At 65.9% G+C, this 56,576-nt stretch carries 51 protein-coding genes and 1 pseudogene (2 of these 52 cut by a window edge); 33 read left to right on the forward strand and 19 right to left on the reverse strand.

All coding sequences use genetic code 11. From position 1 onward, the window contains the following. Window positions 1–886, reverse strand: partial view of a nucleoside recognition domain-containing protein gene (locus CCZ28_RS15990; protein ID WP_140219542.1) — the 5' portion only. 344 nt of this gene lie to the left of the window's left edge; only the first 886 of its 1,230 coding nucleotides appear in the window; it begins with the start codon at window positions 884–886; its stop codon lies off the left edge, out of view. 110 nt (window positions 887–996) lie between these two features. On the opposite strand from CCZ28_RS15990, the gene CCZ28_RS15995 reads away from it, so the two are divergent. The 3 genes from CCZ28_RS15995 to ubiA all read left to right on the forward strand — a co-directional run bounded on the left by CCZ28_RS15995 (window position 997) and on the right by ubiA (window position 3,271). After that, window positions 997–1,566: a DUF2780 domain-containing protein gene (locus CCZ28_RS15995; protein WP_140219544.1), complete on the forward strand. Its 570-nt coding sequence runs from the start codon at window positions 997–999 to the stop codon at window positions 1,564–1,566. Continuing rightward, complete coding sequence (locus tag CCZ28_RS16000) at window positions 1,550–2,107, forward strand: chorismate--pyruvate lyase family protein (RefSeq protein WP_140219546.1); 558 nt, start codon at window positions 1,550–1,552, stop codon at window positions 2,105–2,107. Before CCZ28_RS15995 ends, CCZ28_RS16000 begins: the two co-directional genes overlap by 17 nt. 216 nt (window positions 2,108–2,323) lie before the next feature. Next, a complete protein-coding gene (ubiA, locus tag CCZ28_RS16005; RefSeq protein ID WP_240795170.1) occupies window positions 2,324–3,271 on the forward strand; it encodes a 4-hydroxybenzoate octaprenyltransferase in 948 nt (315 codons plus the stop codon). Here ubiA and CCZ28_RS16010 read toward each other — a convergent pair. Together CCZ28_RS16010 and CCZ28_RS16015 are read right to left on the reverse strand one after the other, a co-directional pair. Then, the gene (locus CCZ28_RS16010) at window positions 3,256–4,233 is read right to left on the reverse strand and encodes a DMT family transporter (RefSeq protein WP_140219548.1); all 978 of its coding nucleotides are present in this window, start codon (window positions 4,231–4,233) and stop codon (window positions 3,256–3,258) included. The two genes, ubiA and CCZ28_RS16010, sit on opposite strands and share 16 nt — an antisense overlap. A gap of 241 nt (window positions 4,234–4,474) precedes the next feature. Then, window positions 4,475–5,428 carry a LysR family transcriptional regulator gene (locus CCZ28_RS16015; RefSeq protein WP_140219550.1) on the reverse strand — a complete coding sequence of 318 codons (954 nt, stop codon included), beginning with the start codon at window positions 5,426–5,428 and terminating at the stop codon, window positions 4,475–4,477. Between the two features lie 286 nt (window positions 5,429–5,714). Between CCZ28_RS16015 and CCZ28_RS16020 the strand changes: the two genes are divergently transcribed. Genes CCZ28_RS16020 through CCZ28_RS16035 form a run of 4 tightly spaced genes read left to right on the forward strand, consistent with a single transcriptional unit; the run spans window position 5,715 to window position 10,431 of the window. Beyond that, on the forward strand, window positions 5,715–7,178 hold the full coding sequence (locus tag CCZ28_RS16020; RefSeq protein ID WP_140221373.1) for an efflux transporter outer membrane subunit: 1,464 nt from the start codon (window positions 5,715–5,717) through the stop codon (window positions 7,176–7,178). Further along, entirely contained in the window at window positions 7,175–9,331 is a 2,157-nt protein-coding gene (locus CCZ28_RS16025; protein WP_140219552.1) for an FUSC family protein, read from the forward strand. The genes CCZ28_RS16020 and CCZ28_RS16025 overlap by 4 nt, the downstream gene beginning before the upstream one ends. Then, window positions 9,321–9,521, forward strand: a complete 201-nt coding sequence (locus CCZ28_RS16030; protein WP_059228499.1) for a DUF1656 domain-containing protein — start codon at window positions 9,321–9,323, stop codon at window positions 9,519–9,521. The genes CCZ28_RS16025 and CCZ28_RS16030 overlap by 11 nt, the downstream gene beginning before the upstream one ends. A gap of 10 nt (window positions 9,522–9,531) precedes the next feature. Next, entirely contained in the window at window positions 9,532–10,431 is a 900-nt protein-coding gene (locus CCZ28_RS16035) for an efflux RND transporter periplasmic adaptor subunit (RefSeq protein WP_140219554.1), read from the forward strand. A 299-nt stretch (window positions 10,432–10,730) separates the two neighbouring features. On the opposite strand, the gene CCZ28_RS16040 is transcribed toward CCZ28_RS16035, so the two are convergent. Genes CCZ28_RS16040 through CCZ28_RS16050 form a run of 3 tightly spaced genes read right to left on the reverse strand, consistent with a single transcriptional unit; the run spans window position 10,731 to window position 11,411 of the window. After that, complete coding sequence (locus tag CCZ28_RS16040; protein WP_007160206.1) at window positions 10,731–10,892, reverse strand: DUF1328 domain-containing protein; 162 nt, start codon at window positions 10,890–10,892, stop codon at window positions 10,731–10,733. Window positions 10,893–10,921: 29 nt separating this feature from the next. Beyond that, window positions 10,922–11,146, reverse strand: coding sequence for a hypothetical protein (locus CCZ28_RS16045; protein WP_205894593.1), 225 nt, complete (start codon window positions 11,144–11,146; stop codon window positions 10,922–10,924). A 10-nt stretch (window positions 11,147–11,156) separates the two neighbouring features. Continuing rightward, on the reverse strand, window positions 11,157–11,411 hold the full coding sequence (locus CCZ28_RS16050; protein ID WP_140219558.1) for a hypothetical protein: 255 nt from the start codon (window positions 11,409–11,411) through the stop codon (window positions 11,157–11,159). Between the two features lie 440 nt (window positions 11,412–11,851). On the opposite strand from CCZ28_RS16050, the gene algB reads away from it, so the two are divergent. Further along, window positions 11,852–13,201 (forward strand): sigma-54-dependent response regulator transcription factor AlgB, encoded by a 1,350-nt coding sequence (gene algB, locus CCZ28_RS16055; RefSeq protein ID WP_140219560.1) that lies wholly within the window; start codon window positions 11,852–11,854, stop codon window positions 13,199–13,201. Continuing rightward, a complete protein-coding gene (locus CCZ28_RS16060) occupies window positions 13,198–14,988 on the forward strand; it encodes an ATP-binding protein (RefSeq protein WP_140219562.1) in 1,791 nt (596 codons plus the stop codon). Before algB ends, CCZ28_RS16060 begins: the two co-directional genes overlap by 4 nt. Window positions 14,989–15,105: 117 nt before the next feature. On the opposite strand, the gene CCZ28_RS16065 is transcribed toward CCZ28_RS16060, so the two are convergent. From CCZ28_RS16065 to CCZ28_RS16075, 3 genes are read right to left on the reverse strand one after another with little or no spacing between them, the layout of a single operon-like run. Beyond that, the gene (locus CCZ28_RS16065) at window positions 15,106–16,578 is read right to left on the reverse strand and encodes an FGGY family carbohydrate kinase (RefSeq protein ID WP_140219565.1); all 1,473 of its coding nucleotides are present in this window, start codon (window positions 16,576–16,578) and stop codon (window positions 15,106–15,108) included. A 35-nt stretch (window positions 16,579–16,613) separates the two neighbouring features. Next, window positions 16,614–17,570: a transketolase family protein gene (locus tag CCZ28_RS16070; RefSeq protein WP_140219567.1), complete on the reverse strand. Its 957-nt coding sequence runs from the start codon at window positions 17,568–17,570 to the stop codon at window positions 16,614–16,616. After that, on the reverse strand, window positions 17,560–18,396 hold the full coding sequence (locus tag CCZ28_RS16075; RefSeq protein WP_140219569.1) for a transketolase: 837 nt from the start codon (window positions 18,394–18,396) through the stop codon (window positions 17,560–17,562). The genes CCZ28_RS16070 and CCZ28_RS16075 overlap by 11 nt, the downstream gene beginning before the upstream one ends. Before the next feature lie 338 nt (window positions 18,397–18,734). Between CCZ28_RS16075 and CCZ28_RS16080 the strand changes: the two genes are divergently transcribed. From CCZ28_RS16080 to CCZ28_RS16105, 6 genes are all read left to right on the forward strand, one after another. Next, window positions 18,735–19,730 carry an ABC transporter permease gene (locus CCZ28_RS16080; protein WP_140219571.1) on the forward strand — a complete coding sequence of 332 codons (996 nt, stop codon included), beginning with the start codon at window positions 18,735–18,737 and terminating at the stop codon, window positions 19,728–19,730. 56 nt (window positions 19,731–19,786) lie between these two features. Continuing rightward, on the forward strand, window positions 19,787–20,719 hold the full coding sequence (locus CCZ28_RS16085) for a sugar ABC transporter substrate-binding protein (protein ID WP_058761804.1): 933 nt from the start codon (window positions 19,787–19,789) through the stop codon (window positions 20,717–20,719). Between the two features lie 187 nt (window positions 20,720–20,906). Further along, on the forward strand, window positions 20,907–22,412 hold the full coding sequence (locus CCZ28_RS16090) for a sugar ABC transporter ATP-binding protein (protein ID WP_140219573.1): 1,506 nt from the start codon (window positions 20,907–20,909) through the stop codon (window positions 22,410–22,412). A gap of 14 nt (window positions 22,413–22,426) precedes the next feature. Continuing rightward, the gene (locus tag CCZ28_RS16095; RefSeq protein WP_140219575.1) at window positions 22,427–23,191 is read left to right on the forward strand and encodes an SDR family oxidoreductase; all 765 of its coding nucleotides are present in this window, start codon (window positions 22,427–22,429) and stop codon (window positions 23,189–23,191) included. A gap of 185 nt (window positions 23,192–23,376) precedes the next feature. After that, window positions 23,377–24,177 (forward strand): SDR family oxidoreductase, encoded by an 801-nt coding sequence (locus CCZ28_RS16100; RefSeq protein ID WP_140219577.1) that lies wholly within the window; start codon window positions 23,377–23,379, stop codon window positions 24,175–24,177. Window positions 24,178–24,351: 174 nt separating this feature from the next. After that, on the forward strand, window positions 24,352–25,302 hold the full coding sequence (locus CCZ28_RS16105; protein ID WP_140219580.1) for a sugar-binding transcriptional regulator: 951 nt from the start codon (window positions 24,352–24,354) through the stop codon (window positions 25,300–25,302). Between the two features lie 51 nt (window positions 25,303–25,353). Here CCZ28_RS16105 and CCZ28_RS25145 read toward each other — a convergent pair whose 3' ends face one another. The 3 genes and pseudogenes from CCZ28_RS25145 to CCZ28_RS16115 all read right to left on the reverse strand — a co-directional run bounded on the left by CCZ28_RS25145 (window position 25,354) and on the right by CCZ28_RS16115 (window position 30,552). Next, entirely contained in the window at window positions 25,354–26,226 is an 873-nt protein-coding gene (locus CCZ28_RS25145) for a methyl-accepting chemotaxis protein (protein WP_437179228.1), read from the reverse strand. After that, a pseudogene (locus CCZ28_RS25150) lies at window positions 26,212–26,994 on the reverse strand (MCP four helix bundle domain-containing protein); the annotation flags it as partial. The gene CCZ28_RS25145 and the pseudogene CCZ28_RS25150, both read right to left, overlap by 15 nt. An 87-nt stretch (window positions 26,995–27,081) precedes the next feature. After that, the gene (locus tag CCZ28_RS16115) at window positions 27,082–30,552 is read right to left on the reverse strand and encodes an acyl-[ACP]--phospholipid O-acyltransferase (RefSeq protein WP_140219584.1); all 3,471 of its coding nucleotides are present in this window, start codon (window positions 30,550–30,552) and stop codon (window positions 27,082–27,084) included. A 267-nt stretch (window positions 30,553–30,819) separates the two neighbouring features. Here CCZ28_RS16115 and CCZ28_RS16120 point away from each other — a divergent pair, with 267 nt between their 5' ends. After that, window positions 30,820–31,029, forward strand: coding sequence for a cold-shock protein (locus tag CCZ28_RS16120; RefSeq protein ID WP_007160189.1), 210 nt, complete (start codon window positions 30,820–30,822; stop codon window positions 31,027–31,029). Between the two features lie 402 nt (window positions 31,030–31,431). On the opposite strand, the gene pap is transcribed toward CCZ28_RS16120, so the two are convergent. Beyond that, the gene (gene pap / locus CCZ28_RS16125) at window positions 31,432–32,916 is read right to left on the reverse strand and encodes a polyphosphate:AMP phosphotransferase (RefSeq protein WP_140219586.1); all 1,485 of its coding nucleotides are present in this window, start codon (window positions 32,914–32,916) and stop codon (window positions 31,432–31,434) included. 200 nt (window positions 32,917–33,116) lie between these two features. Here pap and CCZ28_RS16130 point away from each other — a divergent pair, with 200 nt between their 5' ends. From CCZ28_RS16130 to CCZ28_RS16165, 8 genes are all read left to right on the forward strand, one after another. Beyond that, window positions 33,117–34,082, forward strand: a complete 966-nt coding sequence (locus CCZ28_RS16130) for a CHAD domain-containing protein (RefSeq protein ID WP_140219588.1) — start codon at window positions 33,117–33,119, stop codon at window positions 34,080–34,082. A 277-nt stretch (window positions 34,083–34,359) separates the two neighbouring features. Further along, the gene (locus CCZ28_RS16135; protein WP_140219590.1) at window positions 34,360–34,623 is read left to right on the forward strand and encodes a PepSY domain-containing protein; all 264 of its coding nucleotides are present in this window, start codon (window positions 34,360–34,362) and stop codon (window positions 34,621–34,623) included. Window positions 34,624–34,741: 118 nt separating this feature from the next. Continuing rightward, a complete protein-coding gene (locus CCZ28_RS16140) occupies window positions 34,742–35,581 on the forward strand; it encodes an STAS domain-containing protein (RefSeq protein WP_140219592.1) in 840 nt (279 codons plus the stop codon). Between the two features lie 13 nt (window positions 35,582–35,594). Then, window positions 35,595–36,017, forward strand: coding sequence for an STAS domain-containing protein (locus CCZ28_RS16145; protein ID WP_140221374.1), 423 nt, complete (start codon window positions 35,595–35,597; stop codon window positions 36,015–36,017). A 4-nt stretch (window positions 36,018–36,021) separates the two neighbouring features. Continuing rightward, window positions 36,022–36,375, forward strand: a complete 354-nt coding sequence (locus CCZ28_RS16150; protein ID WP_058761816.1) for an ATP-binding protein — start codon at window positions 36,022–36,024, stop codon at window positions 36,373–36,375. Then, window positions 36,366–37,352 (forward strand): SpoIIE family protein phosphatase, encoded by a 987-nt coding sequence (locus CCZ28_RS16155; protein ID WP_240795171.1) that lies wholly within the window; start codon window positions 36,366–36,368, stop codon window positions 37,350–37,352. The genes CCZ28_RS16150 and CCZ28_RS16155 overlap by 10 nt, the downstream gene beginning before the upstream one ends. Next, entirely contained in the window at window positions 37,345–39,102 is a 1,758-nt protein-coding gene (locus tag CCZ28_RS16160) for an ATP-binding protein (protein WP_140219594.1), read from the forward strand. The genes CCZ28_RS16155 and CCZ28_RS16160 overlap by 8 nt, the downstream gene beginning before the upstream one ends. After that, a complete protein-coding gene (locus CCZ28_RS16165) occupies window positions 39,095–40,207 on the forward strand; it encodes a hybrid sensor histidine kinase/response regulator (protein WP_140219596.1) in 1,113 nt (370 codons plus the stop codon). Before CCZ28_RS16160 ends, CCZ28_RS16165 begins: the two co-directional genes overlap by 8 nt. 440 nt (window positions 40,208–40,647) lie before the next feature. On the opposite strand, the gene CCZ28_RS16170 is transcribed toward CCZ28_RS16165, so the two are convergent. Next, window positions 40,648–41,745 carry a hybrid-cluster NAD(P)-dependent oxidoreductase gene (locus CCZ28_RS16170; protein WP_140219598.1) on the reverse strand — a complete coding sequence of 366 codons (1,098 nt, stop codon included), beginning with the start codon at window positions 41,743–41,745 and terminating at the stop codon, window positions 40,648–40,650. Window positions 41,746–42,076: 331 nt separating this feature from the next. On the opposite strand from CCZ28_RS16170, the gene gbcA reads away from it, so the two are divergent. The 5 genes from gbcA to CCZ28_RS16195 all read left to right on the forward strand — a co-directional run bounded on the left by gbcA (window position 42,077) and on the right by CCZ28_RS16195 (window position 48,097). Beyond that, window positions 42,077–43,369 (forward strand): glycine-betaine demethylase subunit GbcA, encoded by a 1,293-nt coding sequence (gbcA, locus tag CCZ28_RS16175; RefSeq protein ID WP_140219600.1) that lies wholly within the window; start codon window positions 42,077–42,079, stop codon window positions 43,367–43,369. 177 nt (window positions 43,370–43,546) lie between these two features. Then, complete coding sequence (locus CCZ28_RS16180) at window positions 43,547–45,172, forward strand: methyl-accepting chemotaxis protein (protein WP_140219602.1); 1,626 nt, start codon at window positions 43,547–43,549, stop codon at window positions 45,170–45,172. Between the two features lie 148 nt (window positions 45,173–45,320). Beyond that, the gene (locus CCZ28_RS16185; protein ID WP_140219604.1) at window positions 45,321–46,946 is read left to right on the forward strand and encodes a methyl-accepting chemotaxis protein; all 1,626 of its coding nucleotides are present in this window, start codon (window positions 45,321–45,323) and stop codon (window positions 46,944–46,946) included. 97 nt (window positions 46,947–47,043) lie between these two features. Beyond that, a complete protein-coding gene (locus CCZ28_RS16190; protein ID WP_140219606.1) occupies window positions 47,044–47,676 on the forward strand; it encodes an HAD hydrolase-like protein in 633 nt (210 codons plus the stop codon). Window positions 47,677–47,686: 10 nt separating this feature from the next. Further along, the gene (locus CCZ28_RS16195) at window positions 47,687–48,097 is read left to right on the forward strand and encodes a DUF2141 domain-containing protein (RefSeq protein ID WP_140219608.1); all 411 of its coding nucleotides are present in this window, start codon (window positions 47,687–47,689) and stop codon (window positions 48,095–48,097) included. Between the two features lie 715 nt (window positions 48,098–48,812). Here CCZ28_RS16195 and trpA read toward each other — a convergent pair. After that, window positions 48,813–49,619, reverse strand: a complete 807-nt coding sequence (trpA, locus tag CCZ28_RS16200; RefSeq protein ID WP_140219610.1) for a tryptophan synthase subunit alpha — start codon at window positions 49,617–49,619, stop codon at window positions 48,813–48,815. Next, entirely contained in the window at window positions 49,616–50,824 is a 1,209-nt protein-coding gene (gene trpB, locus CCZ28_RS16205) for a tryptophan synthase subunit beta (protein ID WP_140219612.1), read from the reverse strand. Before trpB ends, trpA begins: the two co-directional genes overlap by 4 nt. 92 nt (window positions 50,825–50,916) lie before the next feature. Between trpB and CCZ28_RS16210 the strand changes: the two genes are divergently transcribed. Next, window positions 50,917–51,813: a LysR family transcriptional regulator gene (locus CCZ28_RS16210; RefSeq protein ID WP_140219614.1), complete on the forward strand. Its 897-nt coding sequence runs from the start codon at window positions 50,917–50,919 to the stop codon at window positions 51,811–51,813. Window positions 51,814–51,852: 39 nt separating this feature from the next. On the opposite strand, the gene CCZ28_RS16215 is transcribed toward CCZ28_RS16210, so the two are convergent. Next, window positions 51,853–52,176: a DUF883 family protein gene (locus CCZ28_RS16215; RefSeq protein ID WP_058762504.1), complete on the reverse strand. Its 324-nt coding sequence runs from the start codon at window positions 52,174–52,176 to the stop codon at window positions 51,853–51,855. 218 nt (window positions 52,177–52,394) lie between these two features. On the opposite strand from CCZ28_RS16215, the gene CCZ28_RS16220 reads away from it, so the two are divergent. Together CCZ28_RS16220 and CCZ28_RS16225 are read left to right on the forward strand one after the other, a co-directional pair. Then, window positions 52,395–52,610 carry a dodecin gene (locus CCZ28_RS16220; RefSeq protein ID WP_058762505.1) on the forward strand — a complete coding sequence of 72 codons (216 nt, stop codon included), beginning with the start codon at window positions 52,395–52,397 and terminating at the stop codon, window positions 52,608–52,610. Window positions 52,611–52,657: 47 nt separating this feature from the next. Then, window positions 52,658–52,885: a DUF1161 domain-containing protein gene (locus CCZ28_RS16225; protein WP_058767023.1), complete on the forward strand. Its 228-nt coding sequence runs from the start codon at window positions 52,658–52,660 to the stop codon at window positions 52,883–52,885. A 33-nt stretch (window positions 52,886–52,918) separates the two neighbouring features. Here the strand turns inward: CCZ28_RS16225 and hmpA are convergent, their stop codons facing one another. After that, window positions 52,919–54,091, reverse strand: coding sequence for an NO-inducible flavohemoprotein (gene hmpA, locus CCZ28_RS16230; protein WP_140219616.1), 1,173 nt, complete (start codon window positions 54,089–54,091; stop codon window positions 52,919–52,921). Window positions 54,092–54,222: 131 nt separating this feature from the next. Here hmpA and norR point away from each other — a divergent pair, with 131 nt between their 5' ends. Beyond that, window positions 54,223–55,761 carry a nitric oxide reductase transcriptional regulator NorR gene (norR, locus tag CCZ28_RS16235; RefSeq protein ID WP_140219618.1) on the forward strand — a complete coding sequence of 513 codons (1,539 nt, stop codon included), beginning with the start codon at window positions 54,223–54,225 and terminating at the stop codon, window positions 55,759–55,761. Between the two features lie 3 nt (window positions 55,762–55,764). On the opposite strand, the gene choX is transcribed toward norR, so the two are convergent. After that, on the reverse strand, window positions 55,765–56,576 hold the 3' portion of the coding sequence (choX, locus tag CCZ28_RS16240; RefSeq protein WP_140219620.1) for a choline ABC transporter substrate-binding protein. Its footprint extends 112 nt past the window's final position; the window shows 812 of its 924 coding nt (coding positions 113–924); the start codon falls outside the window, past its right edge — the gene reads right to left on this strand; its stop codon occupies window positions 55,765–55,767.

Below are 56,576 nucleotides of genomic sequence, written 5' to 3' on the forward strand. Positions count from 1 at the left end.
CGGAGGCACGCAGTACCCCGACCGCGCAGAGCATGGCCACCAGGTAGGGCAACAGCGACTTGGCGACGTCGAAGCCTTCCTTGGCGCCTTCGACGAAGGCCTCGTAGACCGGCACCTTGCGCAGTGCGCCGAGGATCAGGAAGGCCAGGATGACGCCGAACAGGGTCAGGTTGCCGAGCAAGGACGACAGCCCGGACAGCGCAGTGGCGGTGAGGGTGAAGAGAAAGGCGACGAAGGCACCGAAGGCCAGGGCGCCACCGCCGAGCCAGGCCAGCACCACCGGGTCCCAGAGCTTCAGGCGTTGCATGAAGGCCACCGACAGCAGGCCCACCAGGTTGGCACAGGTGTGCGCCAGCAGGATCGGCAGGAACACCAGGGTCGGGTCGGCGGCGCCCTGCTGGGCGCGGTACATGAACACCGTTACCGGCAGCAGGGTCAGCGAAGAGGCGTTGAGCACCAGGAACAGGATCTGCGCATTGCTCGCCGTGGTACTACTCGGGTTGAGCTCCTGCAGGGCGCGCATGGCCTTGAGACCGATGGGGGTGGCAGCGTTGTCCAGGCCCAGGCCATTGGCGGCGAAGTTGAGGGTGATCAGCCCCAGCGCCGGGTGCCCGCGCGGTACCTCGGGCATCAAGCGGGCGAACAGCGGGCCAAGCAGGCGCGCCAGGGCATCCACCAAGCCGGCCCGTTCGGCGATGCGCAGGATGCCGAGCCAGAGGGTCAGGGTGCCGAACAGCAGCACCATGACCTCCACCGACAGCTTGGCCATGGCGAACAGGCTTTCCACCATGGCGGCGAACACCCCGGCATTGCCGGCCACCAGCCACTGACCGAAGGCGCTGATCCCGGCGACGATGAAGAAACCCAGCCACAATCCGTTGAGCATCGATGTTCTCCTGGCAAAACGGCGATCATAACCGCAGTTGCCGTTCAGTCCACGGTCATCCCTATCGGGTTATCCTGAGCAGTCTTCGAAGAAATTGCTGGAGTCCCTGCATGCGTCTGCCCGTCCTCGCCCTGCCGCTGGTGCTCGCCGCCAGCCCGGTGTTCGCCTTCAACCTCAACGACGCCGTCAACGCCTACAACAGTGCCAGCGGCAACAACAACGCCAAGGCTACCGCCGCGGCCGCCAGCACGCCCCAGGCCCAGGGCCTGCTGCAGGCGCTGACCAGCCAGCTCAACGTCACCCCGCAACAGGCGGTGGGCGGTACCGGCGCCCTGCTGGGCCTGGCCAAGAACCAGCTGGTGGGTAACGACTACAGCCAGCTGGCCAAGGCCGTGCCCGGGCTGGATCAACTGTCCGGCGCCAATGCCGCCAGCGGTCTCGCGCAGCTGGGCGGCCTGGGCAGCCTGCTCGGCGGCGGCGGTCAGGACGCCAAGCAGAGTCCGCTGGGCAGCCTGCTGGGTTCGGTCGACAGCCGCCAGGACGTCAACAAGACCTTCAATGCCCTGGGCATGAACAGCAACATGACGACCCAGTTCGCCCAGGTGATCCTGGGTTACCTCGGCAAGCAAGGCACTCAGCCCTCCCTGCTGAGCACCCTGGGCAATGTCTGGGGCCTGTGACCCGACGCCGCGCTGGCTGACCCGTGAGGCGGCCAGCGGGGACGCGGATTACGCCGGGGCGCCAATCGGCTGGCTGTTCGCCGACCGTGGCTCCCTCACCGAGCGCCTCACCGCCCTGAGCGATGGGCGTTTCGCCGTCCAGGTGATCGCCCAGGGCTGGCAACCGCTGCGCCCGGACGAATGCCAGGCCCTGGACGTCCCACCCGCCAGTCTCGGCTGGGTGCGTGAAGTCTGGCTGCGCGGTAAGGGGGAAGCCTGGGTGTTCGCCCGTAGCGTGGCGGCGCGGGCGGCCCTGGAAGCGGCCGATTTCGATCTGGCGGCGCTGGGCGACCGCCCTCTCGGCCATTGGCTGTTCCAGGCACCAGCCTTCGTTCGCGGGCCGCTCGAAGCCTGTCGCTATCCACTGGACTGGCTACCGGCAGGCGCGGAGCGCACCTCCTGCTGGGCGCGCCGCTCGGTCTTCCACCGCGCGCCGCTGGGCATCCTGGTCAGCGAGGTGTTTCTGCAGACGTTTTGGCCCCATGCCGAACGCGAAGACTAGGTTCTGTACGAAAAATTGCCGAGCGAAGGTCAGGCGAGGCGAAAAAGGCTGAGGAAGCGGAGTTTACGAGCGGTAAATGAGCATTCCGAAGCCTTTTTCAACGAAGCATCACCGAGCGCAGGCATTTTCGTACAGAACCTAGCGAACCATCACGACGGCAGCGGCGATGCGCTCAGGCCCTTATAATCGCCGGGCCCTTTGCCACGCAGCCGTCCGATGAAAAAGAAAGCGTCCCGCCCTCGTGATCGCCGTCCTGCCACGCCCCGCGCCCCGCAGCCCGGCGCCCGGGTCATCGCCACCCGCCCTCGCAGCGAACGGCTCAAGGATTTCGTCCAGCTGACTCGGCTGGACCGCCCCATCGGCATCTACCTGCTGCTCTGGCCCACCCTCTGGGCGCTGTGGATCGCCGCCGAGGGTGTGCCGAGTCTGAAGAACCTGCTGATCTTCGTGCTCGGCGTGGTGCTGATGCGGTCGGCCGGTTGCGTGATCAACGACTTCGCTGATCGCAACTTCGATGGCCATGTCGCCCGCACCAAGAATCGTCCCCTGGCCACCGGCCGGGTCACGCCCAAGGAGGCGTTGATCCTGTTCGCCGCCCTGGTGCTGATCAGCTTCGGCCTGGTGCTGTGCACCAATGCCACCACCATCTGGCTGTCCTTCGGGGCGCTCGGCATCGCCGCGCTCTACCCCTTCATGAAGAGATACACCTACTACCCCCAGGCGGTACTGGGCGCGGCCTTCTCCTGGGGCATGCCGATGGCCTTCACCGCCGAGACCGGCCAGCTACCGGCGGCGGCCTGGTTGCTGTTCATCGCCAACGTGATCTGGACGGTGGGCTACGACACCTACTACGCCATGGCCGACCGCGAGGACGATCTCAAGATCGGGGTGAAATCCACCGCCATCCTCTTCGGCGACGCCGACCGGGTGATCATCGCCACCCTGCAGGGCCTGACCCTGCTCTGCCTGGCGCTGGCCGGGGGGCGCTTTGGCCTGGGCCTGCCGTTCTATCTGGGCCTGGTGGTGGCGGCCGGCTGCTTCGCCTGGGAATTCCACGTCACCCGCGAGCGTGACCCGCTGGTGTGCTTCAAGGCCTTCCTGCACAACCACTGGGCGGGGCTGGCGATCCTCTTGGGCATCATCGCGGACTACGGGCTGCGCTGAGCCTTCAGCTCGCCCGCATCCGCCACCACCTCCGGCAAGGCCTCAGATTGCGGCGCCGGTACCGGCTTGGCCTTGGGACGCTTGCGGCTTTGTTGCCAGGCCACGGCCAGGCCGCTGGCGCAGATGATGAGGATGCCGATCATCGCGCCGCCGTCCGGCACATGGCCGAAGGCGAAGTAGCCGACGATACCGGCGGTGACGATCTGGCCATAGCTGAAGGGCGCCAGCAGCGCCGGCGGCGCATAGCGGAAGGCCTGGGTCAGCAGCAGGTGGGCGGTCATGCCGAAGAAGCCGAGCAGCGCCAGCATGAAGCCGTGTCCAAGCGTCGGCACCTCCCAGAAGAAGGGCACCAGGGCACTGAGGACCAGGGTGTTGACCACCCCGGTGAGGAAGTTGCTGGTGGTGGGACTGTCGGTAGCGCTGAGTATCCGCGTCAGCAACTGGTAGAGGCCGAAGCACACCGCCGAGCAGACCGGCAGCAGCACCGCCGGGGTGAACAACTGGCCGCCCGGCCGCACGATGACGAGTACCCCGACGAAACCGGCCAGTACCGCGGCCCACTGGCTGCGACTGACGGTCTCCTTGAGCAGCGGCACCGACAGCGCCGTGACCATCAGCGGAGCGAGGAAGTTGACCGCGGTGGCCTCGGCCATCGGCAGATAGTGCAGCGCGGTGGTGAACAGCAGGCTGCAGCCGATCAGGCACAGGGCCCTGAGTACCTGCAGGCCAGGGCGCTTGGTGCGGATCACCGCCATCCCCGAGCGCGGGATGAAGATACCCATCATCAACAGGGTGTGGGAGAGGTAGCGGGCCCAGACCACCATGACCACCGGGTAGAAGCCGGCGAGGTACTTGGAGAGGGCGTCGTGGCAGGCGAACAGCCAGACCGCCAGGCAGATGAGGGCGATGCCCTTGAGCGGCTGGTCGGCGAATCTCAGAGTGGGTCCTGCTTGGGCGCTCATTGGACTCCCATGGTACTGACGACGGTCCGCAACCGCCTGCATGATCCGGCCGTCCTGCACGGCGGTCCTTCGACGTTGCCGTCGACTCGGACATAGACCTCGACGACCACGAAGCGTGCCGGGAGGAAGCCGTCCTGTCGCCCCCAAGACCGCGATACCGGGCGATATTTCAATAGCTTACTAACTATGGCCAGGCGCGGCGCGCCCGCTCTTCGAGCTTAGTCCAACCGCCCCGTCACGCTCAATGAGATTGTCCGGCGAGTTCACTGGCGGCACGTACCACGGCTTCATCCGCCTCCAGGGCGCCGGGGATCTGCTCGCGCAGGTAGGCGACCCAGGTCTTGATCTTGGCGTCCAGATACTGCCGCGAGGCATAGAGGGCATAGGCGTTCAGCCGCTGCAGGCGATAGGCCGGCAGCACCCGCACCAGGCTGCCGTCGCGCAGGCCGTCCACCGCGGAATAGAGCGGCAGCACGCCGATGCCGAGGCCTTGGCGCAGGGCCTCGGTCATGGCATCGCCGACGTTGACCTGGAAGGGGGTCTCACCGATGCGGAAGGTTTCCGCGCCGTTGGGACCTTCGAACTGCCAGCGGTCGAAGGGCACCACCGGACTGATGAACCTCAGGCAGGCGTGGTCGGCCAAATCCGCCGGCGTCCGCGGCTGGCCGTGCTCGCGCAGGTAGGCGGGCGAGGCACAGAGGATGCTGTAGGTCTGGCCGATCTGCTGGGACACGAAGCCGGAGTCGGGCAATTCCGCCGCCACCACGATGGCCAGGTCGAAGCCCTCTTCCAGCAGATCGGGGATGCGGTTGGCCATGGTCAGGTCGAAGCGCACCTCGGGGTGCAGGGTGCGATAGCCGGCGATGGCGCGGATCACGTAGTGCTGGCCGATACCGGTCATGCTGTGCACCCGCAAGCGGCCCTCGGGCCGGGCCTGGGCGTGGCCCGCCTCGGCTTCGGCTTCCTCGACGTAGGCGAGGATCTGCTCGCAACGCGCCAGGTAGCGCTGGCCGGCCTCGGTCAGGGCGATGCGTCTCGTGGTGCGGTGCAGCAATCGGGTGCGCAGGTGGGTTTCGAGATGGGCGACCGCGCGGGAGACGTGGGCGGTGGTGGTCTGCAGCATCTGGGCCGCGCTGGTGAAGCTACCGCTTTCCACCACGGCGACGAAGACGCGCATGTTGTGCAGAGTGTCCATGCCACCTCAGGGGTCTGGAAAACCGTCATTCTGCATATTATTTCACTATGTGAAACAAAGATTCGCGAGTTGGCGCGCTAATCGACTTCCCGGAAATTTTATATAATCGTTAGCATACTAACAGTACCGCTCGATGGCTATCCCGGCCTTGACGATACCCGCTCCAGTTCCCGCTCATTCCGCCGTCCCGCCCCACGCCGTCATTGGCGCGATATCCGGGGATGGCCCTGTTGCAAACGGACCCCAAGTGTCGCCTTCTCCCTGCAGAGGATGGCCTGCGTTGGCGGTGGTCGCTCTTGCGACCCTGCTGGCCGGGTGCATCAGTACCGGTCACAACGCGCCCCAGGCGCAACGCCTCGACGATCAGGCCCTGGCCACCGACGCCGCCATCCGCGACGCTGCGCACCAGGCCGCCTGGCCGGAGCGCCAGTGGTGGCGCGCCTATGGCGATGCGCAACTGGATGCCTGGATCGCCAGCGCCCTGGCGGACAATCCGCGCCTGGCCACGGCCGCCGCCCGGGTGCGGCGCGCCGAGTCCCTGGCCGGACTCGCCGAATCCCGCGAAGCCCTGCAGGTAGAGGGCAAGGGCGCCTTCAGGCGCTACAGCTGGCCCACCGACGGCTTCTACGGCCCCGGCGAACTGGCCGATCGCACCACCTGGAACAACAACGCCGAACTGGGGCTGAGCTATGCCCTGGACTTCTGGGGCCGCGAGCGCGATGCCAGTACCCAGGCCCTGGACCAGGCGCACCAGGCCGCCGCCGAGGTGCGCGCCGCCGAACTGGAGCTGACCGGCAACATCGTCCGCACCTACATCGGCTTCGCCCTGCACCACGACCAGCGCGACATCCTCGCCGCCACCCTGGAACAACAGCGCCAACTGGCCGAGCTGGCCCAGCGGCAACTGGATGGCGGCCTCGGCACCCAGTTCGAGGTCAGCCAGGCCCGTGCCCTGCTGCCCGAGACCGAGCGCCAGCTGGAAGCCCTGGACGAGACCCTGGCGCTGGATCGCAACCAGCTCGCCGCCCTGGCCGGCAAGGGCCCTGGCGCCGGGGCCAGCCTGCAGCGACCGCGGCTGACCCTGGGCGCGGCGCCGCGTCTGCCCAGCAGCCTGCCCCTGGAACTGGTCGGCAAGCGTCCCGACGTGGTGGCGCGCCGCTGGCAGATCGCTGCGGCGGCCAAGGGGGTGGACGTCGCCCGCGCCAGCTTCTATCCCAACATCGACCTGGTGGCCAACGTCGGCCAGTTCCTCACCCTGGGTCGGCTCAGCGAGATGCTCACCCACGCCAAGACCGGCTCCTTCATCGGCCCCGCCTTTTCCTTGCCGATCTATGACGGCGGCGCCCTGCGCGGTCGCCTCGGCGCGGAATCGGCGGCCTACGACATGGCGGTCAGCGCCTATAACCAGACCCTGGTGGACGCCCTCAAGGAGATTTCCGACGCCCTGATCAAGGCCGACTCGGCAGCCAAGCAGGCCACCCTTGCCGACCAGGCCAGCCAGGAGGCCCAGCGCACCTACGACATCGCCCGCGAGGCCTTTCGCCGCGGCCTGACCGACTACCTGCACGTGCTCGACGCCCAGACCCGGCTGTTCGCCCAGCAGCGTGTGACCGCCCAGGTGCACGCCCTACGCCTGGCCGCCCAGGCCGGCGCCCTGGTCGCCCTCGGTGGCGGTGCGGACCTCGAACGCGGCCCGACCGATAAAGCGCTGGTACCGGCGCGTGTCGCCGTCGAGCGGGCGGCCCGGTGAACGCCACCACCGCCACCGGCACGCCCCTCCGTCAGGCCCTGAGTGCCTGGGCGCGCAGCGATGGCAGCCTCTGGCTGTACCAGGTCAAGGTATTGCTCGCCGCCAGCCTGACCCTGTGGCTGGCCATGCGCCTGCAACTGCCGCACCCCAGCTCGGCGGTGATCACCGTCTTCATCGTCATGCAGCCGCAGAGCGGCCAGGTGCTGGCCAAGAGCTTCTACCGGGTCATGGGCACCCTGCTGGGGCTGGCGGTGATGCTGGTGCTGATCGCCCTGTTCGCCCAGGAACGGGTGCCCTTCCTGATCTTCCTGGCGCTGTGGATCGGCCTCTGCGTGGCGGGCTCGGCGCGCTATCGGGACTTTCGCAGCTATGCCTGCATGCTGGCCGGTTACACCGCCGCCCTGATCGGCATTCCCGCTGCCGTAAACGCCGATACCGCCTTCATGTCGGCGGTGATGCGGGTGCTGGCCATCACCCTGGGGGTGCTCTGCAGCGGCGCGGTGAGCGCGGCGGTGTTTCCACAGACCAGCGCCACGGCCATGCGCCTGACGCTCTATCGGCGCATGGGGGTCTTCTCCGGCCTCGCCGCCGACGTCCTGCGCGGCCGCCTCGATCGCGCCAGCCTGGAAGCCGCTGGGGTCCGCCTGGCCGCCGAGGCGGTGGGGTTGGAAAGCCTGCGCAGCGCCTCGGCCTTCGAAGATCCGCACATGCGCATGCGCAGCGGCCGCCTGGCGCGGCTCAACGCCGAATTCATGGCCCTGACCACTCGCCTGCACGCCCTGAGTCGCCTGCTGATGCGCCTGCGCGAGCGCGAAGCCCAGGTGCCGCTGGCGGCGCTCGAGCGGCTCTGGGCACCGCTGCTCGACCTCTTCGAGGAATGGCGCGGCCAGTCCCTCACTGATCGTGCCGCCCCTGCCGCCGCCGCGCGCCTGGAAGCCCTGCACCAGGGCCTGCGACCGCGCATTCGGGCCCTGCGTGCCGAGCTGCCACTGCTGAGCGACGTCGACCGGCGGGATTTCGAGACCGCCGTGGAGCTGCTCTTCCGCCTCACCGGCGAATGGCACGACTACCTGCAGACCCACGCCTCCCTGGCCGCCGCGCGGCACAGTCGCGAGCAGTGGAAGCCGCGCTTCGTGGCCAAGGCCAATGCCCTGGGCGCGGCGGTCACCGGTGTGCGCAGCGCCTTCCTGGTCCTGGTGCTGGGCGCCTTCTGGATCGCCAGCGCCTATCCCAGTGGCGGCATGCTGGCGCTCAACGCCGCCGCCGTCTCGGCGCTGGCCTCGGCCTCGCCCGATCCCAAGCGCACCGCCATGCAGATGGCCGTCGGTGCCAGCGGCGGCGTGCTGGTGGGCTTCTTCCTGACCTTCTTCGTCTTTCCCTGGATCGCCGGCCTGCCGCTGCTGCTGCTGACCCTGGCACCAGTGTTCATGCTCGGTACCTGGATCTCCCTGCGGCCGGGCTGGATGGGCTACGGGCTGGGCTGCCTGGTGTTCTTCTGCTTCACCTCGATCCCCGACAACCCCCCGGTCTACAACGCCTACGCCTTCATCAACAACGGCATCGCCGTGGTGCTGTCGATGGTGATCACCGCAGCGGTCTCGGCGGTGCTGCTGCCGCCCAATAGCCCCTGGCTGTGGCGCCGCCTGGAACGCGATCTGCGCCAACAGCTGGTGCGGGCGGTGAGTGCACCCCTGCCGCACCTGGCGCCGGCCTTCGAAGGCCAGACCCGCGACCTGCTGAACCAGGCCTATGGCGTCAGCGCCGGCCAGGGCGACGCCCAGCGGCGGCTGATCGGCTGGGCCTTCTGCGTGCTGGAGATCGGCCATGCGGTCATCGAGTTGCGCGAGTTGCAGGCGCGCCTGCCCTGGGTGTCGCACTATGCCGAGAGCAGCGCCTGGCGCCAGACCATCCGTGTGGTCGGCCGCGCCCTGGTACGCCTGTTCCTCAAGCCCAGTGCGGAGAATCTGAGGCGCGCCCTGGCAGCGGTGGACGCCGCCCTGGCCGCCGTGGCGGCAGTGACCGAGTCGCCGGAGTTGCCCTATGACGAATCGCCCCTGCGTCAGGTGCAAAGCGACCTGCATTTCATCCGCAGCGCCCTGCTCGATCCCCAGGGACCGCTGGCCCGTTACCTCGAGATCTCCCATGCCACGTGAAATCGCCTTCCATGGCCTCTACCTGCCCACCGTGACGGTGCTGTTCCTGGTCGCCGCCCTGCTCGCCTGGGCGCTGGACCGGCTGCTCGCCGCCGTGGGCCTCTATCGCCTCGTCTGGCATCCGGCGCTGCTGCGCCTGGCCCTGTTCACCTGCCTCTACTGCGCCCTGGCGCTGTGCGTCTATCGCTAGGATTCCTGCCATGATTCTCAAGAAACTCTTCGGCGTGCTCTTTACTCTGCTGGTGGTCTGCCTGGCCCTGATCCTCGGCCGGCTGCTGTGGGTGCACTACATGAACGACCCCTGGACCCGCGATGGCCGGGTGCGCGCCGAAGTCATCACCATCGCCCCCGATGTCGCCGGCCTAGTGACCAACGTCGCCGTCCGCGACAACCAGTGGGTCAACAAAGGTGACCTACTGCTGCAGATCGATCCCGAGCACTACGAGATCGCCGTGCAGCAGGCCGAAGCCACGGTCGCCGCGCGCAAGGCCACCCTGGCCATGCGCCAGCAGAACGCCCGCCGCCGCGCCGACATCGATAGCCTGGTGGTCTCCCGCGAGAATCGCGAAGACGCCAGCGCCGCTGCCCTGGCCGCCGAGGCGGATCTACGTCAGGCCCAGGCCCAACTGGAATCGGCCCGGTTGAATCTCAAGCGCACCCGGGTACTGGCCCCGGTCGACGGCTACGTCACTAACCTCTCGGTGTTCAAGGGTGACTACGCCGCCGCAGGCGCGCCGAAGCTCGCCGTCATCGATGCCCATTCGTTCTGGGTCTATGGCTACTTCGAAGAGACCAAGCTGCCCCATGTGCAGGTGGGCGCGGCGGCCGAGATGCGCCTGATGAGCGGCCAGGTATTGCACGGCCATGTGGAAAGCATCGCCCGCGGCATCTACGACCGGGACAACCCCCAGAGTCGCGAACTCACCGCCGATGTGAACCCCACCTTCAATTGGGTACGGCTCGCCCAGCGGGTACCGGTACGCATCGCCCTCGACCCGGTGCCGGACGGCGTATTGCTCGCCGCCGGTACCACCTGCACCGTGGTGCTGGAAGATGCCCGCGGCGAGCGCTCCTGGTGGGATGCCTTCTGGCAGGGCTGAAATCCCGGCCCGGAAACGACGACACCCCTGACGTCGGCAGCCTTCGCCAAATGGCGAAATCCGTCGAATTCAGGGGTGTTGTCGTTTCCAGCCCAGTCCGCCGCGAGTGCGAAAGTACTCCCTGTACTCTTGGAACCCTCCCGCTACTGCAGAGCGTCCCGACCTTGTGGCCCTTGCGTCTCGTTGTGCGAGACGACTTCGAGGGTGTCATTGAATCGGCTTAAAGCTGCAATCCGATGACAGAGCCTCAACTGCCGGTCGTCACAACTGGCAGTCCGTTCCTACTCATGGAGCTGGCGTCAGGGACGCCGACGACCCATGAAGAACGACACCACGAACAGCACCAGGAACAGCACGAACAGGATCTTGGCGATACTGGTGGCAGTACCCGCGATACCACCGAAGCCCAGGACGCCGGCGATGATGGCAATGATCAGGAAAGTGATAGCCCAGCTCAGCATGGTGTTTCTCCTATGTATTACAAGTGCACTCAGCGGACGACAGCACCTGTCCAGCGAGCATTGGTTTTATTAGCGAAATCCTGGGTGCCCAGACTCGCCATCCGTGGTTCCACATCAATCAGATCAAGATCGACACCGTTGAGGTTGTGCGTCTGATTCAGGGCACGACCCATCACCAGAGCGCTGAGCAACATCCCGACACTGACGACCGCAGCTGCGACGAACAACGAAATCACCAGCAGCATCCACACCATGGCCATCGCCTCAGAACACCCAACGGGTTTGCTTCACCAGACGGTCACCTTTGGACTGTGCGGGGATGGCCTTGAGTTCCCCAGCACCTTGGCTAGCCAAGGGCTTGATTGCCGGCACCATGGCCTGAGCAGCAATGCGAGTAGAGGCGATGAGTGCCTGTTCGCGGCTGACGTCCTGCCCCTGGGGAGCGGCGACGGCGGCGCTGGCGAAGCAAGCGAAGAGCGCAGTACCTACCAAGTGCTTGCGAAGGGTCTGGCTGATCATCGGGTCTCTCCTGCATTCCATTGGCCCTAAAGGCCGCTTGCCAAGGAGATTGCAGACTGCGTGCCAGCTTTTTTGAAAGTATTTTTTCCTTAAAAATCAATAAGTTATTGTTTTCACCCAAGGCCTTCGCACATGCACCTTGCAAGGTGCAACGTCCAGAGCATTGCGTTTTGCATGATGGCCCGGCAGCAAAAAGGTGGCTTTTGCTAAGGATCATCCGCAGCAGGCTTGGCAAACTAACCCCCACCGTGACCCGCTTTACCTTTTGAAAGCGTTTTGAGCGATTTCCAAGCCTAAGGATTGCGATTTGCAAGATGCTGCCGAAGAGCTATCCCATGGGCTTCCTATCCTGCGGATTGCAACTTGCACGATGTATGATGGACTAATTGCCAGCTCTGTCTTTTAGCGTGTTTCGGCCTGCGGGCCTGGAGTCCTCCTTCATGGAACAAACCAGCGGTCGCATCCTGCTCGTGGACGACGAAGCCGCCATCCTGCGTACCTTTCGTTTCTGTCTGGAAGATGCCGGCTACAGCGTCGCCACGGCCAACAGCGCGGCCCAGGCCGAGGCCCTGCTCTTGCGGCAGGTCTACGACCTCTGCTTCCTCGATCTACGCCTGGGTGCGGACAACGGCCTGGACGTGCTGCAGCAGATGCGCATCCAGGCACCCTGGATGCGGGTGGTGATCGTCACCGCCCACTCGGCCATCGACACCGCAGTGGATGCCATGCAAGCCGGCGCCGCCGACTATCTGGTGAAACCCTGCAGCCCGGATCAGCTGCGCATGGCGGCGGCCAAGCAATTGGAATTCCGCCAGCTCTCCGCCCGCCTGGAAGCCCTCGAAGGCGAGGTGCGCCAGTCCAGCGCTGGTCTCGATTCGCGCAGCCCGGCGATGATGAGCATCCTGGAAACCGCCCGGCAGGTCGCCACCACCGACGCCAACGTGCTAATCCTCGGCGAGTCCGGGTCCGGCAAGGGTGAGCTGGCCCGTGCCATCCATGCCTGGAGCCGGCGCGCCAAGAAGACCTTCGTCACCATCAACTGTCCGTCGCTCTCCGCCGATCTGATGGAAAGCGAGATGTTCGGCCATACCCGTGGCGCCTTCACCGGCGCCAGCGAGAGCACCCTCGGCCGGGTCAGCCAGGCCGATGGCGGCACCCTCTTCCTCGACGAGATCGGCGACTTCCCCCTGGCGCTGCAGCCCAAGTTGCTGCGTTTCATCCAGGACAAGGAATACGAGCGGGTCGGCGATCCGGTGACCCGTCGCGCCGACGTGCGCATCCTCGCCGCCACCAACCGCAACCTGGAACAGATGGTGGCGGAAAACGAATTCCGCGAAGACCTGCTCTATCGCCTCAACGTCATCGTGCTCACCCTGCCGCCGCTGCGCGAGCGCAAGGAAGACATCGTCGATCTCGCCGAGCGTTTCCTCGCCCGCTTCGTCAAGGACTACAACAGACCCGCCCATGGCTTCAGCGAGGCGGCGCTGGAGGCCCTGCGCAACTATGGCTGGCCGGGCAACGTCCGCGAGTTGCGCAACGTCATCGAACGGGCGAGCATCATCTGCGGCCAGGACCTGGTGGACGTCAACCACCTGGGTCTGGGCGACGGCCCCGCCACCGGCAGCGCCGCCAGTGCGCCGCGGGTCGGCGAGGCCTTGAGTCTGGAAGCCCTGGAGCGGGCCCACATCGCCGCGGTGATGGCGACCAGCGAGACCCTCGACCAGGCCGCCAAGACCCTGGGCATCGATGCTTCGACGCTGTATCGGAAACGTAAGCAGTACGGGCTATGAAACTGCCGATCAAGCTGCACACCCGTCTCTTCCTCAGTATCTCCGCCCTGATCGCCGTAGCCCTCATCGGGCTGCTGGTGGGCCTGGTCAGCGTGCTGCACCTGGCCCGCGAGCAGAGCGTGCAGACGCGCAGCAACCTGGACTTCATCAACCTGACGCTGAACATGCGTCAGGAGTTGAGCAACAGCCTGTTCCAGATGCTCGATGGCGCGCCGGATCCCAAGGCCCTGACGGCCGCTCAGCAACGCTTCGAGCAGTACCTGCAACTGGTCCAGGGCGAGATGCGCAAGCCCGAACAGCGCGCGGTGCTGGAAGACGTCAAGCAGCGTTACGAGCGCTTCGCCGAGTACCTGCGCTCACCCAACACCAACTACGCCCAGTTGCGCGCCGATCCAGGGTTCCAGCAGACGCTCAACGAATTGCGCAACCGCATCTACGACCTCCAGAGAAGTTACGTGGTGACCCTGGAGCGCATGCAGGAGGAGGCCCACGACCGGGCGGTGATCATCGCCCTGCTGCTGGCCATGATCGGCGTGGCCATCCTGGTCACCGGGGTGGTGACGGCCAACGGTATCGCCAAGCGCTTCACCGGTCCCATCGACGGCCTGGCCAAGGCCGCCGAACGCATTAGCCAGGGCAATTTCGACGTCCAGCTGCCCACCTCGCAGATCGCCGAATTCACCCTGCTCAGCCGCCGCTTCGGCAACATGGCCCAGGCCCTGCACCGCCTCAGCCAGACCAACGTCGAGGCTCTGGTGGCCGGCCAGCGGCGCCTACAGGCGGTGCTCGACAGCATCGACTACGGCCTGGTGATCCTCGACCCCCAGGGCAACATCGAACATGCCAACCCGGTAGCCTGCCGCCAGCTCGGCTGGAACGAGAATCACCTGGGCGAATCCCTGATCGCTGCCTTGGAGCGTCCGGAGATCGAGGCCAGCGTGCAGCGGGTACTGGCCGGCGGTGCCCTGGATGCCGCCCCCGAAGACCTGGAGATCCGCGTCGACGACGAGGTGCGGCTACTGGCCTGGAGCCTGACCCCGGTGAACCACGCCGATGGTCGCAGCGTCGGCGCGCTCATGGTGTTGCGCGACGTCACCGAGCAGCGCGCCTTCGACCGGGTGCGCAACGAATTCGTCCTGCGCGCCTCCCACGAATTGCGCACCCCGGTCACCGGCATGCACATGGCCTTCGGCTTGCTACGCGAGCGGCTCAAGGTGGCGCCGGAATCGCGCGAGGCCTACTTGCTGCAGACGGTGGACGAGGAAACCCATCGCCTGGTACAGCTGATCAACGACCTGCTGGACTATTCCCGTCACCAGAGTGGTCTGCAGCGTCCGGAAAAGCTGCCGAGCGAGATCGGCGACCTGCTCGAAGAAGCCCGTGCCCGCCATGCCGACGAGGCCCGCGAGCGCGATGTCGAATTGAGCGTGGAGTTGCTGCACACGCCGCTGCCGCGCGTCAGCCTGGACCCCAAGCAATTGTCGCGAGTGTTCGACAACCTGCTGAGCAACGCCCTGCGCCACACTCCGGCAGGCGGGCGGATCGTCATCCAGGCGCTACGCCAGAACGATCAGCTGCTGATGGCGGTGCAGGACAACGGCGAAGGCATCGCCTATGCCCAGCAGGGTCGGGTGTTCGAACCCTTCGTGCAGATCGGCAGCCAGAAAGGCGGCGCCGGCCTGGGCCTGGCGCTGTGCAAGGAAATCATCCGCCAGCACGGGGGCCGCATCGGCGTGGTGTCGCGCCCTGGCCAAGGGACGCAGATCTTCATGACCTTGCCGACCTGAGTCAGGCCATACAGGGCTGCCGTAGGTTGGGTTGAGCGCAGCGAAGCCCAACGGGGCCTCAGCGTTTGCCAGCGTTGGGCTTCGACGATAGAGCCGTCTCAACCCAACCTACGATCTTTACAGCAGCGTGCGCGCCAGCGCCTGGCGCCAGCCGGCGTACAACTCGGGCACGGCATTGGCGCGCGGCTCGTACCGGCGCCGTGGGCGTTCCAGATCGCCCAGCGCCGCGGCGTCCTGCCACCAGCCCAGGGCATGGCCGGCCAGATGGGCGGCGCCCAGCGCCGAGACCTCCGGCGACAGGCTGCAGATCACCGGGCGCTGCAAGAGATCGGCCTGGAATTGCAGCAGCCATTCGTTGCGCGTCGCCCCACCATCCACCCAGAGTTCGTCCAGGGGCGTCGGGCTGTCCTGCTGCATGGCGTCGAAGACGTCGCGGATCTGGTAGGCGATGGCTTCCAGGGCCGCGCGCATCAGGTGCGCCCGGCCGCACTTCTCGCTGAGACCGCAGAACAGCCCCCGCGCCTCGGCCCGCCAGTGCGGCGCGCCGAGCCCACCCAGCGCCGGGACGAAGTAGACGCCGCCATTGTCCGGCAGCGCCGCGGCTTCGGCGGCCAGGGCATCCAGGTTGCCCTCGCCGCCCAGCAGCCGCGCCGTCCAGCCCACCGCGGCCCCGGTGTGGACGATATTGCCTTCCAGGGCAAAGGTCGGGGTGTCACCCAGGCGCCAGGCCAGGGTGGTGGCCAGGCCGTGGGCCGAGACCACCGGCGCGGCGATGGGGGTCATCAGCGAGGAACCGGTGCCCAGGGTGGCCTTGACCTTGCCGGGAACGAAGCCACCCTGGCCGAACAGCGCCGCATGGGAGTCGCCGATCATCGCCAGGATCGGCAGGCCACCCGGCAGCGGGCCCTGGGCCCGGGTCTCGCCTAAGCAGCCGGCACTGGGCCGGATCTCCGGTAACGCCGCGCGCGGAATTCCGAACAGGGCCAGCAACTGCGGATCCCAGTCGCCGCCGCGCAGGTCGAGCAACTGGGTGCGGGCGGCATTGGCCGCGTCGATGAGGAAGCTGGCGCCACCGCTGAGTTGCCAGAGCAGCCAGCTGTCGACGGTACCCAGGCAGATTTCCCCCGCCGCGGCGCGGGCTGTTCCATCGGGAATCTGGTCGAGCAGCCAGCGCCACTTGCCGGCGGAAAACATCGGGTCCAGTGCCAGGCCGCTACGCTGGAGGATCAGCTCGCCATGGCCAGCGGCCTGCAAGGCCTCGCACTGGGGTTGGGATCTCTTGCACTGCCAACTCACCAAGGGGCCGAGCAACTGGCCGCTGACGCGCTCCCAGGCCAGGGCGGATTCGCGCTGGTTACTGATGGCGACCGCGGCCAGGGGCGCAGCCACCTGGGCCAGGCAATCGCCGATGGCGCCCTGCAGGGCCTGCCAGATGGCCAGGGGGTCCTGCTCGGCATAGCCGGCTTGCGGATGCTGGACGCTGAGCGGCCGGGAACCGCGGGCCACGACCCGACCGGCGCGATCCACCAGGATCGCCTTGGCATTGGTGGTGCCCTCGTCGAGGGCGAGGATCAGCGGCTCGGCGGCCATGGCAGCTCCTTGTTATTGTTCCGCGACCACTCGGCTCAGCGCAGGCGCTGAACCGCAGCGACGATACCAGCGGCATCGATGCCGTGCTTGGCGCGAGTCGGCCCGCGGGCCCCGGCGGAGGCGTATTCACCGTCGGCGATGCCCAGGCGGATCAGCGGAATCCCCAGGGCGGCCTCGGCCATCACCTCGGCCACCAGGCTGCCCACGCCGCCGTTGGCATTGTGCTCTTCCACCGTGACCACGCCACCGCGGGCGGCGCAGAGGGCCTCCAGCAGTACCTCGCGCTGCAGGGGGCGGATCGACGACAGATTGATCACCTGGGCGCTGACACCCTGCTCGGCCAGCTGCCGGGCGGCGTCCACCGCTTCATGGACCACCGAACCCAGGGCCACCAGGCTGACGTCATGGCCCTGGCGCAGCACATCGACCTGGCCGGGCACGAAGCGATAGTCGGGACCGTGCAGGTCGGGCAGCGCCTTGCCGTCCAGGCGGATATAGACCGGGCCGTCGTGGGCCAGGGCGTGCTCGACGATCTGCCGGCACTCGGCGCCATCGGCCGGGGCGTAGATCTGCACATGGCCGAAGCCACGCATCACGGCGATGTCGTCGAGGCTGTGGTGGGTGCTGGCCAGCGGGCCATAGCTGGCGCCGGCGTTGAGGCCGAACATCTTGACGTTAGACCTGTTGTAGCAGACGTCCACCTTGACCTGCTCATTGGCGCGGGAGATCAGGAAGGGCGCGGCGTTGCAGGTCACCGCCACCTTGCCGGCGAGGCCCAGGCCGGCGGCCACCCCGACCAGGGTCTGCTCGGCGATGCCGACGTTGACCAGGCGCTCGGGAAAGCGTTTGACGAAGGGACCGATCTTGGCCGTGGAGGTGGAATCGCTCACCACCGGCACCAGGTCGACGCCGGCGTCCACCGCGGCGATGAAGGCCTCGACCATGACGCTGGCGAGATGGGCTTCGCCCGGGGTCTGGGTATCAGTGGCCATGGTCGAGCTCCTCCAGTGCAGCGGCGATCTCGTCGCCCTTGGGCACCCGGTGGTGCCATTCGGGTTTGCCCTCGATGAAGGAAACCCCCTTGCCTTTCACGGTGTTGGCGATCAGCACCTGGGGCTGGCCGCGGTGTTCGCGCAGCGCTTCCAGGGTCTCCACCAGCTGCGCCACGTCGTTGCCGTCGCACTCGACCACATGGAAGCCGAAGGCGCGCCATTTCTCGGCCAGGGGCTCCAGCGGTAGGATCTCGGCGGTGGGGCCGGCCAGTTGCAGGCGGTTGTGGTCGACGATCACCGTCAGATTGTCCAGCCGGTACTTGGCGGCGGTCAGCGCCGACTCCCAGTTGGAGCCCTCGCCCAGTTCGCCATCGCCGGTCAGCACATAGACGCGGCGCGGACTGCCGTCGCGCTGGGCAGCCAGGGCGATGCCGGTGGCCACCGGCAGGCCATGGCCGAGAGCGCCGGTGTTGAGCTCGATGCCCGGGGTCTTCTGCCGCACCGGATGGCCCGGCAGGTGGGAGTCGAAGTGCTGGTAGGTGTCGAGCCATTCCGGCGGGAAGTAGCCGGCTTCGGCCAGGCAGCAGTACAGCCCGCCCACGCCATGGCCCTTGCTCTGGATGTAGATGTCGCGCTGGGGATCGGCGAGGCGCTGCGGGGCGACGTCGAGCAGGCGGAAGTAGAGGGTGGCGAGGATGTCGGTTTCCGACAGGTCCGCCCCGGTATGGCCGCCTGCCGGGGAGGCGGCGTTGAGCTGAATGACGCGCCGGCGGATCAGCCGGGCCTTTTCGCGAATCTGCGCGACGTCGTACTGGAACGGATTCATCAGGCGGTCCCCCTCGGGTATCCGAAGCTCCGGTGGTGCAGACGCCTGCCGAGGTTTCAGTGGGCGTCTTATGAATATTTATTCGTCACTGAAAATATATTTATCATTTAGACCTCAATCCGGAAGGCCGTCAATAGGTGAAAATGACGTGCACGGTTTCGCTAACAGGCGGGAATGCTTGTCTGGCTATGGGTTTGCTGACTGGTAGGCATTCGAAAGCGCAGTAATGAAAAGGCGCTTGACTTCCATCGGGAACAGGCAGAGTCTGAATTAAAAATCAGGCACGCATAAATATTCAAGCGAGCCACACACAAGAACAACAACCTCAGGAGAAGCTCGTGGACGCCAAAGCCCCGACCGCCTCGCCGCCCGCCAAGCCCCTTACCCGCCTAGCCCTGCGCCTGCCGCGCAACGTCGGTGGCCCGCTGATCGGCTTGGCGCTGCTGATCGCCGTGTTCTCCTTCGCCTCGGAGTATTTCTTCTCCGTGCGCAACGCCCTCAATATCCTCGATCAGGTGACCGTGCTCGGCATCCTGGCCATCGGCATGACCCTGGTGATCGTCATCGGCGGCATCGATCTGTCGGTGGGCTCGGTGCTGGCCTTTTCCATGATGCTGCTGGGCTGGCTCTACCAGGACATCGGCTGGCCCCTGGGCCTGGCGATCCCGGCCGCCATCCTCGGCGGCATGGCCTGCGGCCTGGTCTCGGGCCTGTTGATCGCCCGGGCGCGACTCCCCGCCTTCATCGCCACCCTGACCATGATGTCGGTGGCCCGCGGCCTGGCCAACATCCTCACCGATGGCCGCCAGATCGTCGGCTTCCCGGACTGGTTCACCAGCCTGGCCACGGTGCGGCACTTCGGCTTCCTGTCGGTCACCGTCGGGCTGTTCCTGCTGATGCTGCTGGTGGCCTGGGTCTTCCTGCGCTTCCGCGCCGGCGGTCGCAACCTCTATGCCATGGGCGGTAGCGCCGAGGTGGCACGGCTGTCGGGCATCAAGGTACGCACCATCACCCTCTGGATCTACGCCCTGAGCGGCGCCCTGGCGGGCCTCGCCGCCGTGGCCATGGCGGCGCGCCTGGATTCGTCCCAGCCCAGCGCCGGCCTGTCCCTGGAGCTGGACGCCATCGCCGCGGTGGTGATCGGCGGCGCCAGCCTCAGCGGTGGCGTCGGCAGCGTCGGCGGCACCCTGGTGGGCGTACTCATCATTGGCGTGCTGCGCAACGGCCTGAACCTGCTGGGGGTCTCGCCCTTCGTGCAGCAGGTGATCATCGGCATCGTCATCGCCCTGGCCGTCACCCTGGATACCCTGCGCCGCCGTAACGGGCAGCGCTGAGCCAGACCCGTTTTGCTTCGTCACCGCAGTACAACAATAACAATGGAGTGCCATTCATGCTGACCCCCAAGAAGCTGTTGCTCAGTACCCTGTTCGCCGCCATGACCTGTGCTGGCGCGCTCAATGCCCAGGCCAAGGAACTCACCGTGGGCCTGGCGGTGGCCAACCTGCAGGCCGATTTCTTCAACCAGATCAAACAGGCCGTCGAGGCCGAGGGCAAGGCCAAGGGTGTCAAGGTGATCACCGTGGATGCCCAGGGCAACTCGGCGACCCAGGTCAACCAGATCCAGGACCTGATCACCCGCCAGGTCGACGCCATTATCTATATCCCGGCCGGCGCCACCGCCGCTGGCGTACCGGTAAAGGCCGCCAAGGCGGCCGGCATCCCCGTGGTGGCCGTGGACCGCAACGCCCCCGATGCGCCCGGTGACACCTTCATCGCCAGTGACAGCGTGGCCGCCGCCCGTACCCTGGCCGAATACGTCGGCAAGGTCACCGGGGGCAAGGGCCGCGTCGCCATTCTCCAGGGCCAGATCGGCACCACCCCGGAAATGGATCGCGCCAAGGGCTTCGCCGAAGGCCTGGCCAAGTTTCCCGAGCTGAAGGTGGTGGCCGAACAGCCCGCCGAGTGGGCGCAGGACAAGGGCTTCGCCGTGGCCCAGGACATGCTCCAGCGCGATCCCAATATCACCGTCTTCTTCGGCCGTGCCGACGCCATGGCCTTGGGCGCCGCTCAGGCGGTCAAGGTGGCCAACCTCGATCATCCGGTGACCATCGTCGGCTTCGACGGTGACGTGGCCGGTCTCAAGGCCGTGGCCGCCGGCACCCTGGCCGCCACCATGACCCAGCAGACGCGCAAGATGGGCCGTATGGCCCTGGATTCGGCCATCGAGCTGAAGGAAGGCAAGCAGTTGCCCAAGGAGCAGCTGCAGGAGGCGATCCTGACCACCAAGGACAACGTCGCCCCCTTCATCGAGAACCATCCGTAACCACGATCTGCTGCGCGTCGGCCAACCGGCGTCGACCCCCTCTTCGGACTGCTCATTTACCACTCGTAAACTCCGCGTCCTCAGACGGGTTCAACGCCGGTTGGCTCTAGCTCGCGAGATCGTGTCGGCTCCTGCACCCGGTGCTTCCCCTGCGGAGGCACCACGCCTGATTCCCCTCGGAGGCCCCATGTCCGCCGTCATGCCCCTGGAACAGCCCACCGCCCTCAGCCTGAGAAACATCGGCAAGAAATACGCCGGTATCGAGGTGCTGGCCGGGGTGGACGTCGATATCCAGCCCGGTGAGGTCCTGGCCCTGCTCGGCGAGAACGGTGCCGGTAAGTCCACCCTGTCGTCCATCATCGCCGGCCTGGTACCGCCCGAGGCGGGAGGCCGCATGACCTGGCAGGGCCGGGACTACGCGCCGGATTCTCCCGGCGCCGCCCTGGCCGCTGGCATCGGCCTGATCCACCAGGAGATCCGCCTGCTGCCGGAATTGACCATCGCCGAAAACATGTTCGTCGGCCGCCTGCCCATGCGCGGCGGCCGCATCGACCGCACCTTCATGGAGACCGAGGCCCAGCGCCAGCTGGATCGCCTCGGCCTCAAGGTTCCGGCCACGCGCACCGTGGCCGGCCTCAGCGTGGCGGCCCAGCAGTTGGTGGAGATCGCCAAGGCGCTGACCCTCAAGGCGCGCCTGCTGATCCTCGACGAGCCCACCGCGGCCCTGGGTGGCGAGGAAACCGAGTTGCTGTTCGCCCAGGTCGAGCGACTCAAGGCCGAGGGCGTTTCCTTCATCTACATCAGCCATCGCCTGGAAGAGATCGCCCGCATCGCCGACCGGGTACTGGTCTTGCGCGACGGCCGCCAGATCGCCCTGCACGCCACCGCCCAGGTGCCGGTACGGCAACTGGTGGAAGAGATGGTCGGGCGCAGCGTGGAGCGCATCTTCCCGACCCTGGCCGCACCTGCCGCTCGCGAGGTGCTCAAGGTCAAGAATCTTAGCTGCCGCGAGATGCCGCTCAAGCACATCGATTTCAGCGTGCGCGCCGGCGAGGTGTTCGGCGTGGCCGGGGTGGTCGGCGCCGGGCGTACCGAGTTGGTCCGCGCCATCGCCGGCGCCGCCGAGCAGGTCACCGGCGAATTGCTGCTGGAAGGCCAGGCCTGTCGCTTCGCCAGTCCCTACGATGCTATCCACGCCGGCATCGTCTTGGTGCCCGAGGATCGCAAGCAGCAGGGCGTGGTGGTCGACCATGCCATCGAGGAAAACCTCATCTATGGCAACACCGACCTGCTGTCCGCCGGCGGCTGGGTTTCCCCCGGCGGCCTGCGCGCCTTCGCCCGCAAGGCGGTGGCGCGCCTCGGCGTGAAGGGCCAACCGGAACAGGCCATCGCCGCGCTGTCCGGCGGCAACCAGCAAAAGGTGATCATCGCCAAGTGGCTGGCGCGCAATCCCAAGGTCTTCATCCTCGACGAGCCCACCCGCGGCATCGACGTCGGCGCCCGCGCCGCCATCTACCAGGTGATCGCCGAACTGGCGGCCACCGGCATGGCGGTGATCGTGGTCAGCTCGGACCTCGACGAGGTACTCGGCCTGTCGCATCGGGTCATGGTGATGAGCCGTGGCCAGCAGATGGGCATCCTGGAACGTGAACAGGCCACTCCGGTGGCCGTGATGGAATTGGCTACCGCCTGACTAGGAGTTCTCTCATGCGTCTCTTCGATCTCGGCGGCCAGACCGCCTTCGTCACCGGTGCCGGCAGCGGCATCGGCCAGGCCATCGCCGTCGGACTCGCCGAAGCCGGCGCCGACGTCGCCTGCTTCGACCTGCCCGGCAGCCGCGACCTGGCCGGCACCGTCGCGCGCATCCAGGCCCACGGCCGGCGCGCCCTGGCCCTGGAAGGCTCGGTGACCAGTGCCGACGACCTGGCCACCGCGGTGGCCCGTACCGAGGCCGAACTCGGCCCGCTGAGCCTGGCGGTCAACAGCGCCGGCATCGCCAACGCCCAGCCCGCCGAGGAGCTGGAACTGGAGCGGTGGCAGCGCATGCTCGACATCAACCTCACCGGGGTGATGCTCAGTTGCCAGGCCCAGGCGCGGGTCATGCTGCCGCGCGGCAAGGGTACCATCGTCAATATCGCTTCCATGTCCGGCAGCATCGTCAACCGCGGCCTCCTGCAGGCCCACTACAACACCTCCAAGGCCGGGGTCATCCACCTGACCAAGAGCCTGGCTATGGAATGGGCCGAGCGCGGCATCCGGGTCAACTGCATCAGCCCCGGCTACACCGCCACGCCCATGAATACCCGCCCCGAGGTGGCCGAGCAGGTGAAGATCTTCGAGCAGACCACCCCGCTGGGCCGCATGGCCGAGGTGGAGGAGATGGTCGGCCCGGCGATCTTCCTGTGCAGCCCAGCGGCGTCCTTCTGCACCGGCGTCGATCTGATCGTGGATGGCGGTTTCGTCTGCTGGTAACACCTTTCACGATCTGCTGCGCGTCGGCCAAACGGCGTTGAAAAGACCCTGGGTCGCCAGCCCGGTCGGAATGCTCATTTACCACTCGTAAACTTGAGCGCAAGCCCGGTCCGCGTCCTCAGGTCTTTTCGCCTAGTTTGGCTCTAGCTCGCGAGATCGTCGCCTATAGCCCTAGGAGGTTTCACGTGGAACGTCGCTTCGCAGGTCAAACCGTGGTCATCACCGGCGGCTGCCGGGGCATAGGCGAGGGAATCGCCGAGCGTTTCGGCCGCGAGGGCGCCAATCTGGTGCTGGTGTCCAATGCCGAGCGGGTGCACGAGACCGCCGCCCGGCTGGCCGTCGACACCGGTGCCGACATCCTGCCGCTGGTGGTGGATATCACCGACGAGGCAGCGGTGGCCGATCTCTATGCCCAGGCCGAGGCGCGCTTCGGCAGCGTCGACGTCTCGGTGCAGAACGCCGGCATCATCACCATCGACGCCTTCGATCGCATGCCACGGGAAGACTTCGACCGCATCCTGCAGGTCAACACCACCGGCGTCTGGCTATGCTGCCGCGAGGCGGCCAAGCGCATGGTCGCCGCCGGTCGCGGTGGGCGGCTAATCAACACCAGCTCCGGCCAGGGTCGCCAGGGCTTCATCTACACGCCGCACTACGCGGCGAGCAAGATGGGCGTCATCGGCATCACCCAGAGCCTGGCCCACGAACTGGCGCGCCACGGCATCACCGTCAACGCCTTCTGCCCGGGCATCATCGAAAGCGAGATGTGGGACTACAACGACCGGGTCTGGGGCGAGATCCTCTCCACCCCCGAGAAGCGCTATGGCCAGGGCGAACTGATGGCCGAGTGGGTCGGCAACATCCCCATGAAACGCGCCGGCACCCCGGCCGACGTCGCCGGTCTGGTGGCCTTTCTGGCTTCGGCGGACGCGGCCTATATCACCGGCCAGGCGATCAATGTGGACGGTGGCCTGATCATGTCCTGATCGGCACCCTGAGGACGCCGCCGCAAAAGCCTTGGCGTCCAGCCGGGGGGTGAGAGAAAATAGCGGGAAAATGCGCCTTTCTAACGGGTAAGTGCCTGCTTTTCAGTGGTTCGTCATGGCCAGGCCGGCCCGGCGACCCAGGGCGCAACCTATCCGCCGGTACCAGGAATCTGGATGAGTACTCTCGAAGAACAACGCCTGCTGACCAAGATCGCCTCTCTCTACTACGAAGAGGGACTCAAGCAGTCGCAGATCTCCGAACAGCTCGACCTGTCGCAATCCTTCGTCAGCCGCGCCCTGAGCCGCGCCCTCAAGGAAGGCATCGTCCGCATCTCGGTGCAGCGACCCCGCAACTTCCACCTGGAACTGGAGCGCCAGTTGCAGCAGCGTTACGGCATCCGTCAGGCCATCGTGGTGGAGCCCACCGGCGATGACGAAGAAGCCATCAAGCAAGCCATCGGCTCGGCCGCCGCCCATTACCTGGAAACCAGCGTCACCGAGCGCGACCACATCGGCATCTCCTCCTGGAGCTCCACCATCCGCGCCATGGTCGGCCACATGCACCGTGGCAGCAGCCGCCAAGGCGCGACGGAAGTGGTGCAGCTGCTTGGCGGGGTCGGTAACAAGGGCGCCTTCGAGGCCACCCTGCTCACCCAGCAACTGGCCGACCTGCTCGACTGCCCGGCCTATCTGCTGCCCTCGCAAAGCATCGAGCAATCGCCGGAGAGTCGTCAGCGCATCCTGCAGCTGGACGAGGTCCGCGAGGTCACCGAACGCTTCGCCCGGCTGACCGTGGCCCTGGTCGGCATCGGCGAGCTGGAACCCTCGCAACTCTTGCGCAACAGCGGCAACTACCACGGCGAAGCCATGCTCGAGGTGCTTGCTGCCCGTGGCGCGGTGGGCGACATCTGCCTGAGGTACTTCGACGCCCAGGGTCGCCCGGTGCTGGACGAGAGCGAAGAGACCGTGGTCTCGGTGGACCTGCCGCAACTGCTCAAGATCGACCGCGTCGTCGGTCTCGCCGGCGGCCTGCGCAAGGTCAACGCCATCCGCGGTGCCCTGCAGGGCGGTTACCTGGATGTGCTGGTGATCGACCTGCGCACGGCGCTGGCGCTAGTGCCCTGAGCGTAATGCGCGCCTGATTTTCTCTGCGCCCCCCTGCCTCCCGGACTCGCCTCACAGCCGGAATTGCCGCACCGCGCCATTCAGATCCCCGGCGAGGCGCGCCAGGTCGTTGCTGGCGGCGGCGGTCTGCTCGGCGCCCGCGGCGTTTTGGGTGGACAGGTCACGGATACTGGTGAGGTTGCGATCCACCTCGCGCGCCACCTGGGCTTGTTCCTCGGTGGCGGCGGAGATACTGAGATTACGCTCGGTGATCTGCACGATGTTGCGACCGATCTCGACCAGGGCTTCGCCCGCCGCGGTGGCGACCTCCAGGCAGGTGCCGGCCTGTTGGTTGCTGGTGGCCATGGCGTCCACCGCCTTGCCCGCGCCGTGCTGGATGGCACCGATCATCTCTTCGATCTCGCCGGTGGACTGCTGGGTCCGCGCCGCCAGTGCCCGCACTTCATCGGCGACCACGGCGAAACCGCGCCCCGCCTCGCCCGCGCGGGCGGCTTCGATGGCGGCGTTGAGCGCCAGCAGGTTGGTCTGTTCGGCGACGCCACGAATCACGTCGAGTACGCCGCTGATGCGCTCGACCTGGCCAGCCAGGCCGTCGATCTCGGCGCCACTGGTGGCCACCGCGGCGTGCAGCGCATGGATGGTCTGCAGGGTCTCCTCGACGCGCCGCTGGCCGACGTCGGCGGAGGTACGGGAATCCTGGGCGGCGGCACTGGCGGCGGCGGCATTGCGCGCCACCTCTTCCACCGCGGCGGTCATCTGGTTGACCGCCGTGGCGGCCTGGGCCAGCTCGTCGTTCTGCCGCTGGATGCCGCGCAGTCCCACCTCGGTCACCGTCGACACCTCCTCGGAGGTAGCGGCCAGGGTGGTGGAGGACAAATTCAGCCGCTCCAGGGTGCCACGCAGGTTGTCCTGCATCCGGGCCATGGCGGCCAACAGACGACCGGGCTCGTCACGACCGTCCTGCTCCACCGGGCGGCTGAGATCGTTGGCGGCGATGCGCTCGGCTACCGCCAGCGCCTTGTCCAGCGGACCGGTGAGGCTGCGAGTGAAGCGCCAGGCCAACAGCAGGGTACCGGCCAGGGCTGCCAGCATCACTGCCACGGTGATGGTGATGGCGGTGCGATAGCTGTCCGTGGAATCCGCGGCCAGGCGCTGGACCTTGCCGTCGACCAGCCCAGTCAGTTCCGTGACCGTGGCACTCAGGGCATTGCCACTGCGCGCCATCTCGCCGTCCTGGCCGGTGAGCTTGAGCAACTCGGCGTCGTTCTGGTCATCCAGCGCCTTCAGATAGCGGTTCTGGTTGTTCAGGTAGGTGGCCAGCTGCGCCGTCATCCGGGCGTAGACCTCGCGCCCCTGGTCGGTGATCAGCAGCGTCTCGAATTGGCGCACATGCTTTTCCAAGGTCGCCTTGGTCGCCTCGATGCCCTGATGCACCGCCTGGGTCTCGGCGTTGGAGGTGGCCAGCATCAAGCCCTGGTTCTGCATGCGCAGGTTCAGCAGATCGGCGCGAATCTCGCCGATGGTCTGCACGCTTGGGATCACGTTGCTGATGATCTGCTCTTCGCTGTCCTTGATCACGCGATTCTGGCCAAGGGAAAACAGACCGAGGCCGATCACCAGCAAGGCGAAGAAACCGAAGGCCACCAGGGCGCGCGGAGCGATGTTGAGGGAGCGTAGCTTCACCGGGGACACCTCGAAAAGATGGATAGCCCCCTCATGATCGGCAGGACCGCGTCAGGCTTTAGCGCTCTTCCGACGACAGTCCTGCGATCTATCGCCTCAGCTAGACACTTCCTCTGCCAGCCGCTCCTGCGCCAGGCGTTTCGCTCCAGCCACGTCGGCCTTGCCGGTGCCCAGTTTCGGTAGCGCCTCCACCGCCAGCCAGGCCGAGGGCAACAGCAGCCCACCCACCCCCTGGGCCAGCAGCGTCTTCTCCACCGCCGCGCCGTCCAGCTCGCCGGTGTGCAGCACCACGATGCGCTCGCCCTTCTTGGCATCCGGCAGATTGACCGCCAGCAACTCGATCTCCGGATCAGCGATCGCCCGCGCCAGGGCCTGCTCCACGGCACCCAGGCTGACCATCTCGCCGCCGATCTTGGCGAAGCGCGAATAGCGGTCGACGATGGTGAGGAAACCGTCTTCGTCCAGACGCCCCTGGTCGCCGGTCACGTACCAGCGTTCGCCGTCGATGTCGCGGATGGCCTTGGCGGTGCGCTCGGGATCGTTCAGATAGCCTTGCATCAGCTGCGGTCCACCGATCAGCACCATGCCGGCCTCACCGGTGGGCAGTTCGACGAAGCTTTGTGGATCGACGATCTTGAAGCCGGTCCCCGGCAATGGCATGCCCACGGTGCCCAGCTTGCCGCCGCGCTGCACCTGCAGGTAGTTGATGTCCAGGGCATCCGGCAGGTTGACCGAGGCCACCGGCGCGGTCTCGGTGGCACCATAGCCCTCGTAGATGTCCTGGTTGAACTTGAGCTTGAAGGCCTCGCGCACCGCCGGGTCCAGGCGCTCGGCACCGGCCACCACGATGCGCAGGCTTTCCAGCATCAGCGGATGCACCTTGGTGTTGCGCACGAATAGCCGCAGGAAGGTCGAGGTGCCGCAGAGCACCGTGGCGCGATGGGTGGCCACCGCCTTGGCGATGCCGGCCACGTCGGTGGGATCGGCCTGACACACCACCGGCAGCCCCTCGATCAGCGGCAGGAACTGGGTGACGGTGAGGCCGAAGGCGTGGAACAGCGGCAACGAGGCCATGAAGACGTCGTCGTCCTGGGTGTTGAGCACGTCCGAAGTCTGCTTGAGGTTGGCCATGATGTTGCGATGGCTGAGCATCACCCCCTTGGGCGTGCCCTCGCTGCCACTGGAGAACAGGATGGCGGCGGTGGCCTCGGGATCGTGGGCGCGACTCACCAGCACCTGCAGCATGGCGGTGGGCAACAGCCGCACCGCCAGCCAGTTGGCGATCAGCTCGGCCTTGCCGATGCCGGCGCGCAGGCTTTCCAGGTCGACGATCTCACGCCCGGCCAGCAGTTCGTCCACCGGCAGGCCGCGTTTGCGCAAGCGCTCGAGAAAGCGGGTGGAGGTGTAGACGGTGCGAATGCCGGCCTGGTCCAGTCCGGACCTCAGGGCCTCTGGGCTGGCGGTGTAGTTGAGATTGACCAGCGTCTTGCCGGCCAACAACACCGCCATGTTGGCCAGCATGCCACCGCTGCTGGTGGGCAGCAGCAGGCCGAGGTTGGCCTCGGGCTGCTTGCGCATCCGCCGCGCCAGGCAGGCCGCGCCGGTGAGTGCCTGGGCAGCCTTGAGCGGCGCGCCCAGGTCATCCACCAGGGCCAGGCCACCGGGCCGCCGCTTGACGCTGGCGACCCAGGCATCGGCCAGGGACGGCAGGCTCTGCATGTAGCGTTCCCAGGAGCGGATCGACAGCTCGAAGATGCGGCGCTTGAGCACGTCGGCCGGGGTGTCCTTGGCCAGCGGCTTGCCGAAGGCCACCACCACCTCGCGGTGCAGCGGACTGTCGCGCAGCTCCTTGAGCTTGCTGGAAGAACGGGAGAACTGGCTGCCCCAGAGACCGCGTAGGTAGAAGGGCACGATCTGCACCTCCGGGCCAACCAATTGGCAGGCCTTCTCGTAGCCCCGGCGGAATTCACCGAGTTGCCCGGTGCGGCTGATCGCGCCTTCCGGGAACAGGCAGACCACCTCGCCGGCCGTCAGCAAGGCGGCGACCTGCTCCAGCGCCGCACCCGCCCCGCTGCCCTGGGCGATGGGCAGGCAGCCCATCGCCTTGAGGAAGGGTTTCAGATACCAGCGCTCATAGATCGACCTGAGCATCACGAAGCGCACCGGCCGCGGGCTGGCGATCTGCACCATGGCCCAGTCCACCCAACTGATGTGGTTGCCCAGCAGCAGCACCCCACCCTGGGCCGGCAGGTTCTGCAGCCCCTGCACCTGGAGCCGGTAGTGCCGGGTCACCATCAGTCCGAGCAGGAAGCGCACCAGGCTCTGCGGCAGTTTCCACACCGTATAGGCGCCGCCCACCAGCGCCACCGTGGCGATCAGCAAGAGCAGCCAGCGGCTGTCCAGGCCGAGCAGGGCGATCACCGCGGTGAGCACCAGGAAGCCCAGCATGGCCACGTTCTGCACCCAGTTGTTGGCGGCCAGCACCGTACCGAGCTGGTCCTCGCGGGCGTTGAACTGGATCAGCGCGTTGAGCGGCACGATGAACAGGCCACCCATCAGGCCGATGAAGATGAAGTTGAGCGCGTGCAGCCAGGCCGAGTTGGGCGCCGGCAGCCACCAGAGGCCCAGGGCAATACCCAGGGCGCCCACCGGGATCAGCCCGGTCTCGATACGCCCGCGCGAAGCCCGGCTGGCCAAGGCCGAGCCAAGGGCGATGCCGATCCCGGCGCAGGCCAGGATGCCCTGCAGCACCAGCACGTTGTCGATGCCCAGGTGATCCTTGGCGTAGGCCGGAAAGCTCGCCAAGAGCACCTGGCCCACCGACCAGAACACCGCGAGGCCAATGATCGACAGCCGGATCACCGGATTCTCGCCGATCACCGCCAGGTTGCGCCGGGCACTGCGCAGGCGCAGATAAGCGTGCCAGTCGAAAGGGACCTGCGGCCTGGGCTCTTCGAGGACCGGCAGGCGATAGAGCAGCGCCACCTCGGCCAGGCTGCACAGCACCAGCAGCCAACCCAGCGGGGCGATGTCCTGCAGGATGGCGTGGGGCGTGGCCTGGCCCTCGCCCAGGTGCAACTGGAAGAAGGCGGTGAAGACCACCGTACCGGCGAGGATGGCGATGATGGAGTTGGCCTGCACCAGGCCGTTGCCCTCGGCCAGCCGCTGCTTGCCGAACAGCGCCTTGATGTAGCCGTACTTGGCCGGCGAGTAGAAGGTCGCCTGTACCGCCAGCAGCAGCGTCATGGCGAAGGCCAGCTCGAACAGCCCGGCATAGTAGGCCAGGGTGATGCCCAGGGTGATGCCCACCGTCGCCCAGCCCCCGAGGCGCAGCACCTTGACCTTGGCGAAGCGGTCGGCCACATGGCCGGAGGGGCTGAACAGCAGGATGAAGGGCAACAGCATCATGCCGTTAACCAGGGCGGTCAGCACCACCTGGGTGGAGCCGTCGTAGACCTTGAACACCGTGTTCTGGATGACGATCTTGTGGCCGAGATCGACGAAGGCGTTGAGAAACACGGCGATCAGATAGGGCCAGGCCCCTTTGATCCGGTGCAGCTTATCCATGCGAGATCCTTCCGAGCAGGGGATTTCTTAGCCTGAGTGAGACGCCCTGGCAGCGCAAGCTGGCACCATTGGTCATCAAATATGTAAATCAGGACTATACAAGCGCGCGAAAGCGCGTATGGTGTGGGCACTGCTACTGCAATAGTTACTCGATACCTGCTTGATGTTGCTTCATTTTCATCTCCTGGCTCGTCTCACTCTCGCATTACAGTCCCGTTCGCGAATGTCTCGCTGACGTGGTTGTTCCCCTACACCCTGGAGATACTCATGTCCAATCGTGAAAATGGCACCGTCAAGTGGTTCAACGATGAGAAAGGCTACGGCTTCATCACCCCGGAAAGCGGCGCCGACCTGTTCGTGCACTACCGCTCCATCGAAAGCGCCGGCTTCAAGAGCCTGAGCGAAGGCCAGAAGGTCACTTTCGTGGCTGTCAAAGGCCAGAAGGGTATGCAAGCTGACCAGGTTCAAGTCGTCTAACGACTGATCCGGTTGCAGAAAGGCCCCGCTTCGGCGGGGCTTTTTCGTTTCTGGGGTTTGGTACTTGCCTGGCTTACGCCATTTAGCTGATTAGCGTGCCTGCTGAAGCCTTTGTTTCGCCCACCCGGGCGAGTCACTTTTGCCAGTCGCGGCAAAAGTAACCCAAAACGCTTGCCCCTCCATCGGCCCCGGCTGCGCCGGGGTTCGTTCGCTCCATCGCCGCTCCGTGGGGACGCCGCGAAGGGCCATCCATGGCCCTCGCGACTCTCGCGGCATCCATGCCGCTCGCCCCCCTACGCAACGATTCCGCTCACCCTTCTGGCAAGGGGCGTATCCTCCGCGCCTGAACGTCCACGATAAACGTCGCGAGATAGGTGTGAAGCGAAACCAGGCAAAGGCCTCTCAACCCTTGTCGTACGCCCGCTCCAACGCCTCATTGAGCGTCCGCAACACCTTCACCCGCGCGAACCTCTTGTCGTTGGCCTCCACCAGCGTCCAGGGCGCGACGGCCGTGCTGGTCTGCACCACCATGTCGTTCACCGCCTGGCTGTAGAGATCCCACTTGTCGCGGTTGCGCCAGTCGTCCTCGGTGATCTTGAATCTCTTGAAGGGTGTTTCCTCACGGGCCTTGAACCGCTCCAGCTGGGTATCCTGGTCGATGGCCAGCCAGAACTTGGCCAGTACGATACCCGCGTCGTGGAGCTGTTCCTCGAATTCGTTGATCTCGCCGTAGGCGCGTTGCCAGTCGGCCACCGGCGTCAGTTCCTCCACCCGCTCCACCAGCACCCGGCCGTACCAGGATCTATCGAAGATGGTGAAATCGCCCTGCCGCGGGATGTGCCGCCAGAAGCGCCAGAGATAGGGCTGGGCCAGCTCCTCGTCGCTCGGCGCGGCGACCGGGACGATCCGGTATTGCCGTGGGTCCAGCGCCCCGGTGACGCGGCGAATGGCACTGCCCTTCCCTGCCGCATCGTTACCCTCGAAGGCGGCCACCAAGCCATGGCGGCGATACCTCTTGTCGCGCAGCAGCCGGGCCAGCCGCGCCTGTTCGGCGAGCAACAGATCCTCGTAGTCGGCCTTGTCCAGGCGCTGGCCGAGGTCCAGGGACTCCAGGACCCCGCGACCATCCACCGGCGGGGCGATCACGGCGGCGGCCTTGCGCTGCTTGCGGGGCTTGTTCGCCAAGGCGCGTTGCAAAGCCTTCAGCAGCAGGGTGCCGACGGTCAGGCTGCGAAAGCGCTCGTCGAAACCGGGCACCACGTGCCAGGGCGCGTAATCGTGATGGGTACGGCGCACCACCCGCTCGCCCTGCTTGACGAAGCGGTCGTAGACCTTGGCCTGGCGCCAGTCCAGCGGACTGAGTTTCCAGCCCAGGCGCGGATCCTTCTTGAGGTGTTTCAGGCGCTGCTTGAGCTGGTCCTTGGACAGATGGAACCAGAACTTGAGGATCAGGGCGCCTTCGTCGGCGAGCATCCGCTCGAAGCGCTCCGCCTGGCCGATGGCGGCGTCCAGCTCGATCCTGGACAGCTCCTTGTTGACCCGGGCGTGCAGCATCTGGCTGTACCAGTTGCCGAAGAAGACACCGATCCGGCCCTTGCCCGGCAGCCGTTGCCAGTAGCGCCAGGCGGGTGGGTGCTCACGCTCTTCGGCGGTGGGCTGCAGGAAGGTCTCGACGCGGATGAGGCGTGGGTCCATCCATTCGTTGAGCAGCTTGACCGTCTCACCCTTGCCGGCCCCCTCGACGCCATTGATCAGCACGATCACCGGAAATCGCCCCTGCGCCTTCAGCTCGTACTGGGCGGCGAGCAAGGCTTCGCGCAACTTCGGCAGCTTGGCCTCGTAGGTGGCCTCGTCGAGCAGGTGTTCGTTCTCGGCGGCTTCGAACATCCGGATCTCCTCGCTCTGGTGGAGGGGCAACTATAGCCCCTCTGACCCGCAGTGCGGCGCCCGGTGCCCAATACGGATGTGCATGACGGTAATATGACGATTAAATGAAATTTGGCATCAACCGCTGTTGTAGAGGTCTTCACACCGTTAGGCTCCCGCGCAAGCGGGCGCTGCAGCCCACCTAATCCGAGGAGAGTTCGATGGCCTTTCGTTTCGATGCGCGGCAACCGGCTGAGGATGAAGTACGCCGAGTGGTGACGGATCGTCTGGTACAGGCTGAAGCCTCCCTGGGGAGCCATACCCCCACGGGCGTGCACGAGACACGCAAGCGCCTCAAGGAATTGCGGGCCCTACTCCGCCTGCTGCAGGGCGCCCTGGGCAAGCGCGCCTTCGCCAGCCGCAATCGCCGGCTGCGCGACCTGGGTCGCGAACTGTCCTCGCTGCGCGACAGCGCCGCCCTGGTGGAAAGCTGGGACAAGCTGGGCGAATCCGATCGCAAGAGGTTCGCCTCGCCGGCCATGAAGCGCGTGCGCCAACGCCTGCAGGAGCGCGCCGACCAGCAGATCGCCGCGGTCGACGGCCATCCCGAGCTGCTCACGGAACTCGCCACCCTGCGTGAGGAGGTCGCCGACTGGAAGCTCGCCGGCCAGGGCTTCGCGCTCTTCGCCCGCGGTCTGGAAGACCACTACAAGGCCGGTCGCCAGGCGCTCAAGACGGCGCGCGACAAGCCCACCGACGAGACGCTGCACGATTGGCGCAAGCGGGTGAAGGATCACTGGTATCACACCCAGTTGCTCGCCGCCGCCTGGCCCACCGAATTCAAGACCCGCCAGAAGAGCCTCAAGCGCCTCGCCGACTACCTGGGCGACGACCATGACCTGGCCGTGATGCAGCAGCTGCTGACCAGCGAACCCACCCTGTTCGGCGCCAGCAACACCCGCCAGGCCATCGGCGAAAGCCTGGCCCAGCAGCGCGAGCGACTGCAGGCCAAGGCCTTCTCCCTGGGCATGCGCCTCTACCTCGACAAACCCAGCGTACTCGCCGAGCGCTGGCGCGATCTCTGGCGCCTGGCCAGCCGGCCCTACACGCCACGCAAGCCCAAGGGCAAGCGCACGGCCGCCCCTGCGGGGCTGTTGCCGCATCTGGTCGAAAAGACCGATAACTGAGGCGCTAAGAGCCTGTTCATAATCTCGCGAGCTAGAGCCATACAAAGCCTAGGCGGCCCCGCGAAAATAGCTGAGGAAGCGGATCGGGCTCGCGAACGAGTTTACGAGTGGTAAATGAGCATTGCGACGGGGCCGCCCAGGCGGGGCTGGCCTTCCAGGCCCTTTTCAACGCGGTTTGGCCGACGCGCAGCAGATTTTGAACAGGCTCTAAGGATTCGGGATTTGTCGCGCGCCCCGGTGGTCAAAGGTAGACAAACCACCACGCCGAGGTTTCGCGATGAAATCCAAACTGCTCGCTTCCCTGTTCGCCTGTTCCGTCCTGGCCAGCACCGCCGCGCTGGCCGACCAGCCCGGTGCCGACTGGATGCCGATGAACGACGTCAAGACCAAGCTCATGGAGCAGGGCTACACCTCGGTGACCAAGATCGAAGCCGACGACGGTCAGTGGGAAGGTGAAGGCGTAAAGAAAGATGGTATGAAGTACGACTTCCACGCCGATGCCAAGACGGGCAAGATCACCAAGGAAAAGATGGACATGTGATCCTGCGCCGACCGGGCACCCCGCCCGGTCATGCCGTATGAGCTAGCCGCATCCTGCCTTCCCTCTCCCCGTCAGGCGGGTCATCCCCCACCGCCTGCTCCGTCACCTAGGAATACCCATGTACAGTACCGCTTTGGTCGAGCTGCTGCGCACTCACGAGCAGGCGTTGCTCGACGCCTGGATAGGCGCTCAGCGCGCTGCCGGCATGCGCGTCGATCTGCTCGACGAAACCACCATCCTGGCCAATTCCGCCGAATTGCTGCGGCGTATCACCGTGGCCGCGGCCCAGGGCGGCAGCGATCTGCGAGAGTCGCACTGGCAGCCGGTGCGCTCGTTGCTGGAGCGTTTCTCCTTCGACCAGAGCCGCGCGGGCCTGACGCCTTCGCAGACGGCGACCTTCGTCTTCTCGCTCAAGGAGCCGCTGTTCCGCCTGATCCAGAACGAGTGCGACGATCCGCTGGCCGAGATCTGGGCCGCCACCCAACTGATCGACGCCCTCGGGCTGTACAGCGTGGAAAGCTACGTCAGCGGCCGCGAGACGGTGATCCGCGAGCAACAGGAAAGCATGCTGGAATTGTCCACCCCGGTGGTGGAACTGTGGGACGGCATCCTCGCCATCCCCCTGATCGGCTCGCTGGACAGCAACCGCACCCAGGTGGTGATGGAATCGCTGCTGGAGAAGATCGTCCAGACCGAGTCGGACATCGCCATCATCGACATCACCGGCGTGCCCACGGTGGACACCATGGTCGCCCAGCACCTGCTCAAGACGGTGACCGCCGCCCGCCTGATGGGCGCCCAGTGCATCATCAGCGGTATTCGCCCGCAAATCGCCGCCACCATCGTCCACCTGGGCGTGGAACTCGGCGACGTCATCACCAAGGCGTCCCTGGCCGATGCCTTCCGCCTGGCCCTCAAACAGCAGGGCGTGCGTCTCGCTGCCCCGGCCACGCGCTGAGGATGGCGGCATGATCGACAAGATCCCGATCCTCAAGCTGGGCCCCTTCCTGCTGCTGAGCATCCAGGTCGACATGCACGACCAGTTGGCGCTGGACCTGCAGGAAGACCTCACCGAGCAGATCATCCGCCACAAGGCCAAGGGCGTGCTCATCGACATCTCGGCACTGGAGATCGTCGATTCCTTCATTGGCCGGATGCTGTCCCATATCGCCCAGGTCTCGCGCATCCTCGATGCCAAGGTCATCGTGGTCGGCATGCAGCCGGCGGTGGCCATCACCCTGGTGGAGCTGGGGCTGTCGCTGGAGGGCATCGCCACGGCGCTGAACATGGAAAAGGGCATGCGCCGGCTCGAAGCCATGGTCGCCGACGACGAATCGCTGGAGGAGTCAGAGGGTGCCGAAGTCACAGACGCTTCCCCTCCGCCAGGAGACTGACATCGTGCTGATCCGTCAGCAGGTGCGCAAAGTCGCCGAAGCCATTCGCCTGGGCCTGATTTCCCAGACCAAGATCGTCACCGCCGCCAGCGAGATCGCCCGCAACGGCCTGGTCTATGGTCTCGGTGGCGAGTGCCTGATCGAGGAAACGGTGCGGGCCGGCAAGCCGGCGATCCGCCTGGTGATCCGTGACCAGGGGCCGGGCATCGCCGATCTCGAACGCGCCATGGTCGACGGCTATACCTCGGGCAAGGGCCTGGGGTTGGGGCTGTCCGGCTCGCGCCGTCTGGTGGACGACTTCCATATCGACAGCCAGCCCGGCCAGGGCACCACCGTGGAGCTGTGGAAGTGGCGCTGAACGGCCAGCCGGGCAGTTTGGTGCTACCGGTGACCAGCACCGCTCACGTCGATGCGGCGCGGCGAGCGCTGGTGCGCCTGGCCAGCGGCATCACCACGGATGAAACCCTGTTGGGCCGGCTGACCATCGTCGCCCAGGAGCTGGGCTACAACCTGGTGCGCCATGCCGGCCACGGCGAACTCCTGGCCACCCTGGGCGACGATGGTGTCCTGGACGTGGTGGCGGTGGATAACGGCCCCGGCATGGCCGATGTCGCCCGTTGCCTGACCGATCACTACAGCACGGCGGCGACCCTGGGCGCCGGTCTGGGGGCGATCCGCCGCCAGTCCGATGTCTTCGACATCCATTCACGGCCGGGCCAGGGCACCGGGGTGCTGGCGCGTTTCCATCTGGCCGGCGCGCCCAACACCCGCCTGCAGCACGGCGCCCTCTGCACCCCCTATCCCGGCGAACAGGTCTGTGGCGACAGCTGGGCGGTCTCCGGGCGGCGTCTGCTGGTGTGCGATGGACTCGGCCACGGCCAGCAGGCCGCCTTGGCCAGTCGCCGCGCCCGTGAGCTGTTCCTGCGCCACGGCGTGCACCTGCCACTGCAACGCCTGATGGAAAACCTGCACCAGGCGCTGATGGAAACCCGGGGCGCCGCCCTGGCCCTGGCCGAGCTGGATGCCGACCAGGGGCAGGTGAGCTTTTGCGGCATCGGCAATATCGCCGGGCGCCTGCTCGGCAACACGGCTCGCAGCCTGGTGTCCAACAACGGCACCCTGGGCTACCGCATCGGCCGGATCCAGACCTTCACCTACCCCTGGACGCCGGGCACCCTGCTGGTGCTGAACTCCGATGGTCTAACCTCCAAGGTAGGCCTTGGTGAACAATCCGGACTCGGCGCGCGCCATCCGGCACTGATCGCGGCCCTGCTACATCGTGATTTCCGTCGTCCTAACGACGATGCCACCGTTCTGGTACTCAAGCATGTCTGATGCCCTGCCCCTGCTGACTCTTGCCATCCGCAGCGAACAGGACGTCGTGCAGTGCCGCCAGACGGCCAAGCGGCTCGCCGCCGCGCTGGACTGGCCGGTGCTCGAACAGATTCGCCTGGCCACAGCCGTGTCGGAACTGGCGCGCAACATCTATCAGTATGCCGGCAGTGGACGCTGCGAATTCACCCTGCTCACCGGCCAGGGCCAACTGCTGCGCGGCCTGCAATTGCGCGCCATCGACCAGGGTCCGGGTATCGCCGAGATGGAGGCCATCCAGGCGGGCAGTTATCGCTCCAGCACCGGCATGGGCATCGGCCTGCGCGGTGCGCAGCGGCTGTTCGACGACTTCGACATCCAGACCTCCCCCGCTGGCACCCGGATTACCGCCAGCAAGTACCAGGCGCCGCGGCCCTTTCCCGATCCGGCCGTGCTCGCTGACCTGACCCGCGAACTGCAGGGCGCCACACCACCCGATCCCTACCAGCAGATCCGCCTGCAAAGCGAAGAGCTGCTGTTCACCAATACCGAATTGCACCTGCGGCAGTCGGAGTTGGAAGCCACCAACAAGGAACTGGAAAACACCAACCAGGGCGTGGTGGCGCTCTACTCGGAGCTGGAGAAGGCGACCCAGGAACTCAAGGAGGCGAGCGAAGCCAAGACCCGCTTCTTCTCCAACATGACCCATGAGTTCCGCACCCCGATCAATATCATCGAGAACGTCGCCAAGCTGCTCGCCAGCGGCGTGGATGGGGCGCTCAATACCGAACAGCAGCGCCAGGTGCGCTTCATCAGCGATGCGGCGCTGGAACTGGCCAATCTGGTCAGCGAACTGCTGGCGCTGGCGGAAGTGCAATCCGGTCGCCTGACCATCGTGCCCCAGCCTTTCTACCTGGGCCCCTTCGTCGAGCGACTCACCCAGTTCGCCACGGCCCTGGCGCCCCGCTATCCGCAGGTCAGCTTCACCATCGCCCCGGCACCCGCCGAGGTGCTGCTGGAAACCGACGAGAGCCGGCTGTTCCAGGTACTGCGCAACCTGATCTCCAATGCCTTCAAGTACACCCCGCAGGGGCGAGTACGCATCCAGGTGTTCCAGCCCGACGACGACAGCCTGGAATTCCTGGTGGAAGACAGCGGCATCGGCATCGCCACGGAAGATCAGCAGAAGATCTTCGAGGAATTCGAACGCATCCGCTCGCCCCACCTGACCCACATCGAAGGCACGGGGCTGGGCCTGCCCCTGGCGCAGCGCCTGACCGTGCTGCTCAAGGGCGAACTGACGCTCGACAGCGAAGTCGGTCGCGGTAGCCGCTTCACCCTGCGTCTGCCCCGCCGCTATTCAACCTCCACAGGCGCCACCCAGGAGCTGGACCTCAGCGGCCTCACCGTGCTGGTGATCGAGGACAACGAAGGCGATCGCTACCTGGTCCGCCGCACCCTCGAATGCCTGAATCCCGTGCTGCTGGAAGCCGATAGCGCCCGCAGCAGCCTGGATCGGCTCAACGCGGTACGCCCCGATATCATCATCCTCGATCTCGACCTGCCCGATATCAACGGTGAGGACCTGCTGGCCAGCATGGACTGGAGCATGCACCGCCGCGTGCTGATCAACACCGCCCAGCCGCTCGACGAGACCAGCCGCAAACGGCTGCAGGACTACAGTTACGCCATCCTCTCCAAGCAGGCTCCCGATCACGCCGAACGGCTGCTCGCCGCGGTGTGCGCCCTGGCGCGGAGTCTGTCCGATGACTAGCCCGGTGCACCGTATCGTCATCATCGACGACACCGAGGCCAACCGCTACGTCTTGCGCAAGATCCTGGCGACCCAGCCCCAGTACGAGGTGCTCGAAGCGGCCAGCGGTGCCAGTGGACTGCTGTTGATCGACGATGACGTCGAGCTGGTGATTATCGACGTCAACCTGCCAGACACCACCGGTTTCGAGCTGATCCAGGCCATCGAACTCAAGCGTGGCTGGGGACGGCTGCCGGCGATCATCAACATCTCGGCCACCTTCGTCTCCGGCAGGGACAAGGCACAGGGTTTCAACACCGGCGCCCAGGCCTACCTGACCCACCCGATCAATCCGGAAGAGGTGCTGGCCACCGTCGGCGCCCTGCTCAAGGCCAGCTCGCGGGTCGGGCGCATGGAGCAGCAGCGCAATTCGGCCATCGCCCGCAGCGAGAATCTGCAGGCGGAAAAGGTCATGCTCGAGCGCTTCATGAGATCGCTCAACCACGACCTGCGCTCGCCGCTCACCGCCGCGACCATGGTGGTCAATCTGATGCAGCGTAACCCCGCGCGGCGTACCGACGACCTCTTGCAGACCCTGCACGACAACCTGCAGCGCATGAACCAGATGATCACCGACGTGCTCGACATCACCCATATGAGCCTCGGCGGCGGCGTGCGCCTGAGCGGCGATCCGCTCCAGCTGGGCGCCCTGCTCGAGGATGCCGCGGCCAACCTGCGCCTGCAGTTCGCCAATCGCCTGGAGTTGCTCATGGAGACCCCGGAGCTGGACGTGGTGTGGGACCGTTATGCCTTCCTGCGCATCTTCGACAATTTGGTACTGAATGCCGCCAAGCACGGCCAGGCCGGCACCGAGATCCAGGTGCGCCAGAGCCTGGCCGAAGATGCTGTGGTGCTGGAATTGCGCAATCGTGGCCAGTTTCCGGACGATGTCCTGGCCAACCTGGCGACGCCCTATTTCATCTCCACCCGCAGCGAGAAGCGCGGCTGGGGCCTGGGGCTGCCCATCGTCAAGGCACTCAGCGAAAGCTTCGGTGGCGAGGCGCGCTTCGCCAACGGCGAGGGCGAAGTGATCATTACCCTGAGATTGCCGACGCGGATCGTCTAGCGCGGCGCGAGGTAGATGGGGCGTAGGTTGGGTTGAGCGCAGCGAAGCCCAACGGGACTGGGCTTCAACTCTGTACCTCGGTGTAGGTGCCCTGGATACTTATCGAGTTTTGCTGATGCCTTTTGTTTCGCCCCCTCGGGCGAGTCACTTTTGCCAGTCGCGGCAAAAGTAACCAAAAACGCTGTCCCCACGTTTCGGCCCTCCGCTTCGCTCCGGGTTCCCTCGTTCCGGTGCCGTTGCGGGGGCACGGCACGAAGGGGCCTCCTGCCCCTCGCGCCTTGCTCGGCGTCCTGCCTCGCAACCCCCGCAACGACACCTACGCCTCGGCCTCACTGACGGGGACGGAGCACCAGCCTGAAGCTTCGGCGTTTACAAAGGTAATTCCTAGTAGCGAAGCCCAACGATGCCGAGGTCAATGTTGGGCTGTTGGGCTTCGATCCTCAGAACTCGATCTGCACGTCCCCTTGCGGGATGCTACAGCAGGACAGGATGTAGCCTTCGGCTTCGTCTTCCTCGGTGATGCCGCCGTTGTGGTCCATGACCACCTCGCCGCTCTTCTTGAGCACCTTGCAGGTGCCGCAGATACCCATGCCGCAGGCCTTGGGAATGTGCAGGCCGAGCTTGGCCGCCGCGCCGTGGATGGTCTCGCCGGGACCGATGCTGACGCTCTTGCCGCTCTCGGTGAAGGAGATCAGGCACTGGGCTTCCAGCGGGATCGGTGGCAGATCCGCCGCGGCCTCGGCCTGTTCCGCCGCCTCCACCTTGGCTTCCGGCGGCGTCGCGCCGAAGGATTCCTCGTGGTAGCGGGCCATGTCGAAGCCCAGCTCGCGGAGCATGGTCTTGACCGCATTCATGTAGGGCGTGGGACCGCAACAGAAGATCTCGCGCTCGCGGAAGTCCGGCGCCATCAGCTCCAGCATGCGGCGGTCGAAGTAGCCCCGGAAACCGGCCCAGGATTCGCCATGCTCGGTGCGCTCGCACACCATATTGAGCACGAAGTTGTCGATCCGCGACGCCATGTGCTCCAGCTCGTGCCGGTAGATGATGTCGCGCGGGGTGCGGGCGCTGTGCACGAAGACCATGTCGACGTTGGCGTTGGTGTCGTAGAACCAGCGCGCCATGGACATCACCGGGGTGATACCCACGCCGCCGGAGAGATAGAGCACCTTGTCGGCCGGGAAGTCGATGGCGTTGAACAGCCCCACCGGGCCATGTACGGCCAGGGTGGCGCCGACCTTCATGTTGTCGTGCAGCCAGTTGGACACCTGGCCACCCGGCACGCGCTTGACCGTGATGGAGAAGCTATAGGGCACCGAAGGCGAGCTGGAAATGGTGTAGGAACGCATCACCTGCTTACCGCCGATCTCCAATTCCAGGGTCACGAACTGACCCGGCTTGAAGAAGTACATCAGCGGGATTTCCGCGGTGAAGCAGAAGGTGCGCACATCCCAGGTTTCCTGGATGACCTTGACGCAGCGCACGGGGTGCCGGCCATTGGTCCAGGTCTGGGTGGTTACGGGGTTGATGAAGGTATTCATGGCGCACCTCGACTGCCGCTCGGGCCTAATGGCGGCGATTCTGGAAGCGCCATCCGACCGTCACTTTCCCAATCGCGACATCCACATGCCGATGGCGACCGGCCCAGCAATGACAAGGGCTGGCGCGTCGTGAACAGCGTTGGCCATGTCGCCCATGAACAAGGCACACTCCCGGCTCCGGCCCCACACTCCGCCCCAAGCCGAACCCGAAACAGCGCACGACGGGCAAACCTCAGGGTCATTCGGCGGCCCCGCCCCGTCGGCCAACAAGCCTTGCAATACCGTGACCAACCACTTTTCGCCACCCGCCGGGTGGCCACGAGGATGTACGATGGACGTCAGCACCCTGAGTTTGGGCGACCCTCTCGAGCCGGCCCGCAAGGCCACGGCCGAAATGCTGCGCACCCGCGAGCGCACCCATTCCCTGCCCCAGCCGTTCTACAACGACGAGCGCCTGTTCAAGATCGACATGCAGGAGATCTTCGGCAAGGAATGGCTGATCGCCGGCATGACCTGCGAGATCCCGGCCAAGGGCAACTTCATCACCCTGCAACTCGGGGACAACCCCATCCTGGTGGTGCGCGGTACCGAGGGCAAGATCCACGCCTTCCACAACGTCTGCCGCCACCGCGGTTCGCGCCTGTGCGTGAGCGACAAGGGCAAGGTCGCCAAGCTGGTCTGCCCCTACCACCAGTGGACCTACGAACTGGACGGCCGCCTGCTGTTCGCCGGCACCGAGATGGGCGCCGACTTCAACATGGCCGACTACAACCTCAAGCCGATCCACGTGAAGACCGCCGGTGGCTACATCTTCATCTCCCTCGCCGATGAGCCGCCCGCCATCGACGACTTCCTGCGTACGCTCGAGCACTACATGGAGCCGTACGACATGGAGAACACCAAGGTCGCGGTGCGCACCGATCTGGTCGAGCAGGCCAACTGGAAGCTGGTACTGGAGAACAACCGCGAGTGCTATCACTGCAGCGGCTCCCACCCCGAATTGCTGAACACCCTGCTGGAATGGGACGACGTCACCGATCCGCGCGCTTCCCAGGCCTTCAAGGACCAAGTCGCCGCCTGCACCACCCGCTGGGACGCCGACAAGATTCCCTATGCCCATGCCAGCTTCGGCCTGCGCAACCGCATCGTGCGCATGCCGCTGCTCGCCGGCACCGTGTCCATGACCATGGACGGCAAGCAGGGCTGCCAGAAGCTCATGGGCCGCATCACCGATCCGGACCTCGGCTCCATGCGCATCCTGCACCTGCCGCACTCCTGGAACCACTGCATGGGCGATCACATGATCGTCTTCACCGTGTGGCCGCTGGGTCCGACCGAAACCGTGGTGACCACCAAGTGGCTGGTGCACAAGGATGCCGTGGAAGGCGTCGACTACGACCCGGTCAACCTGCGCAAGGTCTGGGACGCCACCAACGACCAGGACCGTCGCCTGGCCGAGGAAAACCAGCGCGGCATCAATTCCAAGGCCTACCAGCCGGGTCCGTACTCCAAGACCTATGAGTTCGGCGTCATCAACTTCATCGATTGGTACAGCGAGCGCCTGCTCAATAACCTCGGTGAAGAGGTCCCGGCGGCGCACCTGCGCCAGGTCAGCGGCGACTGACGACAGCGATTCTTCCCCTGCCCATGGAGCTGCAAGGGCTCCATGGGCCTGTCAGATAACCGTCTTTTTTGAGGTGCGGTTTTTTGACGCACCCTATTCCACAGCCTTTTATCCAAAACATCACATAAAGTTGCGACCCTGTTCACAATCTAGAAGTTTTCTTCTTTACAGGCCATCATGACTTTACGTTCATTTTCCATCGCTATCCGTAATCTGCTGTGTTTTGGCATCCTCGCGATGCTCGTCTCGACCCTTGGCCTGTTCGGCTGGTATCAATTGGCGCAGATTCGCGAGTTGGGGCACCAGGTGGAGCAGCGCCATATCCCCACCCTCATCGAAGCCAATGATTTGAGCATGCTGCTGGCGCGGACCCGCATCGAGACGCTGCGCCTGCTGGCCATGCCCGATGCCGAGACCCTGGCCAGCACCCGCAAGAAGCTGGATGGGCTAAACACCGATGTTCAGGCCATCTTCGAGCACTATCAGCAAGGGGTACTGTCGCCGCAGAGCCGCCAGGCGCTGAGCGATCTGCGTCAGGTGCAGCAGCAATACATGCGGGGCGTGCAGCAACTGGCCACCCTGGCCAGCGCCGGTCAGCTCATCGAAGCGCGCCAGGTGGTCCAGCAGAGCATGGCGCAGCTGGGCGGCCAGATGAATGCCGGTATCGACACGCTGCGCAACGTCGTCCGGCAGGATATCCGTACCGCCAGTAACGAGGCGGATACCACCTATGCGCGTTCCATCACGGTGACCTGGCTGGCGATTCTGCTGGCGCTGGCGCTCACCGCCCTGCTCGCCTGGCGCCTGACCCGCAGCATTGCCGGCCCGATCGCCCAGGCCGTGGTGGCGGCACGCACCATCGCCACGGGCGACCTGACCCAGCCACTCGACAGCCGTGGCCATGACGAAGCCGCCCAGTTGCTGCAGGCCATGCAGCAGATGCAGAGCCAGTTGCGCGAGACCCTCGGTCATATCGGCGATTCGGCCAGCCAACTGGCCTCCGCCGCCGAAGAAATGACTGCGGTGATGCAGGAAAGCGCCCAGGGCCTGCAGCAGCAGAACAGCGAAATCGAGATGGCGGCCACCGCCGTCACCGAGATGAGCCAGGCGATCGAGGAAGTCGCAGGGAATGCCGGTTCCACATCCACCGAATCGCGCCAGGCCGCGCAGACGGCGGTCCAGGGACAACGCCAGTTGGGCGACACCCTGGGTGCCATCGAGGCGCTCACTGAACAGGTCCTGGGTGCTAGCAGCCAGGCCCGCGACCTGGAAACCCAGACCCGCGATATCAGCCAGGTATTGGACGTGATCCGCTCGGTCGCCGAGCAGACCAATCTGCTGGCACTCAACGCCGCCATCGAGGCCGCCCGTGCCGGTACGGCGGGTCGTGGCTTCGCTGTGGTAGCCGACGAGGTACGCGCACTGGCCCAGCGCACCGGGGACTCGACCCGTGAGATCGAAAGGATGATCGGCAGCATCCAACAGGGTACCGGCCAGACCGTGGATGCCTTGCTGACTAGCGCCGATCAGGCACGTCAGACCCGGGAGCAGGCCCAGGCGGCCAACGCCGGCCTCGCCGCCATCGCCGGGTCGGTATCCGGCATCGACGAGCGCAACCTGTTGATCGCCAGCGCCGCCGAGCAGCAGGCCCAGGTGGCCCGCGAGGTGGATCGCAACCTGGTACGTATCCGCGACCTCTCGGTACAGACCGCCGCGGGCGCCGAGCAGACCCGTGGAGCCAGCCAGCAACTGGCCGACCTGGCGACGACCCTCAGCGGTCAGGTGCGACGCTTCCAGTTCTGAGCGCCGGTCGAGCGCTCTGGGCTGGCTACCAGGCCGCGCTAGCAGCACGGTGACAGCAGCCCATTAGTCATATTTAAGACGATTGGACATTAAGTCATGGCGGCCCTAGCCGTTACAGGAGGCCTCCATTTCCATCGGGGCTGCCGCCGTGACTTTTCGTTCCTTCTCCATCGCCATCCGCAGTTTGCTGTGTTTCGGTCTGCTGGCCATTCTCGTGGCCAGCCTGGGCCTGTTCGGATTACTGCAACTCTCGCAGATCCGCACCCAGGGCCAGGTGATCGAAACCAATAACGTTCCCAGCATCGTCGAAGCCGATAACCTCGCCCTGCAACTGGCCCGTACTCGGGTCGAGGTATTGCGGCTGCTGGCGATCCCGGATGCCGCTACCGTCGCCGCCACGCGCAAGAAGATCGACGGCATCAGCGCCGACGTCGAGGCCGGCTTCGCCCGTTACCAGCGCCTGCTCACCACCGACCAGGAGCGGCAGGCCTTCGCGGCGCTGCAGCAGATCCACCGCGACTATGGACGCTACATCGGCCAGCTCGCCGACCTCATCGGTGCCGGCCGGCTGGACGAGGCGCGTAGCCTGATCCAGAGCAACATGGCCCAGCTCGGCGCCCAGATGAACGAGCGCACCGAAGCCCTGCGCAAGATCAACCAGGCAGACATCAAGGCGGCCTCCCAGCGCTCCGGTGACACCTATGCCGAGGCCACCTCCATCACCTGGATCGTCATTGCCCTGGCCTTGGGCCTGACCCTGCTGCTGGCCTGGCGCCTGACCCTGAGCATGACCCGCCCCATCGCCGAGGCCGTCACCGCCGCCAAGACCATCGCCAGTGGCGACCTGACCCAGGCCCTGGATACCCAGGGTCGCGACGAAGCCGCCCAACTGCTGCAGGCCATGCAGCAGATGCAGACCAACCTGCGCGATACCCTGGGCCACCTGGGGCACTCCGCCACCCAACTGGCGTCGGCCGCCGAGGAAATGACCGCGGTCATGCAAGAAAGCGCTACCGGCCTGCAGCAGCAGAACAGCGAGATCGAGATGGCGGCCACCGCCGTCACCGAGATGAGCCAGGCGGTGGACGAGGTGGCCGGCAACGCCACCTCCACCTCCTCCGAATCGCGCCTGGCCGCCGATACCGCGCGCCAGGGGCAGCGCCAGCTGGGCGATACTCTGGGCGCCATCGAGGTGCTGACCGAAAACGTCCTGGGCGCCAGCGAACAGGCCCGCCAGCTGGCCGAGCAGACCCGCAACATCAGCCAGGTGCTCGACGTGATCCGCGCGGTCGCCGAGCAGACCAACCTGCTGGCGCTCAACGCCGCCATCGAAGCCGCCCGGGCGGGTGATGCCGGGCGTGGCTTCGCCGTGGTGGCCGACGAGGTGCGCGCCCTGGCCCATCGCACCGGGGAGTCCACCCGCGAGATCGAAGGCATGATCGGCAGCATACAGCAGGGTACCGGCCAGACCGTCGACGCCTTGCTGACCAGTGCCGACCAGGCGCGCCAGACCCGCGAGCAGGCGCAGTCGGCCAATGCCGCCCTGGCTGCCATCGCCCAGTCGGTGGCGGGGATCGACGAGCGCAACCTGGTGATCGCCAGCGCCGCCGAAGAGCAGGCCCAGGTGGCCCGCGAAGTCGACCGCAACCTGGTGCGCATCCGCGACCTCTCGGTCCAGACCGCCGCGGGTGCCGAGCAGACCCGCGCCGCCAGCCAGCAGCTCTCCGAGTTGGCGGTGGAGCTCAACGGCCAGATTCGCCGCTTCCGCGTGTGATCTGTCCGGCAGGGACGCCGGTCCCTGCCCTGGACGCGGTGGCAAAACCTGAAGGCGCCCGCTACGCTGGCGCCTTCGCTGGCCGCGTCTCCCTCGCATGAGCTACCGCTACGTCATCTTCGATTTCGACGGCACCCTGGCGGACAGCCTGCCCTTCTTGCTGAGCTGTCTCGGCGAGCTGGCGCGGACCCATGGCTTTCGCGAGCCGAGCCCCGACGAGTGGCCGCAGCTACGCGCCGCCTCCCTGGCCGGACTGCTGGAGAGCCTGCGCATTCCGCTGTGGCAGGTGCCCCGGATCGCCCGTCACTATCGGCGGCTGATGGCGCAACGGGGCACTACGGTCGCCCCCTTCACCGGGATACCAAGTGCGCTCGCACGGCTCAGGGCCGCGGGATTGCAACTGGGCCTGGCGACCTCCAATTCCGCCACCAGCGTGCGCCAGGTGCTGCCGGACGCCTGGCACCTGTTCAGCGATGGCGAATTCGACATCTCCCTGCTCGGCAAGGCACGACGCCTGTCGCGCTTGCTGAGACGCCAGGGTATCCCGCCCGCCGAGTCGCTCTACGTCGGTGACGAGTTGCGCGACTTGCAGGCGGCCCGCCGTGCCGGCCTGGACTGCGCGGCCGTGGCCTGGGGCTATGGGTGTGCCGCCACGCTGCGCGAGCAGCGTCCCGATCTCTTCTTCGAACGACCGGCCGATCTGCTGCGGCTGGCGTCTTCCCCCTCCTGAAGGAATGCCTATGAAGCCTCTGTTGCTGGTGTGCGGTCTCTGTGTGAGCGGTCTGGTGCAGGCGGCCGAGTTGCAGGTGCGGGTGGAGACGGTCGATGACACCGGCGGCCAGCTACTGCTGGCGGTATTCGCCAGCGAAGAGGCCTGGAAAGAACACAAGACGCCGCTGGCCCAGGCCCATCTCGCCGCTCAGCCCGGTGCCCAGGACTATCGCTTCGAGCTGCCGCCCGGGCGCTATGCCGTGTCGGTGATCCATGACAGCAACGACAACCAGAAGCTGGATACCAACTTCATCGGCATGCCAACCGAGCAATACGGCTACAGCAACAATCCACCGCTGCGCATGCGCATGGCGACCTTCGAGGAATGCGCCTTCGTACTCCCCGCGGAAGGATCGCGGCAAAAGGTGACGTTGCGCTAGGCACGAAGCCCATACACAGCCTTCCGAACAGAAAATCAACAGAGTTATCCACAGCCGCTTTAGCGTTCGAACATCGGCAAGATTCTGAACTGGCGTGGATAACTCTCTGGGCGGAGAGGAAAAAAAGCTTGACTCGAAAAACCCGGCAAATATCGATCAAAATTTGATCGATTCTCTACAAGCCGCGCCGTATCTAGGTTTCAGCACTGAGCGAACAAGCTATCCACAGCCCTATGCAGGTGGATTGTGAGTTGTGGAAAACCCGTCGACGGCAACTGATCATTTTTTGTACGATCCTCTGCAAGCCTTGGTAACTCTGGCTGTGCAGCCGAGTCCCACATCTTTTCCACAAGCACGCACACAGTAGATGTGGGAAAACCCAGCGAACCCCTGGTGATTTATCCCCTAGCAGCCCTGCGGTTAGATCGTTCATTTTTTGTACAATCAAGGCCGGCCGAAGGTCTTTCCCGTTGCTGACAACTTGCCCAAGGCTTATCCACAGCCTTTGCATGAGGAGCAATAGCGCTCACCCAGGTTTGCTTCGACGCCGAACGTTCATCTGCAATCGATCAACAAGCCCTGAAGCGATAAAAACCTTCTGACACGCGGCTTTGCAGCAGCGACGAACAGACTGCCCACAGGCTTATGCACAGGCCGGAAAAACGACAGACATAAAAAAGACCGCCGAAGCGGTCTTTTTCGTAACGGCCTGGGATCAACGCGCGGTACGCACGCTCTCCGACAGTTGCCGGCAGAGGCCCAGGACGCCATCGATGGCGGCGCCGCTGGATTCAGCCTTGGCGATCTGGTCGACGAAGGCCGAGCCCACTACCACGCCGTCGGCCAGCCGGGCGATGACGCGAGCCTGCTCCGGGGTACGGATGCCAAAGCCTACCGCCAGCGGCAGATCGGTGAAGCGGCGCAGGCGCGCTACCGCGGCTTCGACGTGCTCGGTGGTAGCCGAGCCGGCACCGGTCACCCCGGCAACGGACACGTAGTAGACGAAGCCGGAGCTGGTGTTGAGCACCCGCGGCAGGCGGGCGTCATCGGTGGTCGGGGTGGTCAGGCGGATGAAGTCGATACCAGCGGCCTGGGCCGGCAGCGCCAGCTCGGCGTCGTGCTCCGGCGGCAGGTCGACCACGATCAGGCCATCCACGCCCGCTTCGGCGGCTTCGGCCAGGAAGCGCTCCACGCCATAGCGATGGATGGGGTTGTAGTAACCCATCAGCACCAGCGGCGTGCCCTGCTCGTCGCGGCGGAAATCGCGCACCATCTCCAGGGTCTTGGCCAGGTTCTGACCAGCCTGCAGGGCCCGTAGGGCAGCGGCCTGGATGGCCGGGCCGTCGGCCATGGGGTCGGTGAAGGGCATGCCCAGCTCGATGACGTCGGCACCGGCGGCCGGCAAGCCCTTGAGGATGGCCAGGGCGGTGGCGTAGTCCGGGTCGCCGGCGGTGGTGTAGGTGACCAGAGCCGCACGGCCCTCGGCCTTCAGCGCGGCGAAGCGGGTTTCCAGGCGGCTCATAGGGCGTCTCCCAGGTGGCTCATCACGGTCTGCATGTCCTTGTCGCCGCGGCCCGAGAGGCAGATCACCATCAGGTGGTCCTTGGGCAGGTGCGGAGCGCGCTTGTAGGCTTCGGCCAGGGCGTGGGCGGACTCCAGCGCCGGGATGATGCCTTCCAGACGGCAGGTCTGGTGGAAGGCCTTGAGCGCCTCGTCATCGTTGATCGGCACGTATTCCACGCGCTTCACGTCGTGCAGGTGGGCGTGCTCCGGACCGATGCCGGGATAGTCCAGGCCGGCGGAAATCGAGTGGGCGTCGATGATCTGGCCGTCGTCGTCCTGCAACAGGAAGGTGCGGTTGCCGTGCAATACGCCGGGCATCCCGCCGTTGAGGCTGGAGGCATGCTTGTCGGTGTCCACCCCGTGACCGCCGGCTTCGACACCGACGATGGCCACCTCGGGATCATCGAGGAATTCATGGAACAGGCCCATGGCGTTGGAGCCGCCGCCGACGCAGGCGATCAGGCTGTCGGGCAGACGGCCTTCCTTTTCCAGGATCTGGGCGCGGGTCTCGCGACCGATCACCGCCTGGAAGTCACGGACCATGGCCGGATAGGGGTGCGGACCGGCCACGGTGCCGATCAGGTAGAAGGTGTCGGCGACATTGGTCACCCAGTCGCGCAGGGCCTCGTTCATGGCGTCCTTGAGGGTACCGGTGCCGGCGGTGACAGGGATCACCTCGGCGCCCAGCAGCTTCATGCGGAAGACGTTGGCCTGCTGGCGGTCGATGTCGGTGCTGCCCATGTAGATGACGCAGGGCAGTCCGAAGCGCGCGGCGACGGTGGCGGTGGCCACGCCGTGCATGCCGGCGCCGGTCTCGGCGATGATGCGGGTCTTGCCCATGCGCTTGGCCAGCAGGATCTGGCCGATGCAGTTGTTGATCTTGTGCGCGCCGGTGTGGTTCAGCTCTTCACGCTTCAGATAGATCTTGGCGCCACCGAAGTGCTCGGTCAGGCGCTCGGCGAAGTACAGCGGATTGGGCCGGCCAACGTAGTCGCGCTGGAAATAGGCCAGCTGATCGAGAAACGCCGGGTCGTGCATGGCGGTTTCGTATTCGTGCTGCAGATCGAGGATCAGCGGCATCAGGGTTTCGGCGACATAGCGGCCACCGAACTGGCCGAACATGCCCTGGGCGTCGGGGCCCTGGCGATAAGCGGTCTGGGTCATGGGGTTCTCCTGCGAAGATGGATCTACCTTACCTGCTTGAGTGCCGGTGATAAATCGATAAGATCGCACTGACCCGTCAGGAAAAATCACAGATGAGCGATCCCCACGATCTACCGCCGCTGAATGCCCTGCGCGCCTTCGAAGCCACTGCACGACTGGGCGGCATGAGCCGCGCAGGCGACGAGCTGCATGTTACCCATGGCGCGGTGAGCCGGCAGATACGTGCGCTGGAGGAACAACTTGGCGTGGCCCTGTTTCGCCGCGAAGGCCGTGGCCTGGCGCTGACCGAGGCGGGCTTGAAACTGCGCGAGGTGAGCGCTGACGCCTTCGGCCGACTGCGTGAAGTGTGCGCCGAACTCCGTGCCGGCAATCGCCAGGGGCCCTTCGTACTGGGTTGCCCGGGTAGTCTCGTCGCCCGTTGGTTCATCCCGCGCCTGGATCGCCTCAATCGCGATCTGCCCGAGCTGCGCCTGCACCTGTCGACCCGTACCGACGATACCCCGATGGCCGCCGCCGGCCTGGATGCCAGCCTGCTGTTCACCGAGACCGCGCCAGCGCAGGACGTCACGCCCTACCACCTGGCGCCCGAGCGCATCGGCCCGGTGCTGAGCCCCTATTGCCCGGCCTATCTGCGCCTCAAGGACGGCGATCTGTCGGCGCTGCTGGCGGAGCCGCTACTGCATACCCTGTCGCGCCCCCAGGCCTGGCCGCAGTGGTTCGCCACTCAGGGGCTGGACGAGCCGGCGTTGGTATACGGGCAGGGCTTCGAGCACCTCTACTATCTGCTGGAGGCGGCGTTATCGGGTCTGGGCGTGGCGATCGCGCCGGAGCCATTGGTGGCGGCGGATCTCAAGGCGGGGCGGTTGGTGGCACCCTGGGGCTTCGCGGCGACCGGGGCGGAGCTGGCGCTGTGGGCGCCGGGAAGACTGGCGGATGAACGGGTGGAACGCTTGGCGGCCTGGCTCAGGCGGGAGCTGGCCGGGTCCTGAGCGCAAAAGGCATCCCGCAGGATGCCTTCGCTCAGGTCATCAGTGGTCGCCGCGCAGTAGCGCCCAGCCGACCAGGATGGTCACGCCGGCGGCGATGCCGACGGTGGCCCAGGGATGCTCGCGGGCCACACCGGTGGCGGCACGACCGTACTGACGGGTCAGTCGACGCACGTCGTCATAGACCTCTTCCAGCGAATCACCCGAATGGTGCAGGGCTTCGCGAGCGGTGCTCTTGAGGGAATTCAGACCGCTGCGGGATTCGCGGGCGGCGCTTTTCTTCAGGGATGCCAACGAGTCGAGCAGGCTGTTGATTTCGTTCTCGATGCTGGCGATGGACGCCTGGTAATCGGTATTACGGGCCATGACAACCTCCTGGGTGGACGGATTCAGGAAATGTGACTACCGAGGCCGTGGAAAGTGCAGCAAAGCCTCGCGCGAGAGCCTGGGCAGTGAACTTATCGGGTCGTTCCGCGGCCTCAAATGACAGCGACACCCTTCCCGGCGAGTCGACCGCGACACCGGTCAATGCGTTGTGGGCCTCGGGCCACAACGCCCGTCATTGCTGACTCAGGAGACAGTTCATGTCCGATCACCACACCTACAAGAAGCTGGAAATCGTTGGCTCCTCCACTACCAGTATCGAGGATGCCATCAACAATGCGCTCGCCGAGACGGCCAAGTCGGTGAAGAACCTCGAGTGGTTCGAGGTGGGCGAGATCCGCGGCCACATCCAGGATGCCAAGGTGGCGCACTACCAGGTCACCCTGAAAATCGGCTTCCGTATCGAAGCCAGCTGAGTAGATACTCGGGACTTCACTCTCCCCTCGCGATAAGGACAGGCAAGATGCGTAGAGTCGTGATCACCCTCGGTTTGTTGGCTCTGAGCAGCGGTGCCTTCGCTGCTGGTGCTTCGTGCGATACGGTCAAGGCGGATATCGATGCCAAGCTGCAGGCCAAGCACGTCGCGAACTACAGCCTGGAAGTGGTGGACAAGGGCAGTGCCTCGTCCTCCGCCAAGGTGGTAGGCAGTTGCCAGAGCGGTAGTAAAGAGATCGTCTACCAGCGTCGCTAGCGCCTTACCCGCTATCGCGTGATAGCGGGCTCTCTACGACAAATCCGCTGCGGGTCCGAAGAACTCGTGGCGGATTTGTCTTTCCGGTACGCCCAATTCCAGCAGATCGCGGCGAACCTGGGCCATGAAGGGCTGCGGCCCCAAGACATAGGCGTCCAGGTCACGATCCTTGGGCAGCCAGCGTTTCAGGCGCAGCAGGTCGAGTCGCGTAGCCAGGGCTTCGCCGCCTACCGGTTTGCTGTAACAGAAATACAGCTGCAGCTGGGGATGATGCGCGGCCATCTCTTCGAGCCATTGACCGAAGGCCTGCACGCCCACGTGGCGTGTGCAGTGGATGAGCTGGATCGGCCGCCCGCTGGGAATGGCGGCCGAGATCATGGGCAGCAACGGCGTGATGCCGACGCCGCCGGCGATCAGCAGCAGCGGTTTGGTCGAGGCCTCCAGGACGAACTCACCGGCGGGCGGGAAGACGTGCAAGACGACTCCCTCATGGGCCTCGGTATGCAGGAAGCGCGATACCACGCCACCCGGCTGCTGCTTGACGCTGATTCGGTAGCCCTGGCCGGTGCTGGCGGCCGAGATCGAGTAATTGCGTCGGTACTCGACGCCATCGAGGATCACACTCAAGCCCAGGTACTGGCCGGGCTGGGCGATGCTGGTCGGCAGGCCATCCACCGGCTCCAGGTAAAAGGAGCTGATCTCCTCGCTTTCCGGTTCGATCCGCGCGATACGGAACGGCCGCCCGCCGCGCCAGCCACCGGCCAGGTTGGCCTGGTCGCGGTACTTGCGCTCTTCGGCGTCGATCAGCAGGTTGGCCAGTTGCCCGTAGGCCGCGGCCCAGGCATCGATCACCGCGTCGTTGGCGACGTCGGCGCCCAGTACCTCGCGGATGCTCTGCAGCAAGGCGATACCCACCAGCGGATAGTGGTCCGCCTGGACCTGCAGCGACACATGCTTGTTGACGATCTGCTCGACCAAGGCCCCCAGGGTATCCAGCCGGTCGATGTGCCGGGCATACAGCAGAACTGCCCGCGCCAGGGCCTGAGCCTGGGCACCACTGGCCTGATGGGCAGCATTGAACAGGGGCCGTAGCTGGGGATTGTTGCCGAGCAGCTTGTCGTAGAAATGGCGGGTCAGGTCTTCGCCCCCCGTTTCCAGCAAGGGGATGGTGGCCTTGATGATGGCGCGTTGGTCATGTGACAGCATGGCAGGGATCTCCAAACAGGACTGACTTGCCCATTTCACGAGTCATGCCAGGCGGAAAGTCGCGTCAATACAGGCTTTTATCCCGTAGACAGGTCATAATGACCGAGTCCTTATGACTCTCAGAGGTCAAATTGACCATCCCCACTCTGCTCGAAGTGATGATCCCGCTGGTCGCCGATCTGGCTCGCGACCTGCCGGACAAGCAGCGCTATGCCACGCTACTCGATGCACTGCGCAAGCTGCTGCCCTTCGATGCGGTGGCCCTGCTGCGCCTGGAAGGCGAGGTACTGGTGCCACTGGCGGTACGCGGCCTGAATGCCGATACCTTGGGCCGGCGTTTCAAGGTCGGCGAGCATCCGCGCCTGGCACTCTTGCTGGCGAGTCGCCACCCTACCCGCTTCGCCGCCGATTGCGACCTGCCCGACCCCTATGACGGCCTGGTGGAAGGCGTCCAGGGGCATCTGGAGGTCCACGACTGCCTGGGCTGTCCGCTCTATGTACAGGACCAGCTCTGGGGCCTGCTGACCCTGGATTCGCTCCAGGCGCAGAACGCCCAGCCCCAGGATCTCACCACCCTCGCCGCCTTTGCCGGCCTGGCCGCAGCCACCGTGGCAGCGGCCGAGCGCATCCGCCAACTCTCCGCCCGCATCGCCAGCGAGCACGAGCTCACCGTCGCCTACCAGCAGTCCGTGGGTCACCAGCGACCCCGGGAGCTCATCGGCCAGAGCCAGGCCAGCCTACGCTTGCGGCAGGAAATCGAGACCGTGGCGGCCAGTGACCTGACGGTGCTCATCACCGGCGAGACCGGGGTCGGCAAGGAACTGGTGGCCGAGGCGGTGCATGCCCGTTCGCTGCGCCAGCAGCGACCACTGATCAGCCTCAATTGCGCGGCCCTGCCGGAAGCCCTGGTGGAAAGCGAACTCTTCGGCCACGTGCGCGGCGCCTTTTCCGGCGCGGTCAGCGAGCGGCGCGGGCGCTTCGAACTGGCCGACGGCGGCACCCTGTTTCTCGACGAGGTCGGCGAGTTGCCGTTGACCGTCCAGGCCAAGCTGTTGCGTGTGCTGCAGAGCGGTCACCTACAGCGCCTGGGCACGGATCGCGATCTCACCGTCGACGTGCGCATCATCGCCGCGACCAATCGCGACCTGGCCGAAGCGGTCCGCGCCGGGCGCTTTCGCGCCGATCTCTATCACCGCCTGAGCGTCTATCCCCTGGCCGTGCCGCCACTGCGCGAGCGTGGACGCGATGTCCTGCTACTGGCCGGCTTCTACCTGGAGCAGAATCGGGCGCGACTGGGCTTGCGCGGCTTGCGGCTGACGCCCATGGCGCAACGGACCCTGCTGGCCTACGACTGGCCGGGCAACGTGCGCGAACTGTCGCATCTCATCAGCCGGGCGGCGCTCAAGGCCCATGCCAACAGCGGGGATCGCGGCGGCATCCTCACCCTGGACGTCGAGCAGCTTGGCCTGCCGCTCGCCAGCGAACTCCTGCCCAACCTCGAAGAACCGGTTACCGCCCCGACCCTGAGGGATGCGACCGACGCCTTCCAGCGCCAGGCCATCACCCTCGCCCTGGAGCAACACGGCCAGAGCTGGACCCTGGCCGCCGCCAGCCTGGGCCTGGATCGCGCCAATCTCGCGCGCCTGGCCCGTCGGCTCGGGCTCAGGTAGGGATCAGAGCGCCTTCTGGATGGCCGGCAAGGCGGGCTGGCCAGCACGGGTGGTCACCCCTTGCAACCAGGGCTCCACGGCCTGCGGATGGGCCTTGAGCCAGGCCTTGGCCGCGGCCTCGTAGCTGCCACCCTGATCGCGCGCGGCGCTCATGACGGCGTTCTCCATGTCCAGGGTGAACCTCAGATTCGCCAGCAGCCGGGCCGGATTGGGACACTGCTCGGCGTAGCCCTTGCGCGTCAGGGTGTTCACCGTGCCGGCGGTGCCGAAGTACTGCTCGCCGCCGCTCAGGTACTTGATCGGGTAGTCGACGTTCATGGGATGCGGCGTCCAGCCGAGGAAGACCACCCACTTGTCGCGCTTCACCGCGCGGCCCACCTGGGACAGCATGGCCTGCTCGCTGGATTCCACCAGTTGCCAATCGCCGAGGCCGAATTCGTTGCCGGCGATGATCTTTTGCAGCGACTGGTTGGCCGGTGCGCCGGCGCCGATACCGTAGATCTTCTTGCCGAACTGATCGCCATACTTGGCCAGGTCGGCGAAGGTCTTCACCCCGCTTTCCCAGACATAGGTGGGCACCGCCAGGGTGAATTCGGTGCCGGACAGATTCTGCGCCAGCTCGGTCACCTGGCCGGTCTTCACGAACTGGTCGTAATACCCTTGTTGCGCCGGCATCCAGTTGCCGAGGAAGGCATCCACCTGTCCATTGCGCATGCCACCGAAGATGATGGGCACGGCCAGGGTATCGACCTTGCTGGTGTAGCCGAGCGCCTGCAGCAGTACCCCGGTGATGGCGTTGGTGGCGGCGATGTCGC

The sequence above is a fragment of the Pseudomonas oryzihabitans genome (assembly GCF_006384975.1).
In the GTDB taxonomy this organism is placed as follows: Bacteria; Pseudomonadota; Gammaproteobacteria; order Pseudomonadales; family Pseudomonadaceae; genus Chryseomonas; species Chryseomonas psychrotolerans_B.

Bases quoted from the DNA above. Each gene is read 5' to 3' on its own strand.
- CCZ28_RS16075 (WP_140219569.1), bottom strand. From the start codon at position 18,396: ATGAATCCGTTCCAGTACGACGTCGCGCAGATTCGCGAAAAGGCCCGG.
- CCZ28_RS16210 (WP_140219614.1), top strand. From the start codon at position 50,917: ATGAGCGATCCCCACGATCTACCGCCGCTGAATGCCCTGCGCGCCTTC.
- algB (WP_140219560.1), top strand. From the start codon at position 11,852: ATGGAACAAACCAGCGGTCGCATCCTGCTCGTGGACGACGAAGCCGCC.
- CCZ28_RS16060 (WP_140219562.1), top strand. From the start codon at position 13,198: ATGAAACTGCCGATCAAGCTGCACACCCGTCTCTTCCTCAGTATCTCC.
- CCZ28_RS16190 (WP_140219606.1), top strand. From the start codon at position 47,044: ATGAGCTACCGCTACGTCATCTTCGATTTCGACGGCACCCTGGCGGAC.
- CCZ28_RS16140 (WP_140219592.1), top strand. From the start codon at position 34,742: ATGTACAGTACCGCTTTGGTCGAGCTGCTGCGCACTCACGAGCAGGCG.
- hmpA (WP_140219616.1), bottom strand. From the start codon at position 54,091: ATGCTGTCACATGACCAACGCGCCATCATCAAGGCCACCATCCCCTTG.
- CCZ28_RS16170 (WP_140219598.1), bottom strand. From the start codon at position 41,745: ATGAATACCTTCATCAACCCCGTAACCACCCAGACCTGGACCAATGGC.
- CCZ28_RS15995 (WP_140219544.1), top strand. From the start codon at position 997: ATGCGTCTGCCCGTCCTCGCCCTGCCGCTGGTGCTCGCCGCCAGCCCG.
- CCZ28_RS16225 (WP_058767023.1), top strand. From the start codon at position 52,658: ATGCGTAGAGTCGTGATCACCCTCGGTTTGTTGGCTCTGAGCAGCGGT.
- CCZ28_RS16120 (WP_007160189.1), top strand. From the start codon at position 30,820: ATGTCCAATCGTGAAAATGGCACCGTCAAGTGGTTCAACGATGAGAAA.
- CCZ28_RS16065 (WP_140219565.1), bottom strand. From the start codon at position 16,578: ATGGCCGCCGAGCCGCTGATCCTCGCCCTCGACGAGGGCACCACCAAT.
- CCZ28_RS16015 (WP_140219550.1), bottom strand. From the start codon at position 5,428: ATGGACACTCTGCACAACATGCGCGTCTTCGTCGCCGTGGTGGAAAGC.
- CCZ28_RS16160 (WP_140219594.1), top strand. From the start codon at position 37,345: ATGTCTGATGCCCTGCCCCTGCTGACTCTTGCCATCCGCAGCGAACAG.
- CCZ28_RS16165 (WP_140219596.1), top strand. From the start codon at position 39,095: ATGACTAGCCCGGTGCACCGTATCGTCATCATCGACGACACCGAGGCC.
- gbcA (WP_140219600.1), top strand. From the start codon at position 42,077: ATGGACGTCAGCACCCTGAGTTTGGGCGACCCTCTCGAGCCGGCCCGC.
- CCZ28_RS25145 (WP_437179228.1), bottom strand. From the start codon at position 26,226: ATGGCCCGGATGCAGGACAACCTGCGTGGCACCCTGGAGCGGCTGAAT.
- CCZ28_RS16000 (WP_140219546.1), top strand. From the start codon at position 1,550: ATGTCTGGGGCCTGTGACCCGACGCCGCGCTGGCTGACCCGTGAGGCG.
- CCZ28_RS16095 (WP_140219575.1), top strand. From the start codon at position 22,427: ATGCGTCTCTTCGATCTCGGCGGCCAGACCGCCTTCGTCACCGGTGCC.
- CCZ28_RS16105 (WP_140219580.1), top strand. From the start codon at position 24,352: ATGAGTACTCTCGAAGAACAACGCCTGCTGACCAAGATCGCCTCTCTC.
- CCZ28_RS16220 (WP_058762505.1), top strand. From the start codon at position 52,395: ATGTCCGATCACCACACCTACAAGAAGCTGGAAATCGTTGGCTCCTCC.
- CCZ28_RS16195 (WP_140219608.1), top strand. From the start codon at position 47,687: ATGAAGCCTCTGTTGCTGGTGTGCGGTCTCTGTGTGAGCGGTCTGGTG.
- ubiA (WP_240795170.1), top strand. From the start codon at position 2,324: ATGAAAAAGAAAGCGTCCCGCCCTCGTGATCGCCGTCCTGCCACGCCC.
- CCZ28_RS16045 (WP_205894593.1), bottom strand. From the start codon at position 11,146: ATGGTGTGGATGCTGCTGGTGATTTCGTTGTTCGTCGCAGCTGCGGTC.
- CCZ28_RS16115 (WP_140219584.1), bottom strand. From the start codon at position 30,552: ATGGATAAGCTGCACCGGATCAAAGGGGCCTGGCCCTATCTGATCGCC.
- CCZ28_RS16010 (WP_140219548.1), bottom strand. From the start codon at position 4,233: ATGAGCGCCCAAGCAGGACCCACTCTGAGATTCGCCGACCAGCCGCTC.
- trpA (WP_140219610.1), bottom strand. From the start codon at position 49,619: ATGAGCCGCCTGGAAACCCGCTTCGCCGCGCTGAAGGCCGAGGGCCGT.
- CCZ28_RS16070 (WP_140219567.1), bottom strand. From the start codon at position 17,570: ATGGCCACTGATACCCAGACCCCGGGCGAAGCCCATCTCGCCAGCGTC.
- CCZ28_RS16130 (WP_140219588.1), top strand. From the start codon at position 33,117: ATGGCCTTTCGTTTCGATGCGCGGCAACCGGCTGAGGATGAAGTACGC.
- pap (WP_140219586.1), bottom strand. From the start codon at position 32,916: ATGTTCGAAGCCGCCGAGAACGAACACCTGCTCGACGAGGCCACCTAC.
- CCZ28_RS16035 (WP_140219554.1), top strand. From the start codon at position 9,532: ATGATTCTCAAGAAACTCTTCGGCGTGCTCTTTACTCTGCTGGTGGTC.
- CCZ28_RS16090 (WP_140219573.1), top strand. From the start codon at position 20,907: ATGTCCGCCGTCATGCCCCTGGAACAGCCCACCGCCCTCAGCCTGAGA.
- CCZ28_RS16030 (WP_059228499.1), top strand. From the start codon at position 9,321: ATGCCACGTGAAATCGCCTTCCATGGCCTCTACCTGCCCACCGTGACG.
- CCZ28_RS16085 (WP_058761804.1), top strand. From the start codon at position 19,787: ATGCTGACCCCCAAGAAGCTGTTGCTCAGTACCCTGTTCGCCGCCATG.
- CCZ28_RS16135 (WP_140219590.1), top strand. From the start codon at position 34,360: ATGAAATCCAAACTGCTCGCTTCCCTGTTCGCCTGTTCCGTCCTGGCC.
- CCZ28_RS16050 (WP_140219558.1), bottom strand. From the start codon at position 11,411: ATGATCAGCCAGACCCTTCGCAAGCACTTGGTAGGTACTGCGCTCTTC.
- CCZ28_RS16180 (WP_140219602.1), top strand. From the start codon at position 43,547: ATGACTTTACGTTCATTTTCCATCGCTATCCGTAATCTGCTGTGTTTT.
- CCZ28_RS16215 (WP_058762504.1), bottom strand. From the start codon at position 52,176: ATGGCCCGTAATACCGATTACCAGGCGTCCATCGCCAGCATCGAGAAC.
- CCZ28_RS16040 (WP_007160206.1), bottom strand. From the start codon at position 10,892: ATGCTGAGCTGGGCTATCACTTTCCTGATCATTGCCATCATCGCCGGC.
- trpB (WP_140219612.1), bottom strand. From the start codon at position 50,824: ATGACCCAGACCGCTTATCGCCAGGGCCCCGACGCCCAGGGCATGTTC.